This is a genomic window from Mesorhizobium sp. WSM4816 (genome assembly GCF_055811535.1).
The window spans coordinates 286,148-342,479 of record NZ_JBVVQR010000004.1; the positions used below are offsets into that span (position 1 = coordinate 286,148).

52 protein-coding genes and 1 tRNA gene (1 of these 53 only partly in view) are annotated in these 56,332 nt (G+C 63.2%); 30 read left to right on the forward strand and 23 right to left on the reverse strand.

The genetic code is table 11. The features are described from left to right. The 3 genes in view from AC0L3H_RS07555 to AC0L3H_RS07565 are tightly spaced (at most 34 nt apart) and all read left to right on the forward strand, a layout consistent with a single transcriptional unit that may run on beyond the window. A protein-coding gene (locus AC0L3H_RS07555; RefSeq protein ID WP_473585014.1) for an HIT domain-containing protein crosses the window boundary here: on the forward strand, positions 1-418 show its 3' portion. 2 nt of this gene lie to the left of the window's left edge; the window shows 418 of its 420 coding nt (coding positions 3-420); only part of the start codon is in view: it crosses the left edge, with 1 base visible at position 1; its stop codon occupies positions 416-418. Between the two features lie 34 nt (positions 419-452). Then, positions 453-1,394 (forward strand): NAD(+) diphosphatase, encoded by a 942-nt coding sequence (nudC, locus tag AC0L3H_RS07560; RefSeq protein ID WP_473515041.1) that lies wholly within the window; start codon positions 453-455, stop codon positions 1,392-1,394. 18 nt (positions 1,395-1,412) lie between these two features. Continuing rightward, the gene (locus tag AC0L3H_RS07565; RefSeq protein WP_473585015.1) at positions 1,413-1,706 is read left to right on the forward strand and encodes a Dabb family protein; all 294 of its coding nucleotides are present in this window, start codon (positions 1,413-1,415) and stop codon (positions 1,704-1,706) included. Here the strand turns inward: AC0L3H_RS07565 and AC0L3H_RS07570 are convergent. From AC0L3H_RS07570 to AC0L3H_RS07590, 5 genes are all read right to left on the reverse strand, one after another. After that, entirely contained in the window at positions 1,703-2,353 is a 651-nt protein-coding gene (locus AC0L3H_RS07570; protein ID WP_473585016.1) for a glutathione S-transferase family protein, read from the reverse strand. The two genes, AC0L3H_RS07565 and AC0L3H_RS07570, sit on opposite strands and share 4 nt — an antisense overlap. Positions 2,354-2,732: 379 nt before the next feature. Further along, positions 2,733-3,419 (reverse strand): hypothetical protein, encoded by a 687-nt coding sequence (locus AC0L3H_RS07575; RefSeq protein WP_473585017.1) that lies wholly within the window; start codon positions 3,417-3,419, stop codon positions 2,733-2,735. A gap of 205 nt (positions 3,420-3,624) precedes the next feature. Further along, the gene (locus tag AC0L3H_RS07580; RefSeq protein ID WP_473585018.1) at positions 3,625-4,137 is read right to left on the reverse strand and encodes an isoprenylcysteine carboxylmethyltransferase family protein; all 513 of its coding nucleotides are present in this window, start codon (positions 4,135-4,137) and stop codon (positions 3,625-3,627) included. A gap of 42 nt (positions 4,138-4,179) precedes the next feature. Then, positions 4,180-4,878, reverse strand: a complete 699-nt coding sequence (locus AC0L3H_RS07585; protein ID WP_473585019.1) for a hypothetical protein — start codon at positions 4,876-4,878, stop codon at positions 4,180-4,182. A gap of 65 nt (positions 4,879-4,943) precedes the next feature. Then, positions 4,944-5,540, reverse strand: coding sequence for a VOC family protein (locus AC0L3H_RS07590; RefSeq protein ID WP_473585020.1), 597 nt, complete (start codon positions 5,538-5,540; stop codon positions 4,944-4,946). A 289-nt stretch (positions 5,541-5,829) separates the two neighbouring features. On the opposite strand from AC0L3H_RS07590, the gene AC0L3H_RS07595 reads away from it, so the two are divergent. Then, the gene (locus tag AC0L3H_RS07595) at positions 5,830-6,303 is read left to right on the forward strand and encodes a VOC family protein (protein WP_077379551.1); all 474 of its coding nucleotides are present in this window, start codon (positions 5,830-5,832) and stop codon (positions 6,301-6,303) included. A 63-nt stretch (positions 6,304-6,366) separates the two neighbouring features. On the opposite strand, the gene AC0L3H_RS07600 is transcribed toward AC0L3H_RS07595, so the two are convergent. The 3 genes from AC0L3H_RS07600 to AC0L3H_RS07610 all read right to left on the reverse strand — a co-directional run bounded on the left by AC0L3H_RS07600 (position 6,367) and on the right by AC0L3H_RS07610 (position 8,830). Beyond that, entirely contained in the window at positions 6,367-7,122 is a 756-nt protein-coding gene (locus AC0L3H_RS07600) for an alpha/beta hydrolase (RefSeq protein WP_473585021.1), read from the reverse strand. A gap of 89 nt (positions 7,123-7,211) precedes the next feature. Further along, positions 7,212-8,075, reverse strand: coding sequence for a prephenate dehydratase (locus tag AC0L3H_RS07605; protein WP_473480063.1), 864 nt, complete (start codon positions 8,073-8,075; stop codon positions 7,212-7,214). Positions 8,076-8,101: 26 nt separating this feature from the next. After that, positions 8,102-8,830: a 3-deoxy-manno-octulosonate cytidylyltransferase gene (locus AC0L3H_RS07610; protein ID WP_287070562.1), complete on the reverse strand. Its 729-nt coding sequence runs from the start codon at positions 8,828-8,830 to the stop codon at positions 8,102-8,104. 193 nt (positions 8,831-9,023) lie between these two features. Here AC0L3H_RS07610 and AC0L3H_RS07615 point away from each other — a divergent pair, with 193 nt between their 5' ends. From AC0L3H_RS07615 to AC0L3H_RS07650, 8 genes are all read left to right on the forward strand, one after another. After that, positions 9,024-9,698: a c-type cytochrome gene (locus AC0L3H_RS07615; protein WP_473585022.1), complete on the forward strand. Its 675-nt coding sequence runs from the start codon at positions 9,024-9,026 to the stop codon at positions 9,696-9,698. A 158-nt stretch (positions 9,699-9,856) separates the two neighbouring features. Continuing rightward, complete coding sequence (locus AC0L3H_RS07620) at positions 9,857-11,734, forward strand: extracellular solute-binding protein (RefSeq protein ID WP_473585023.1); 1,878 nt, start codon at positions 9,857-9,859, stop codon at positions 11,732-11,734. Further along, positions 11,734-13,620 (forward strand): extracellular solute-binding protein, encoded by a 1,887-nt coding sequence (locus AC0L3H_RS07625; protein ID WP_473585024.1) that lies wholly within the window; start codon positions 11,734-11,736, stop codon positions 13,618-13,620. The genes AC0L3H_RS07620 and AC0L3H_RS07625 overlap by 1 nt, the downstream gene beginning before the upstream one ends. Beyond that, positions 13,607-13,873: a hypothetical protein gene (locus AC0L3H_RS07630; RefSeq protein ID WP_473585025.1), complete on the forward strand. Its 267-nt coding sequence runs from the start codon at positions 13,607-13,609 to the stop codon at positions 13,871-13,873. The genes AC0L3H_RS07625 and AC0L3H_RS07630 overlap by 14 nt, the downstream gene beginning before the upstream one ends. After that, entirely contained in the window at positions 13,873-14,967 is a 1,095-nt protein-coding gene (locus AC0L3H_RS07635) for a microcin C ABC transporter permease YejB (RefSeq protein ID WP_473585026.1), read from the forward strand. Before AC0L3H_RS07630 ends, AC0L3H_RS07635 begins: the two co-directional genes overlap by 1 nt. Further along, the gene (locus tag AC0L3H_RS07640; protein WP_128174062.1) at positions 14,967-16,106 is read left to right on the forward strand and encodes an ABC transporter permease; all 1,140 of its coding nucleotides are present in this window, start codon (positions 14,967-14,969) and stop codon (positions 16,104-16,106) included. Before AC0L3H_RS07635 ends, AC0L3H_RS07640 begins: the two co-directional genes overlap by 1 nt. After that, entirely contained in the window at positions 16,103-17,734 is a 1,632-nt protein-coding gene (locus tag AC0L3H_RS07645; protein ID WP_473585027.1) for an ABC transporter ATP-binding protein, read from the forward strand. Before AC0L3H_RS07640 ends, AC0L3H_RS07645 begins: the two co-directional genes overlap by 4 nt. 31 nt (positions 17,735-17,765) lie before the next feature. Further along, a complete protein-coding gene (locus AC0L3H_RS07650) occupies positions 17,766-18,707 on the forward strand; it encodes a 2-hydroxyacid dehydrogenase (protein ID WP_473585028.1) in 942 nt (313 codons plus the stop codon). Here AC0L3H_RS07650 and AC0L3H_RS07655 read toward each other — a convergent pair. Continuing rightward, positions 18,704-19,036 carry a hypothetical protein gene (locus AC0L3H_RS07655; RefSeq protein WP_473585029.1) on the reverse strand — a complete coding sequence of 111 codons (333 nt, stop codon included), beginning with the start codon at positions 19,034-19,036 and terminating at the stop codon, positions 18,704-18,706. The two genes, AC0L3H_RS07650 and AC0L3H_RS07655, sit on opposite strands and share 4 nt — an antisense overlap. A gap of 216 nt (positions 19,037-19,252) precedes the next feature. On the opposite strand from AC0L3H_RS07655, the gene AC0L3H_RS07660 reads away from it, so the two are divergent. Then, a complete protein-coding gene (locus AC0L3H_RS07660; protein ID WP_473585030.1) occupies positions 19,253-20,263 on the forward strand; it encodes a ligase-associated DNA damage response exonuclease in 1,011 nt (336 codons plus the stop codon). Positions 20,264-20,504: 241 nt separating this feature from the next. Next, positions 20,505-22,106, forward strand: a complete 1,602-nt coding sequence (locus AC0L3H_RS07665) for a cisplatin damage response ATP-dependent DNA ligase (RefSeq protein ID WP_473585059.1) — start codon at positions 20,505-20,507, stop codon at positions 22,104-22,106. A gap of 106 nt (positions 22,107-22,212) precedes the next feature. Here AC0L3H_RS07665 and AC0L3H_RS07670 read toward each other — a convergent pair whose 3' ends face one another. Next, the gene (locus AC0L3H_RS07670; RefSeq protein WP_473585031.1) at positions 22,213-23,439 is read right to left on the reverse strand and encodes a hypothetical protein; all 1,227 of its coding nucleotides are present in this window, start codon (positions 23,437-23,439) and stop codon (positions 22,213-22,215) included. A 338-nt stretch (positions 23,440-23,777) separates the two neighbouring features. Between AC0L3H_RS07670 and AC0L3H_RS07675 the strand changes: the two genes are divergently transcribed. After that, positions 23,778-23,853 (forward strand) — tRNA-Thr (locus tag AC0L3H_RS07675). Between the two features lie 125 nt (positions 23,854-23,978). Here the strand turns inward: AC0L3H_RS07675 and AC0L3H_RS07680 are convergent. After that, positions 23,979-25,106, reverse strand: coding sequence for a PQQ-dependent sugar dehydrogenase (locus AC0L3H_RS07680; protein WP_473585032.1), 1,128 nt, complete (start codon positions 25,104-25,106; stop codon positions 23,979-23,981). A 289-nt stretch (positions 25,107-25,395) separates the two neighbouring features. Here AC0L3H_RS07680 and AC0L3H_RS07685 point away from each other — a divergent pair, with 289 nt between their 5' ends. The 3 genes from AC0L3H_RS07685 to AC0L3H_RS07695 all read left to right on the forward strand — a co-directional run bounded on the left by AC0L3H_RS07685 (position 25,396) and on the right by AC0L3H_RS07695 (position 26,874). Continuing rightward, a complete protein-coding gene (locus AC0L3H_RS07685; protein ID WP_473490571.1) occupies positions 25,396-25,821 on the forward strand; it encodes a globin family protein in 426 nt (141 codons plus the stop codon). A gap of 65 nt (positions 25,822-25,886) precedes the next feature. Then, on the forward strand, positions 25,887-26,213 hold the full coding sequence (locus tag AC0L3H_RS07690; RefSeq protein WP_027151640.1) for a hypothetical protein: 327 nt from the start codon (positions 25,887-25,889) through the stop codon (positions 26,211-26,213). Positions 26,214-26,340: 127 nt separating this feature from the next. After that, entirely contained in the window at positions 26,341-26,874 is a 534-nt protein-coding gene (locus tag AC0L3H_RS07695; RefSeq protein ID WP_473585033.1) for a DUF2380 domain-containing protein, read from the forward strand. Positions 26,875-26,949: 75 nt separating this feature from the next. Here AC0L3H_RS07695 and AC0L3H_RS07700 read toward each other — a convergent pair whose 3' ends face one another. From AC0L3H_RS07700 to AC0L3H_RS07720, 5 genes are read right to left on the reverse strand one after another with little or no spacing between them, the layout of a single operon-like run. After that, the gene (locus AC0L3H_RS07700; protein WP_123146466.1) at positions 26,950-27,780 is read right to left on the reverse strand and encodes a dipeptide ABC transporter ATP-binding protein; all 831 of its coding nucleotides are present in this window, start codon (positions 27,778-27,780) and stop codon (positions 26,950-26,952) included. Beyond that, positions 27,777-28,652, reverse strand: coding sequence for an ABC transporter ATP-binding protein (locus AC0L3H_RS07705; protein WP_287066934.1), 876 nt, complete (start codon positions 28,650-28,652; stop codon positions 27,777-27,779). Before AC0L3H_RS07705 ends, AC0L3H_RS07700 begins: the two co-directional genes overlap by 4 nt. A gap of 2 nt (positions 28,653-28,654) precedes the next feature. After that, a complete protein-coding gene (locus tag AC0L3H_RS07710; protein ID WP_023802898.1) occupies positions 28,655-29,572 on the reverse strand; it encodes an ABC transporter permease subunit in 918 nt (305 codons plus the stop codon). A gap of 1 nt (position 29,573) precedes the next feature. Then, positions 29,574-30,581 (reverse strand): ABC transporter permease subunit, encoded by a 1,008-nt coding sequence (locus tag AC0L3H_RS07715; protein WP_027151636.1) that lies wholly within the window; start codon positions 30,579-30,581, stop codon positions 29,574-29,576. A gap of 58 nt (positions 30,582-30,639) precedes the next feature. After that, positions 30,640-32,232 (reverse strand): ABC transporter substrate-binding protein, encoded by a 1,593-nt coding sequence (locus AC0L3H_RS07720; RefSeq protein WP_023802896.1) that lies wholly within the window; start codon positions 32,230-32,232, stop codon positions 30,640-30,642. Positions 32,233-32,661: 429 nt separating this feature from the next. Between AC0L3H_RS07720 and AC0L3H_RS07725 the strand changes: the two genes are divergently transcribed. Together AC0L3H_RS07725 and AC0L3H_RS07730 are read left to right on the forward strand one after the other, a co-directional pair. After that, positions 32,662-34,614, forward strand: coding sequence for a long-chain-fatty-acid--CoA ligase (locus AC0L3H_RS07725; RefSeq protein WP_473585034.1), 1,953 nt, complete (start codon positions 32,662-32,664; stop codon positions 34,612-34,614). A 29-nt stretch (positions 34,615-34,643) separates the two neighbouring features. Then, the gene (locus tag AC0L3H_RS07730) at positions 34,644-35,405 is read left to right on the forward strand and encodes a class I SAM-dependent methyltransferase (RefSeq protein ID WP_473585035.1); all 762 of its coding nucleotides are present in this window, start codon (positions 34,644-34,646) and stop codon (positions 35,403-35,405) included. Here AC0L3H_RS07730 and AC0L3H_RS07735 read toward each other — a convergent pair. After that, on the reverse strand, positions 35,389-36,111 hold the full coding sequence (locus AC0L3H_RS07735) for an HAD family hydrolase (protein ID WP_473585036.1): 723 nt from the start codon (positions 36,109-36,111) through the stop codon (positions 35,389-35,391). The genes AC0L3H_RS07730 and AC0L3H_RS07735 overlap by 17 nt on opposite strands. A 5-nt stretch (positions 36,112-36,116) precedes the next feature. Beyond that, on the reverse strand, positions 36,117-37,760 hold the full coding sequence (pgi, locus tag AC0L3H_RS07740; RefSeq protein WP_473585037.1) for a glucose-6-phosphate isomerase: 1,644 nt from the start codon (positions 37,758-37,760) through the stop codon (positions 36,117-36,119). 370 nt (positions 37,761-38,130) lie between these two features. On the opposite strand from pgi, the gene pdxR reads away from it, so the two are divergent. The 3 genes from pdxR to AC0L3H_RS07755 all read left to right on the forward strand — a co-directional run bounded on the left by pdxR (position 38,131) and on the right by AC0L3H_RS07755 (position 42,190). After that, on the forward strand, positions 38,131-39,624 hold the full coding sequence (gene pdxR / locus AC0L3H_RS07745) for a MocR-like pyridoxine biosynthesis transcription factor PdxR (protein ID WP_023802891.1): 1,494 nt from the start codon (positions 38,131-38,133) through the stop codon (positions 39,622-39,624). 196 nt (positions 39,625-39,820) lie between these two features. After that, on the forward strand, positions 39,821-41,410 hold the full coding sequence (locus AC0L3H_RS07750) for a trimethylamine methyltransferase family protein (RefSeq protein ID WP_473585038.1): 1,590 nt from the start codon (positions 39,821-39,823) through the stop codon (positions 41,408-41,410). 492 nt (positions 41,411-41,902) lie between these two features. Further along, entirely contained in the window at positions 41,903-42,190 is a 288-nt protein-coding gene (locus AC0L3H_RS07755; RefSeq protein ID WP_236376965.1) for a GIY-YIG nuclease family protein, read from the forward strand. 210 nt (positions 42,191-42,400) lie between these two features. Here AC0L3H_RS07755 and AC0L3H_RS07760 read toward each other — a convergent pair whose 3' ends face one another. Genes AC0L3H_RS07760 through AC0L3H_RS07770 form a run of 3 tightly spaced genes read right to left on the reverse strand, consistent with a single transcriptional unit; the run spans position 42,401 to position 45,054 of the window. Beyond that, on the reverse strand, positions 42,401-42,799 hold the full coding sequence (locus AC0L3H_RS07760) for a hypothetical protein (protein WP_473585039.1): 399 nt from the start codon (positions 42,797-42,799) through the stop codon (positions 42,401-42,403). A 51-nt stretch (positions 42,800-42,850) separates the two neighbouring features. Then, positions 42,851-44,236: a chromate efflux transporter gene (gene chrA / locus AC0L3H_RS07765; protein WP_473585060.1), complete on the reverse strand. Its 1,386-nt coding sequence runs from the start codon at positions 44,234-44,236 to the stop codon at positions 42,851-42,853. Positions 44,237-44,241: 5 nt separating this feature from the next. After that, complete coding sequence (locus tag AC0L3H_RS07770; protein ID WP_473585040.1) at positions 44,242-45,054, reverse strand: chromate resistance protein ChrB domain-containing protein; 813 nt, start codon at positions 45,052-45,054, stop codon at positions 44,242-44,244. Between the two features lie 187 nt (positions 45,055-45,241). Here AC0L3H_RS07770 and AC0L3H_RS07775 point away from each other — a divergent pair, with 187 nt between their 5' ends. Continuing rightward, the gene (locus AC0L3H_RS07775) at positions 45,242-45,661 is read left to right on the forward strand and encodes a GFA family protein (RefSeq protein WP_473585041.1); all 420 of its coding nucleotides are present in this window, start codon (positions 45,242-45,244) and stop codon (positions 45,659-45,661) included. Positions 45,662-45,721: 60 nt separating this feature from the next. Here the strand turns inward: AC0L3H_RS07775 and AC0L3H_RS07780 are convergent, their stop codons facing one another. Further along, positions 45,722-47,527, reverse strand: a complete 1,806-nt coding sequence (locus AC0L3H_RS07780; protein WP_473585042.1) for an IlvD/Edd family dehydratase — start codon at positions 47,525-47,527, stop codon at positions 45,722-45,724. A 157-nt stretch (positions 47,528-47,684) separates the two neighbouring features. On the opposite strand from AC0L3H_RS07780, the gene AC0L3H_RS07785 reads away from it, so the two are divergent. Continuing rightward, positions 47,685-48,146 (forward strand): SRPBCC family protein, encoded by a 462-nt coding sequence (locus AC0L3H_RS07785; protein ID WP_473585043.1) that lies wholly within the window; start codon positions 47,685-47,687, stop codon positions 48,144-48,146. A gap of 150 nt (positions 48,147-48,296) precedes the next feature. On the opposite strand, the gene AC0L3H_RS07790 is transcribed toward AC0L3H_RS07785, so the two are convergent. Next, the gene (locus AC0L3H_RS07790; protein WP_473585044.1) at positions 48,297-49,490 is read right to left on the reverse strand and encodes an Mrp/NBP35 family ATP-binding protein; all 1,194 of its coding nucleotides are present in this window, start codon (positions 49,488-49,490) and stop codon (positions 48,297-48,299) included. Positions 49,491-49,724: 234 nt separating this feature from the next. Here AC0L3H_RS07790 and AC0L3H_RS07795 point away from each other — a divergent pair, with 234 nt between their 5' ends. The 5 genes from AC0L3H_RS07795 (at position 49,725) to fdhF (ending at position 56,150) form a co-directional block, all read left to right on the forward strand. After that, complete coding sequence (locus AC0L3H_RS07795; protein WP_091592913.1) at positions 49,725-50,102, forward strand: VOC family protein; 378 nt, start codon at positions 49,725-49,727, stop codon at positions 50,100-50,102. 97 nt (positions 50,103-50,199) lie between these two features. Further along, positions 50,200-51,099, forward strand: a complete 900-nt coding sequence (locus AC0L3H_RS07800) for a LysR family transcriptional regulator (protein ID WP_473515072.1) — start codon at positions 50,200-50,202, stop codon at positions 51,097-51,099. Between the two features lie 131 nt (positions 51,100-51,230). Beyond that, complete coding sequence (locus AC0L3H_RS07805; RefSeq protein WP_473585045.1) at positions 51,231-51,710, forward strand: formate dehydrogenase subunit gamma; 480 nt, start codon at positions 51,231-51,233, stop codon at positions 51,708-51,710. After that, positions 51,707-53,263, forward strand: a complete 1,557-nt coding sequence (locus tag AC0L3H_RS07810) for a formate dehydrogenase beta subunit (protein ID WP_473585046.1) — start codon at positions 51,707-51,709, stop codon at positions 53,261-53,263. The genes AC0L3H_RS07805 and AC0L3H_RS07810 overlap by 4 nt, the downstream gene beginning before the upstream one ends. Before the next feature lie 10 nt (positions 53,264-53,273). After that, entirely contained in the window at positions 53,274-56,150 is a 2,877-nt protein-coding gene (gene fdhF, locus AC0L3H_RS07815) for a formate dehydrogenase subunit alpha (protein ID WP_473585047.1), read from the forward strand. Positions 56,151-56,332 lie beyond the last annotated feature (182 nt).

Consider the following 56,332-nt stretch of genomic DNA (forward strand, 5'->3'; position numbering starts at 1 on the left):
GTCGCCGGGCCTCGAGGCCGGATTCACGCTGGATGCTCGTCTGGAGGCCGACAGCGAGCAGTTGATGTGGCTCGGCCTGTGCGAGTTGCGGGTGATGAACGACTGCCGCTGGCCGTGGCTGCTTCTGGTGCCGCAGCGGCCGGGCGCGGAGGAAATCCATGATTTGACGCCGCTCGACCAGGCGATGCTGACCTTCGAGACCAATATGGTGGCGCAGGCTTTGAAAAGCGTGACCGGCTGCACCAAGATAAACAGCGGCGCACTTGGCAACATCGTCCGCCAGTTGCATGTCCATGTCATCGCGCGCTCGGAAGGCGATCCCGGCTGGCCGGGCCCGGTGTGGGGGCACGGTATGCGCGAGCCCTACGAGCGCTCGGACCTCCGCCGGTTTGCGCAGAAGATAAAGGCGGCGCTATAAGCCTGTCCCGTGTCCATCCTGAAGTTGAGTCTCGATGAGCTTCCGCCTGTTTGACGCGCCCTTGCGCGAGCCGAGCCAGTTCGTCGGCTTTGCCGGCAACATGATCGATCGGCAATCGGAAAACCGCGCCGACGATTCCGTCGAAAAGGCGCTCGCCGATCCTTCAGCCAGGCTTTTGCTGATGCATGGCGGGCGGCTCTACCTGAAGCTCATTGGTGGCGGCTTCGACCCCTGGTTCGGCGCCGAGGAAAGCCGGCCGCTCGAAGCGTCGCTCGACCGTGGCGTCCTGCTCGGTTTTTCCGACAGCGGCCCGGTGCTCGCCGTACCGGCCGGCATCGACCCCGAACAGCTGCCCGATACCATCAAGGCCATCGACTATCGCTCGGTCTACATGCAGGGGCTGATCGACGAGGCGGCGGCCGGCGCGATGGCGCAAGGAGCAGCGCTGCTCGCCTGGCATGCCAGCCACCGCTTCTGCAGCAAATGCGGCGCTGAAGCCGCGATGCGGGCCGGCGGCTACAAGCGGCTTTGCCCGGCCTGCGCCACCGAGCATTTTCCGCGAACCGACCCGGTGGCGATCATGCTGACGGCGACGCGTGAAAAATGCCTGCTCGGCCGCGGCCGGCATTTCGCGCCCGGCATGTATTCGGCGCTTGCCGGCTTCATTGAGCCGGGCGAGACGATCGAGGCGGCGGTGCGCCGTGAAACGCTGGAGGAAGCCGGTATCCGGCTTGGCCGCGTCGTCTATCACGCCAGCCAGCCCTGGCCGTTTCCCTATTCGCTGATGATCGGCTGCTTCGGCGAGCCGCTCAACGACGACATCCAGGCCGACCTCAACGAGTTGGAAGACTGCCGCTGGTTCTTTCGCGACGAGGTGCTTTCGATGCTGGCCCGCGAGCATCCGGGGGGCCTGGTCACGCCGCCGAAGGGCGCGATCGCCTACAACCTCATCCGCGCCTGGGCCGACAGCGCATAGCCTGCAGGGGAAGCAAAGATGATCCGTCATACAGTGGTGTTCAGGCTGAAGCACAAGGAGAACTCGGCCGAGGAGGCAAAATTTCTGGCAGACGCCAAAATACTGGCGGCGATACCGGGCGTCGAGGAATTCGAGCAGTTGCGGCAGGTCAGCCCGAAGAACGATTATCGCTTCGGCTTCTCGATGGAGTTCGCCGACCAGGCTGCCTATTCCGGCTACAACGACCATCCCGACCACGTCGCCTTCGTCCGCGACCGCTGGATCCCGGAAGTCGCGGCGTTTTTGGAGATCGACTACGCGCCGCTGAGTTAAGTTGGTGACTTGCCGGTGAAAACCGCCAGTTGAGCGGCGAAAGCACGCTTGTAGGCGGGCCGGGCTTCGCCGCGGGCGACATAGGCGGAGAGGTTCGGATATTCGTCCAGTATACCCGACCCGCTCAACCTTAGCAGCACGTGCACCATCATCAGGTCCCCGGCGCTGAACGCGCCATCGAGCCAGTCGGCATCGCCAAGACGACCGGAAAGCTCGCCCAGCCGGTCACGGATGCGATCTTCGACCATAGGCAGGCGCTGTTCATGCCAGGTCTCGTCGCGCTCCAGGAGCACGGCGGTTTGGCGTTCAAGGATCGGCGGCTCCACGGTGTTTAGCGCGGCAAACATCCATGAGATCGCGCGCGCCCTGGCATTCGCCTCGTCTGGCAGCAGGCCCGCATGGCGCTCGGCGATATGGAACACGATCGCCCCCGACTCGAACAGCGCGAGATCGCCTTCTTCAAAGGTCGGAATCTGCCCGAAAGGATGAAGCGCGAGATGCGCGGGTTCCTTCATCGCTTTGAACGAAACGAGACGAACCTTGTAGGGCAGGCCGACTTCTTCGAGCGCCCAGCGAACACGCATGTCGCGCGCCAGTCCCCTGCCGCGATCGGGCGACCGTTCAAAGGCAGTGATGGTGGGGGTCATGGGCAGGCTCCAGGTGATTGAATGACGCCATCGTGCGTGCCGTCGTTGATCGAGATCAGGCTCCGCATCTCGTCGCCTTCCTTCTTCGATTGTGCCAAGCAGAGGACGAATGTCGAGCCGGAATTCCGACATCTGGGTAAGAGAAGTTCGCGGGATCTGGGAGTGATCTCGCAGTCAGCCCCGGTGCTGTCGCCGCGCCGGAAGATGGCGTTAGATTCGGGTCCGGCGAAGACTGGCTTGCTTGAGCCCGTTGTCCCACATGTGACTGGCGCTGTCCTGGCGTTGCCGAGATTGCGTTCGTTGAGCGCCCGCGCCGAGCGCGTGCGTTCCGAGCGTCACCTGCCGCTCGGCGCGAGCCGAACGGCAGGTGGGCTGGCTCTTACTGGCCTGATGCATGCTGGTGGGCGTGTGGCGCACCGGGATTGTGATGCGCGCAGGTCACCCGCGGATTGAACTGGGCGAAGATGCCGTTCGGGTTTTCTCGATAGAGCCAGACATGCCGGTCGTGATGCGGCTCGAAGTTATGCGCCTCATCCACGGGCGTCGCCGGGTCGTCGATCATAGTGTCCCAGGGAACGCCGTGGAACGAAGGCGGGGCGTCGTGGCCGGCTTCCTTCCACGCTTTCGCGAAGACGAGATTCTCCACCGCGATCAGCTCGAGCGATCCGTCGGCCTGCGGCTCGTAGACGAGGACCGCGGGCTTGCCGAAGTCCGTGTGCGTGCCGGTGCCGTCGACGCGCGGGTTGGGCGGAGCGGTGATGCCGAGCATATCGGGGCGAAAGTAATGGAGGCCCATAGCCCCTAATTTCGGCGGCTGTCCCGTCATTTCAGCGGTCTCGCACATGTTTGCGGGATCGCGGATGTAGCCCTCCGCGAGCGCGACATTGACGTTGCGGAACCGCTCCGTTGCATGGCGGATTTCGGCAAGGCTCGGCTCGCCGGGCGCGGGAGACGATGATGAGTCGATCCGCGCGGCCTCCGCAAGTGTCAGCGGAGCGGCCGGGGCGGCGGTGGTAGTTATGATCGCGATTGCAGACGCGACAAAGGTTGCTGATCTTGAGGTCATCTGGATGATCTCCCGTATTCCTATCTTGTGATGACGTAGTAAGAATGCCTGTAGTTTCTATCGACGTCCCGAGACAGCATGACTACCACCAAAGTGTTTATGCAGTATGTCTTGATTGTTTCATTTGAAATACGTTCAAGTTTATTTATTGATAACGACCTCCGTTTATACTGAAGCGCCCCAACGAGCAGACGGCATCAGTCTGTCAGTAGCCAGGGAAGTGCTTGCGCATGGCCCGCTCCTCCTGGAATATGCGGATGCCAAGCGGCACCGCGTAGATCGCCAGGCCGACCACAAGAGTGAAAAAGGCGTGCAGCGTAAGCGCGAAGCCAAGGAGCTCGGGGAGAATGTTGAGATAATAGTTCGGATGGCGAACCCACCCAAAAAGAGGGTGCGTTATCAGCACATGGTCTCGGGCGATCATTAGCTTTACCGTCCAGAAACGACCAAGCAGAAACGCGACGACCAGCAACATCACGGCACCGAAGCCATACAGGACTAGCCCGATGATCGTGACGAGGTCGAAAGACGTCGGTCGAGCAAGGCCTTCAATCGAAGCTGTGATGTAAAAGGTAATGTGGGCCAGGGCGAGCCAGCGCGAGTTCCGCGAACCGTACTCGATGGCCCGATTCTCTCGCAGCGCTTGTTCATTTCGCATCGAGATCGCAAGCATCACGATGCGAAAGACAATGGCTGCGATGATGAACAAGATAAGCATGCGGACGCATTCCAATCACAAGTTTCGCCGCGTCGACGGAAGCTACCGTCGTAGCCAGCGGTGCCGCCATGCGTGCGGACGGTAATATCCGGCGCAGCGACTCTCAATCCGAGAGCCGCCACGCCGATCGGTCTCTTTCGCGGCGCTGCCGGTCGTCACCTGTCTCTTCTTGGCCGCGCGAAGCGCGCGGAGGAGGAAATCAGCGCGTTGAGCGGCTCGGCTGCATCGGTCAGCGCGCGTGACTGCGTCGCACCGAGGATCGGCAGAGCCGTCTTGTCGATCAGTCCGATCTGCGCAAGCACCGAAGCTTGGTCCCAATAGATGTGCTCGCTTTCGACCCGGCCGTCCTGAATTGAAACGATAGCGATCCACCGGGATGTTCACCGGCCTGCCGGTCGGCTCGACGCCGGGCAGGATCCACGGCATCTCGATATCGTGAATGAAAGAGAACAGAAACTCGTCGACGATGCGTTTCTCTCCTACGGTCCGTGAGATGAGATCGAGCCTGGTGTTTTGCGGACTGCGGCCAATCAAGGACGTCGCATAGAAGTTCCGGACGTTGTCCCAGCCGCGGCCGCCGGTGGCGACCGGTACATGAATGACGTGTGGGTCGTTGACCATGGTCTGCATGGTTGCATCGACGTCCTTGGTGATGAATTCGTGATCCATATGGGCCTGCCAGACGTCCGTCATGTCATGGTCAGGCGCAGCAGTACGCGTCCGTGGTAGCGGTGTCGTCATTGCTATTTCCTCGTCAGACGTGAGAATTGAATAGTGGGAGGGATGAAGGAGCGACCCGCTCCGCGCTACGACGCGGATGCGAACGGCAGAGATTGTGGCGTCTGTTCACTCGCCTGCCGCACCAGTTGCTCGACCTCCTGCCGCAACGCCTCTTCGGGCAGCGCCAAATCGAGCGGATCCCCGTAAGGCTGGTCGAAGGGCATGCCGGTCGCCCAGTAGACTTCGACGAGATTTCCCTCAGGGTCATCGAAATAGAACGCAAGCGATACACCGTGATTGAAGGCCATCTTGATCGGCGGCCCCATGTCGATGATGCGCGTGTAAGCGGCGCGCAGATCGGCCAATGTGCCAACCTTGAAGGCGATGTGGCGCAAGGCAGGATTGGTGAAGATCGCGATCTGATGGGACTCTTCGGCCGGATCGCTGCTCAGGAAGGCGGTGGCGCCGAACGGGTTTTCTTCGCCGCTGCCGCCGACCACCTGAAGGCCGAGGACATCCTCATAAAATCGCGCGAGCGCAGCCGGGTTTTCGGCGACCATGCCGACGTGGCGAAGACCAACGATCCGTGGCGCGGTCGCCCTGCCTGTTTTGTTCTCAGTTACGATGGCGGGATCGGACCGATCGACGGCGATCCCCCCGTATCTGAAGTGCTTCGTAGTCATGGTGACAAACTCCGTGTTGACTCAATTCCGTCCGCTCGTCGATCCGATGCGAACGAAGGCGGGCCGAAAAATTCGCGGAGGACGTTACATTCCGATTTCAGGAGCGAAGGAATCTGCTTTCAGTTGAAACACCTTCCGCGACCCGCCTGTCATGTCCATGGCCGGCCGCCCTGTGATGGCGTGCAAAAAGGCCAACTCCAGTCATCGCAGGGTGGAGAAAAGTGATTGGCTACCTATTTCGGAAGAGGGCGGATGGGGAACTTGGCCTCAAAGCGAAAGGATCCCGCAAATGGCAAAGAATACGATTTGCCTCTGGTACGATAAGGACGCCGAGGCTGCCGCCCGCTTCTACTCCGAGATATTTCCTGACAGCGTGGTGGGTGCTGTGCACCGTGCACCCAGTGACTACCCGGCCGGCAAAGAAGGCGACGTGTTGACGGTCGAATTCACAGTCGCAGGCCTTCCTTGTATCGGCCTCAACGGGGGTCCCGAGTTCAAGCACAACGAAGCGTTCTCGTTCCAGATCGCCACCGACGATCAGGAGGAGACCGACCGTTATTGGAATGCCATCGTCGGCAATGGCGGCCAGGAGAGCGTGTGCGGCTGGTGCAAAGACAAATGGGGGATTTCCTGGCAAATCACGCCGCGCGTGCTGACTGACGCGATGGCGGCTGGCGGCGACGAGGCAAAGCGCGCGTTTGATGCGATGATGACCATGGTGAAAATCGACGTCGCCGCGATCGAGGCGGCGCGGCGCGGTTGACGCCCCTTGTGTCTTGCGGCCAAATTGCTGCCAGAGCTTGTCCGTTCGCCACCCAACTGCTCGTCAATCGCGCATGACCGCCGCGACGGAGGCGCGTAGCGCGCTGGCGAAGTCGGGATGGCCATAGAGGTCGTTGTGGCCAGCCGCTATGGCGATGTGGCTGCGCAGGTCACGCGCAGCCGCGCGCAGGGGCGCCGAACGCGCCGCAGGAACGATGGTGTCGTTTTCGGCGGTGATGACGGCCGTGGGCACGTCGAGGTTGCGCAGAGCTTCCACTGCTTCCATGCGGTGCCGCAGCAAGAGGCGCACCGGCAACCAGGGGTAGTGGTGAGCAGCGAGTTCTCTCAGCGAATCGAAGGGCGTCACCATGACGATGCCGCGCAACTGCCGGGACGTCGCCAGATCGGCCGCAACCGCAGCGCCAACGCTAAGGCCGATGGCGACGATGCCGGCTTTGGCATCGGTGGCCAGGTGGTCATAGGCGCGTCGGGCGTCCTCGAACAGGGCGGCGGCCGACGGGCTGCCGCTGCTCGGCGCATAGCCGCGGTAGTGCAGCGCAGCGACTTCGTGTTCGGGGAATAGCTGGTGCAGCAACAGGGCAAGTGCGTCGGCGTTCCAGGCATTGCCGGCGAATCCCAGCAGCAGCGGGCGTGGCTCGGCCGCCTGTCCTGCCGGCAGGCGGACCAGAACGACGCGCTCGCCATCCTCCGTCGCCAGTTCGACATGGCGAGCCCCGGCCGGCAGATCGGGTCCGAACGCCGCAAGGCCGGCCGGAAAGATCAGCCAGGACTGAAGCACATACACGACGGCGACAATCACTGCATACAATCCAGCGACTGCGAGCGTCAGTTTCAAAAGCCACATCGCAGGAATGTCGCCCGATGCTCGTCACCTGGCAAGGCATTGCGCTAATCCGCCACCTTCCATTGCTCGCGCGACTGGCTGGCCGGGTAGACGCCCAGAATCCGCATTTCGCGCGAGAAGAAGGCAAGCTCATCGAGCGCCAGTTTGACCAGCGGATCGTCGGGATGACCCTCGATGTCGGCATAGAACAGGGTCGCGGTGAATGCGCCGAGCTGATAGCTCTCCAGCTTGGTCATGTTGATGCCGTTGGTGGCAAAGCCGCCCATCGCCTTGTAGAGCGCGGCCGGCACGTTGCGGACGCGGAAGATGAACGTCGTCATCATCCTGGCCTCGGCCGAGGGACGTTCTGCCCACTGCCTGTTCCTGGTCAGCACGACGAAGCGGGTGACGTTGCTGTCGGTGTCCTCGACATTCTGCTCGATGATGTCGAGCCCATAGAGCGTCGAGGCCAGAGCCGGCGCCAGCGCGGCCATGGTGCGGTCCTTCAGCTCGGCGACCAGCTTGGCTGCGCCCGCCGTGTCGCCGGCGACCACCGGCTTCCAGCCGTTCTTGCGGATATATTTGCGGCACTGGCCGAGCGCGTGGATGTGGCTGTGCACGGTCTTGATCTCGTCGCGCCTGACGCCCGGCAGAACCATCAGCTGGAAATGGATCGGCAGGAAATATTCGCCGACGATGTGCAGCTTCGATTCCGGCAGGAGATGATGGATGTCGGCGACGCGCCCGGCAATCGTGTTCTCGATCGGGATCATGGCGAGGTCGGCCTTACCGGTCTCGACCGCATTGAAAGCATCCTCGAAAGTCGGGCACGGCAACGGCTCCATATCAGGGAACATGTTGCGGCAGGCGGTGTCGGAATTGGCGCCCGGCTCGCCCTGGAAGGCTATTCTATTGGTTTTTTCAGGCATGCCAATGTCTCAGGTGTTCAAATGTCTTAGGTTGAAAGGACGGTTCTGGCGCGTTCGAGATCGTCCGGCGTGTCGACGCCGAACGGCGCCGACTGCACGATCTCGGCATCGATGCGCATGCCGGCCTCCAGCGCCCGCAACTGCTCGAGCTTCTCGCGCCGTTCCAGCGGCGACGGCTGCAGCGCGACGAAGCGCTCGAGCGCTGAGCGGCGATAGGCATAGAGGCCGATGTGATGATAGAGCGGCCCCTCGCCCCAGGGTGCCGTGGCGCGGGTGAAGTAGAGCGCCCGCAACCGTGTCTCGGACAGCGGTGAGCCGACAATCTTGACGACGTTCGGATTGGTCTTCTCCTCGTCGCGGACGATCTCGATGCCGAGCGTGGCGATGTCGACCGTCGCATCCTCGAAAGGCCTCAGGGCGGCCTTGATGATGTCGGGATCGATGGTCGGCAGGTCGCCCTGCACATTGACGATGGTTTCGACCTTGCGCCCGGGATCCAGCGTGGCCAGCGCTTCGAAGATGCGGTCGGAGCCCGATTCGTGGCCGACGCGCGTCATCACCGCCTCGAAACCGTGCGTGCGCACCGCCTCCGCCACGCTCTGGGTATCGGTGGCGACCACCACCCGGCCGAGCCCGGCCTCGGCGGCGCGGCGGGCGACATGGACGATCATCGGAACGCCGGCGATGTCGGCCAGCGGCTTGCCCGGCAGGCGGGTCGAGGCCATGCGGGCCGGGATGAGGATCAGCGTGGACATCGGGTGATGAAGCATCCGAAAAAGAGGAAGGGAAAAGTGGCAAAAGGTCTCACTGGAAGCGCCCTTATAGGTGTTGCAACGCCAGAGCAAAAGACCTAGTTTCCGCCCGATTTGACCGCCTCGCGGGGTGGTTCACGATTACCGACGGACGGAGTGGACGGATCGGTCCGCCGGAAAAGGGAGCCTGGGGCGTATGGACTCTTTCGAAATCAACAAGCTGATCGGCGGCCTGCTCGGAACCGTGTTCGTCGTCTTCTCGGTCGGCATCATATCCGACGCGCTGTTCGCCTCCCCAGCACCGGAAAAACCCGGCTACGCCATCGAGGCGACCGAGGAGCCTGCCGAGGGCGGCCCGGCAGCCCCCGCCGAAGCCAAGCCGATCGCCGACCTCCTGGCCAACGCCAATGCCGAGGCGGGTGCGGCCGTGTTCAAGAAGTGCCAGGCCTGCCACACCGGCGAAAAAGGCGGGCCGAACAAGGTCGGCCCCGATCTGTGGGACATCGTCGACCGTCCCATCGCCGAACATGCGGGCTTCGCCTATTCGGCGGGGATGAAGGAGTTTTCCAAGGGCGGCGCGGAAAAATGGACGTACGACCACCTCAATAACTTTCTGCTTTCGCCGAAGAAGCTGGTGAAGGGCACGGCGATGGGATTCGCCGGCCTGCCGAAGGACGAGGACCGTGCCAACGTCATCGCCTATCTGCGCACGCTGTCGGACAGTCCGAAGCCGCTGCCGACACCCGGCGCTTCGGCCGAGAATGCAGCCGCGCCCGCCGAAGGCGCGGCACCGGCCAAGCCGGCAGAGGGTGAAGCACCGGCCGCCCCAGCTCCGGCCCCTGCTGCTCCCGCACCGGCTCCAGCGCAATAACGCAATTGTCATGGACAAACTCTTAGAAAAGCCGGGTTCAGCCCGGCTTTTTCAATGGGAAAAGCGCATGTGCGGCGACAAAGCCGACCTGTCGCGGTTTTCATGAGCGTCAAATGAACTAGATTGTCCGCTAGCAGCTATCGCGCAGAGGAGAAGGCATGACGGTTGGCCGAACGTTTCTCAGATCGATGCTGGTTGTGGCGGCTTTCGCCGGCGGCCTGCAGGCAGCCTTGGCGGATGAATGGCGCACCACCTCGTCGCTGATCGGCGACTCCAAATATGGCGACAACTTCCAGCACTATGATTACGTCAATCCGAACGCGCCGAAGGGCGGCTCGCTGAATTCGGTGGTGCTCGGCACGTTCGACAGCTTCAATCCCTATATCGTCCAGGGTTCCGCCGCGGCTGGCTTCGCCCCGTTCGGCGGCGGCTTGCTCTACGACACGCTGATGGAGCAGGCGACCGACGAAGGCAGCGTCAGCCATCCGCTGATCGCCGACGCCTACAAACATCCGGACGACTATTCGTCGGCGACCTACCGACTTGATCCGAGGGCCAAATGGCATGACGGCAAGCCGATCACCACCGACGATGTAATCTGGTCGTTTCAGGTGCTGAAGGCCAACAGCCCGATGTACAGCCGCTATTTCGAGAATGTCACCGATGCGGTCGCGGTTTCCGACCGCGAGGTGGAATTCCATTTCGACCAGAAGGGCAACCGGGAACTGCCCAAGATTCTCGGCGATCTCGTCGTGCTGCCAAAGCACTGGTGGGAAGGTACCGACGCCACCGGCAAGAAGCGCGACGTCACCAGGCCGACGCAGGAGCCGCCGCTGGGGTCGGCCGCGTACAAGATCGCCAGCTTCAAGCCGGGCTCCGAAATCGTCTGGCAGCGCGTGCCGGATTACTGGGCTGCCAAGCTGCCGGTGAAGATCGGCCGAGAAAACTTCGACAGGCAGCGTTTCAGCTACTTTCTCGACGACAATGCCTCCTGGCAGGCCTTCACCAAGGGCGGACTGCATGACATCAGGTCGGAAAACAGTTCGAGGCGCTGGAACACCGCCTATAATTTCCCGGCGGTCCAGTCAGGCGACGTCATCAAGCAGGAATTCAAGACCGCCTCACCCGAACCGATGCAGGCCTTCATGCTCAACACGAGGCGTCCGCTGTTTGGGGATCGTCTGGTGCGCGCCGCGCTGACTTACCCGCTCGACTTCGAGGCCATGAATCGTACCTTGTTCTTCGGTTCCAACACCCGTACCAGCAGTTACTTCCAAGGCACCGAACTGGCATCGAGCGGCCTGCCGCAAGGAAAGGAGCTGGAAATCCTCGAGCCATATCGCGACAAGCTGCCGCCCGAAGTCTTCACCCAGGAATTCAAGCTGCCGGTCTACGATTCGCCGCAGGCGGAACGCAAGTATCTCAAGACTGCGGTCGATCTCTTCGCCAAGGCGGGCTGGGTGATCAAGGGCGGCAAGATGGTCAATGCCAAGACAGGCGAGCCGTTCAAGTTCGAAATCCTCGGCTGGAACGATACCGACCAGGTCCTTTCCAGTCCCTATATCGCCAATCTGCGCAAGATCGGCGTCGACGCCACGCTGCGGCTGATCGACCAGACCCAATACATCAACCGCGTCAACAATTTCGATTTCGACGTCACCATATCGCAGTTGGGGCAGTCGGATTCGCCTGGCAACGAGCAGCGTGACTTCTGGAGTTCCAAGTCCGCAGACACGCCTGGATCGCGCAACTACGCCGGCATCAAGAATCCGGTCGTCGATGCGCTGGTCGACCGCGTCATCTTCGCGACCGACCGTGACGATCTGGTTGCTGCCACCCATGCGCTCGACCGGGTGCTGCTGTGGAATTACTATGTCGTGCCGCAACACCATCGGTCGGCGGTCTGGATAGCGTACTGGAACAAGTTCGGCATCCCGGAAAAGCAGCCGGCCTATAGCGGCGTCGACCAGAATTCCTGGTGGATCGATGCGGACAAGGAAAAGGCGCTGGCGGCAAAATACAAGAGTGGCAATTGATGGCGGCGCTCCCCCGCCGCGTCTCGCTGGCCCGCCGCGACTTTCTGGCCTTGGGCGTCGCGGCCACGACGGCAGCGCTGTTGCCCGGCCGCGCCTTCGCCGCCATCCCGACGGGGGTCAAGCTGCATGGTCTGTCGGCCTTCGGCGACCTCAAATATTCCCCAGGTTTCACGCATTTCGACTATGTCAATCCGGACGCGCCCAAGGGCGGCCAGATGAATTTCGCACCGCCGAACTCCACCTTCAATCAGAGCTTCCTGACGTTCAACACGCTGAATTCCCTGGTGTTGAGAGGGGATTCGCCGCCGCGCACCGAACTCTGTTTCGATTCGTTGATGGCAAGCGCGCTCGATGAGCCGGATGCGTTCTATGGGCTGCTTGCCGAGTCCGTTATCCTGTCTGAAGACCGCAATGGCTTCCGCTTCAATCTGCGACCGCAAGCGCGCTTCCATGACGGCACGCCACTGACCGCCGAGGATGTCGCCTTCGCATTGAAGCTTTACAAGGACAAGGGTCATCCGAACCTTTCCCAGACATTACGGCATATGACGGACGCGGCCGCGGTCGATCCGGTTACCGTGAACCTCACCTTCGACGGCAAGCAGTCGGCGCAAAATATCCTTGCGATCGTCGCCATGCCGATCGTGTCCAAAGTGTTTTATACGGCCAACGAATTCGATGCCTCGACGATGACACCGCCGCTCGGCTCCGGACCCTACAAAATAGGGCGCGTGGCGGCCGGACAGACCGTCGAATATGAGCGCGTCGCCGACTATTGGGGCAGGGATCTGGCGGTGAACCGCGGCCTCTACAATTTCGACCGCATCCGTATCGACTTCTATCTCGATCGCCAGGCAGCGTTTGAAGCCCTGAAAAAGGGTGACACGCATTTTCGCGAAGAATTTACCTCGCGGGTATGGGCGACCGGCTACGACTTTCCGGCGCTACAGGTCGGCAGGGTCGTCAAACGTGAATTTCCCGGCGAGAAAGCGCCGGACATGCAAGCGGTCGCGCTGAACCAGCGTCGTCCGCAATTCCGCGATGTGCGCGTCAGACGCGCGATCGCCAATTGCTTCGATTTCGAATGGACCAAGCGGGTTCTGTTTTACGGCGCCTACGAGCGCTCGCAATCGAACTTCGAGCGGTCGGATTACAAGGCCGAGGGCCTGCCCTCGCCCGAGGAATTGGCCCTGCTTGAGCCGTTTCGAGCCGAGTTGCCGCCGGAAACTTTCGGCGAAGCGGTGATGCAGCCTGTCTCCGACGGTTCGGGCCACGACCGCAAGCTGCTGCGCGCGGCTTCGAGACTGCTTGCCGAAGCCGGCTGGAAGCGGGCCGGCAATTTCGTTGTCAATGAAAAGGGCGAGCCACTGCGGGTGGAAATGCTGGCCGAGGACGACGGCATCGTTCGGCTTTTGTCGCCGTGGGCGGAGAACATGAAAACGATCGGCATCGACACTTCGATCCGGCAGGTCGATTCGACGCAATATGAACAGCGGCAGAGCAATTTCGATTTCGATTTCACCCTGCTCGCCTGGTCGATCGGGGCGACGCCGACTGCCGACGGCCTGGAGATACTCTACGATTCGCGGATGGCGAAAACGCCGGGGATGCGCAATTATCCCGGCACGGAAAGCAAGGCCATCGATGCGCTGATCGAGACAGCCGGCAAGGCGCAGAGCCGGATCGAACTGATCACGGCGCTCAAAGCACTCGATCGGGTCTTGCGCGCGCGGCTAGACTGGATTCCAACATATTATCTCGCGAATCACCGAGTCGCCTATTGGAACATGTTCGGCTTTCCCGAGCAGAAGCCCGATTTCGGCTTTCCGGTCGAGGCGCTGTGGTGGTTCGACAAGGACAAGGCGGCAAAGATTGGCAAAGGGTGAATTTCCTGCAGGCGTCGGCGCCGCCCCTCACCTGCCTGCCGGCATCCTCTCCCCGTATAGCGACGGGGAGAGGGGCGCTTTCATCGACGGTTTCGCCAATCACAAGCGAGGCAATAAAGGCGCCAAGATTGCGGCCAGCCCCTTTCTCCCCGTCGCTATACGGGGAGAAATGTCCGGCAGGACAATGAGGGGCGGCGCTGCCGTCGACGATTGGTCTGAAGCAGTGCTCTTCCTCGGGATGGACAATTTCTGATGGGCGCCTATATCCTGCGCCGCATCCTGCTGATGATCCCGACCCTGTTCGGCATCATGGCGGTGTCGTTCGCCGTCATCCAGTTCGCGCCGGGCGGACCGGTCGAGCAGGTCATCGCACGGCTGACCAACCAGGGCGGCAGCGATCGCCTTGGCGGCGGCGGCGGTGACGCCGGCGCCAGCAATATCGACGTGGCCGGCGATGCCGGTTCGAGATATCGCGGCGCGCAAGGGCTCGACCCCGAGTTCATCGCCAAGCTGGAAAAGCAGTTCGGCTTCGACAAGCCGCCGCTCGAGCGCTTCGGCATGATGCTGTGGAACTATTTCCGGTTCGATTTCGGCGACAGCTATTTCCGCGACATTTCAGTGATCGATCTGATCCTGGAGAAGATGCCGGTGTCGATCTCGATCGGACTGTGGATCACGCTGCTGTCCTACCTGATCTCGATCCCGCTCGGCATCCGCAAGGCCGTCAAGGACGGCACGGCATTCGACGTATGGACCAGCGGCGTCGTCATCGTAGGGTACGCCATTCCGGGCTTCCTGTTCGGCATCCTGCTGATGGTGCTGTTTGCCGGCGGATCGTTCTACGACTGGTTCCCGCTGCGCGGCATCACCTCCGACAATTGGGACCAGTTGTCCTGGCCGGCGCGGATCGTCGACTATCTCTGGCACATGACCCTGCCGCTGACGGCGCTGGTGCTGTCGGCCTTCGCCACCACGACGCTTTTGACCAAGAATTCGTTCCTCGAGGAAATCCGCAAGCAATATGTGGTGACCGCCCGCGCCAAGGGTCTGTCGGAACGACAAGTTCTCTACGGTCACGTCTTCCGCAACGCCATGCTGATCGTCGTCGCCGGCTTTCCGGGCGCCTTCATCTCGGCCTTCTTCACCGGCTCGCTGCTGATCGAGAACATCTTTTCGCTCGACGGCCTCGGCCTGCTCGGTTTCAGGTCGGTGGTCGAGCGCGACTATCCGGTGGTATTCGCCAATCTCTACATCTTCTCGCTGCTTGGCCTGATCGTCGGGCTGCTGTCCGACCTGATCTACACCTGGGTCGACCCGCGCATCGACTTCGAGCGGAGGGACGTCTGATGGCCGGGGCCGCAGCCGAAACGGCGCCGGGCCGGAGCGCACGGCCCTGGCTGTCGCCGCTCAACCAGCGGCGGCTGCAGAATTTCAGGGCCAACCGGCGCGGCTACTGGTCGTTGTGGATCTTCCTCGTGCTTTTCGTGCTGTCGCTGTTTTCCGAATGGATCGCCAACGACAAGCCGGTGCTCGTCTCCTACAAAGGCGAGATCCTTTTTCCGGTCGTGGTCGCTTATCCCGAGGAGAAGTTCGGCGGCTTTTACGCGGTCACCGACTATCGCGACCCGGTCATCCAGGACGAGATCAATGCCCACGGCTGGATGATCTGGCCGCCGGTCCGCTACTCCTACCGGACCGTCAACAACGCCATCCCCGAGGCGGCACCGACCAAGCCGTCCTGGCTCTATGACGTCAAGACACGTTGCAACCAGTATCCGCAAGGTGCGGCCGACCCGAATTGCGTCGTCGGCAACTGGAACTGGCTGGGCACCGATGACCAGGCGCGCGACGTGCTGGCGCGCGTCATCTACGGATTCAGGGTCTCGGTGCTGTTCGGCCTGATCCTCACCGCCGGCTCGGCGGTGATCGGCGTGACGGCCGGCGCATTGCAGGGTTATTTCGGCGGCTGGACCGACCTTCTGTTCCAGCGCTTCATAGAAATCTGGTCGGCGATCCCGGTGCTTTATCTGCTCCTCATCGTCGCCGCCATCCTGCCGCCCGGCTTCTTCATCCTGCTCGGGCTGATGCTGCTGTTCTCCTGGGTAGCGCTGGTCGGCGTGGTGCGGGCCGAGTTCCTGCGCGCCCGCAACTTCGAATATGTCAACGCCGCGCGCGCGCTGGGCGTACCCAACGGAACTATCATGTTCCGGCATCTGTTGCCCAACGCCATGGTGGCGACGCTGACCTTCCTGCCCTTCCTGCTCAGCGGCTCGATCTCGACGCTGACCTCGCTCGACTACCTTGGCTTCGGCCTGCCGCCCGGCTCGGCCTCGCTGGGCGAGCTTCTCAAGCAGGCGCAGCGCAACCTCAACGCACCGTGGCTAGGCATCTCCGGCTTCGTCGTCATCTCGCTGATGCTGTCGCTGCTGGTCTTCGTCGGCGAAGCGACCCGCGACGCCTTCGATCCGCGCAAGACGTTCAGATGAGCGAAGCCCCTCTCCTCTCGGTGCAAGACCTCAGCGTTGCCTTCGCTCAGGAAGGCCGCCAGTCGATGGCCGTCGACCACATCTCCTTCGACATCGCCAAGGGCGAAACGGTGGCGCTGGTCGGCGAATCCGGCTCCGGCAAGTCGGTCTCGGCGCTGTCGGTGCTGAAGCTGCTGCCCTATCCGGCCGCCAACCATCCGTCGGGAAAGATCCTGTTCCAGGGCGCCGATCTGCTCGCTGCTGACGAGAAGGCATTGCGCCGCGTGCGCGGCAACAAGATCACCATGATCTTTCAGGAGCCGATGACCTCGCTCAACCCGCTGCACACGATCGAGCAGCAGATCGTCGAGGTGCTGACGCTGCACCAAGGCCTGGGTGACCGCCAAGCCAAGGCGCGCACTCTGGAGCTGCTCAACGAGGTCGGCATCCGCGAGCCGGAGAAGCGGCTCGACGCTTATCCGCACCAGCTTTCCGGCGGCCAGCGCCAGCGCGTCATGATCGCCATGGCGCTGGCCAACGAGCCGGAACTGCTGATCGCCGACGAGCCGACGACCGCACTCGACGTCACTGTGCAGGCGCAGATCCTCGAGCTGCTCGCGGAGTTGAAGAGCCGCAAAGGCATGTCGATGCTGTTCATCACCCACGATCTCGGCATCGTCAGAAAGATCGCCGACCGGGTCTGCGTGATGACCAAGGGCAAGATCGTCGAAACCGGGCCGACGAAGGAAATCTTCGCCAACCCGCAGCACAGCTATACGCGGCATTTGCTTGCCGCCGAACCCAGGGGCAAGCCGCCCGCCGCCAACGCAGCCGCCAGGCCAGTGATGACCGGCCAGGACATAAAAGTCTGGTTTCCGATCAAGAAAGGCTTTTTCCGGCGCACCGTCGACAATGTGAAGGCGGTCGACGGCATCGACGTCACCGTGCGCGCCGGCCAGACGCTCGGCGTCGTCGGCGAATCCGGCTCGGGCAAGACGACGCTCGGCCTGGCGCTGGCCAGGATGATCTCGTCGACCGGGACCATCCAGTTCAACGGGCGCGATATCAACGAGCTGTCATTCAACGCCATGCGGCCGCTGCGGCGCGAGTTGCAGATCGTCTTCCAGGATCCGTTCGGGTCGTTGAGTCCGCGCATGTCGGTCGCCGAGATCATCGAGGAAGGGCTGAAGATCCACGAGCCGAAACTGTCGCCCGATGAGCGCGACAATCGCATTGTCGATGTGCTCGGTGAAGTCGGGCTCGATCCCGCCACGCGCAATCGCTATCCGCACGAGTTTTCCGGCGGCCAGCGCCAACGCATCGCCATCGCCCGCGCCATGGTGCTCAACCCGCGCTTCGTCATGCTGGACGAGCCGACCTCGGCGCTCGATATGAGCGTGCAGGCGCAGGTGGTCGACCTTCTGCGCAGCCTGCAGGCGAAGCACGATCTCGCCTATCTGTTCATCAGCCACGACCTCAAGGTCATCCGTGCGCTTGCCAACGACGTCATCGTTATGCGCAATGGCAGGATCGTCGAGGCCGGCCCGTCCGAACAGATTTTCGAACGGCCGCAGACCGACTATACCAAGGCGCTGATCTCGGCCGCATTCAGGATCGAAACGGCGCCGGTCGGCATCGTCAGCGAGTAGGCTGTACCGCATAAAGGAAAAAGAACCCGCCATGGAAAAAGGCCGTATCCTGCTTGCCCTCACCGGTATCCATCCGGGCCGTTGGCGCGAACTCTTGGCGGCCGAACGCGAGGTGGTGCTCGAGCCGGAAGGCGCCAGCGATCCTTCGATCACCTATGCGGTGGTTTGGAAGCAGCGGCCGAACCTTCTGTCGTCCCTGCCCAATCTGCGCGCTGTCTTTTCGATCGGCGCCGGCGTCGACCACATCTTCGCCGATCCCACTTTGCCCGACGTGCCGATCGTCAAGGTCGTGGCCGACAATTTGACCCAGTACATGACCGAATATGTCGTCTGGCGGGTGCTCGATCACCATCGGCAGGGCCTGCTTTACCGGTCGCAGCAGCAAAGGAAGATCTGGCACGAGTCGCCGCAGCGGCCGGCCGGCGACATCTCCATCGGCATCATGGGGCTTGGCACGCTTGGCCGCGCGGCGGCGTCGGTGCTTTTGTCACTCGGCTTTGCGGTCAATGGCTGGTCGCGCAGCGAGCGGCCGATGGACGGCGTTGCAACCTATGCGGGTGAGGCCGGATTGATCCCCTTCCTCAACGCCACCGACATTCTGGTGGTGCTTTTGCCACTCACTGCGCAGACGCATGGCATCATCAACTATGGCGTGCTGAAGGAGTTGAGGAAACGCAACGGCCTAGGCGGCTCGGTGCTGATCAATGCCGGGCGCGGCAAGTTGCAGAAGGACGCCGACATTCTGCGTGCGCTGGAGGACGGCACGCTCAAGGAGGCGAGCCTCGACGTGTTCGAGGTCGAGCCGCTGCCGAAGACCAGCCGGCTGTGGAACCACCCGAAGGTGTTCGTGACCCCGCATGCGGCGGCGACCTCCGATCCCGTGCATCTGGTGCCGATCATGCTGCGCCAGATGGCCGCCTTCGAGCGCGGCGAGAAGCTCGAGAACGTCGTCGATCGCAACGCCGGGTATTAACCCGGCTTGCCACATTCGCGGCGGGCGATCGACCGGTTCATGGCGTCGATCCGGCCGCTTGCCTGTTCGGCGTCGCGCTGGGCCTTGGAACGGGCGTCCGGCGTGAACGGGCCGAGGCCCACCCCGGGATCGGAGAAGGATGGCTTGGCATCCTGCGAAAGGCGGTATTGCTGCGCCAGCCGGTTTCGTTGCGCCAGCAATTGATCGCACGGCACGCTGTCATATTGCAGCGAGGACTGGACATTCGCGTCCTGTCGCTCGGCGATCGAGGTGCCGACGCAACCGGCTATTGCCAGGCAAGATGCCAAGACCACCAAGTTCCAGCGCATGCAACGTCCTCCGTATCGGTGTCCTGCCCTTTCGGGCATGCAAATCGGACTTTTTCGCAGCCGCCGCCACGTGTGGAGCAGGTGAACGAAAAGGGCCGCCGGACAAGGCCTGAAGCGATTTCGCGATGGAGATCCCGCCGGCAGTTGCCTGTATGCCGAGTCAGCAGTCACTTGCAACAGGCTTCCCGCGCCGGAATTAGCAACTATCTTGGAGCCATGCGCGCCAGCGACCTGCTTCACCCCCGGCCCGAGGGCCTCTATTGCCCGCCCGGCGATTTCTTCATCGATCCGGTGCGGCAGGTCAGCCGGGCGCTGATCACACACGGCCATTCCGACCATGCCCGTTCCGGCCACCGCTCGGTGCTGGCTACACAACAGACGCTGGACATCATGCGGCTGCGCTACGGCGAGGGTTTTGCCGGGACGACGCAAGCGGCAGCACTTGGCGAGGCGATTGCGCTGAACGGCGTCACCGTAACCTTCCATCCGGCCGGCCATGTGCTGGGCTCGGCGCAGATCGAGGTCGTGCATCAGGGCTCATGCATCGTCGCTTCGGGCGACTACAAGCGCCAGAGGGACGCGACTTGCGAGCCGTTCGAACCGGTCAAGTGCGACGTGTTCATCACCGAGGCGACTTTCGGCCTGCCGGTGTTCCGTCATCCGCCCGATACCGAAGAGATCGCCCGGCTGCTGAAATCGACGGCGCAGTTTCCCGAACGCGCGCATCTGGTCGGCGCCTATGCGCTCGGCAAGGCGCAGCGCGTCATGCGCTTGCTGCGCGACGCCGGCTACGACAGGCCGATCTATATCCACGGCGCGCTGGCCAAGCTCAGCAACTACTATCAGAATCAGGGCATCGAGCTCGGGACGCTGGAGCCGGCGACCGTCGAAAGCAGTGGCAAGGAGGATTTCACCGGTGCCATCGTCGTCGGCCCGCCATCGGCGTTCGCCGACCGCTGGGCGCGGCGCTTTCCCGATCCGATCTCGTGCTTTGCCTCCGGCTGGATGCGCATCCGCCAGCGCGCCAAGCAGGGCGGCGTCGAGCTGCCGCTGATCGTTTCCGACCATGCCGACTGGGACGAACTGACCGCCACGATAAGGGAAACCGGCGCCGGGGAAATCTGGGTGACGCATGGCCGCGAGGAGGCCCTGGTGCGCTGGTGCGAACTCGAAGGCATCGCTGCCAGGCCGCTGCATCTCGTCGGCTATGAGGATGAGGGCGATTGATGGCAATTATTGATCCATCAAATGCCGGCGCCGCGATCCTTCACACCCCCCTCTGGCCTGCCGGCCATCTCCCCCGCAAGGGGGGAGATCGGATGTCGCCACTGGTTTCGCCAATCTCCAACGTTGGAGGAATGAGCGCGGGGCCGAAGCTGCCAATCTCCCCCCTTGCGGGGGAGATGGCCGGCAGGCCAGAGGGGGGTGGCGTGGAGTGCAAACTCATCTTATTGGCGCGGCCCGCATTATGAACCGCTTCGCCGAACTCCTCGACCGCCTCGTGCTGACGCCGTCGCGCAACGGCAAGCTGACGCTGTTGAGCGATTATTTCCGCAGCGTCGAGGATCCGGATCGCGGCCTGGCGCTGGCTGCCATCACCGGCGACCTGACCATCGCGGCGGTCAAGCCGGCGATGCTGCGCGCGCTGGTCATGGAGCGCATGGACCCGGTGCTGTTCGGCTATTCCTACGACTATGTCGGCGACCTGGCGGAGACGGTGTCGCTGGTCTGGCCGCAATCGCCGGCGGATATCGCCAACCATCAGCCGACGCTCGCCGAGGTCGTCGCGAAATTGCAGGCGGCGAGCCGTTCCGACGGGCCGAAGGTGTTGGCCCGGCTGCTCGACAGCGCCAGCATCTCGGCGCGCTTCGCCATCATCAAGCTGGTCACCGGCGGCCTGCGCATCGGCGTTTCGGCGCGATTGGCCAAGCAGGCGCTGGCCGATCTCGGCAAGGTCGACATCGCCGAAATCGAAGAACTCTGGCATGGGCTGGCGCCACCCTATGCCGAGCTGTTCGCCTGGCTGGAGGGCAAGGCAGACAAACCCAAGAAGACGGCGCTGGCGCTGTTCCGGCCGGTGATGCTGTCCAACCCGATCGGTGACGGCGACTTCGAAAAGCTCGACCCGGCCGACTATGCCGCCGAGTGGAAGTGGGACGGCATCCGCGTCCAGGCGGTCTCGGAAGGCGGCATTCGTCGGCTCTATTCGCGCACCGGGGACGACGTCTCCGGGGCTTTTCCTGACCTCGCCGAGGCGATGGATTTTTCCGCCACCCTCGACGGCGAGCTTCTGGTCGGCGATCCCCGGCAGGCGACCGGCACGTTCTCGGACCTGCAGCAGCGGCTGAACCGCAAGAGCGTGACGCCGAAGATCCAGCAGCAATACCCGGCGTTCATGCGCTGCTACGACGTGCTTCAGATCGGCGACGAGGACTTGCGCATGCGCCCTTTCCGCGAGCGGCGCGGCCGCCTCGAAGCCTTCGTGCAGACGCTCGATCCGAGCCGCTTCGATCTTTCGCCGCTGGTCGAATTCACCGACTGGCAGGCGCTGGAGGAATTGCGCCGCAAGCCGCTGCATCCGGTCATCGAAGGCGTGATGCTGAAGCGCTGGGATTCGCCCTATCTCACCGGCCGGCCGAAAGGCCCATGGTTCAAGTGGAAGCGCGACCCACACACAATCGACGCCGTGCTGATGTATGCCCAGCGCGGCCACGGCAAGCGTTCGAGTTTCTATTCCGACTACACGTTCGGCGTGTGGTCCGGCCCGGAAGGATCGGAGGAACTGGTGCCGGTGGGGAAAGCCTATTTCGGTTTCACCGACGAGGAACTGAGGCAGATCGACAAATATGTCCGCGACAACACGATCGAGCGCTTCGGCCCGGTCCGCTCGGTGCGGGCCGACCGCAGACAAGGCCTGGTGATGGAGGTGGCGTTCGAAGGGCTTAACCGCTCGACACGGCACAAATCCGGTGTCGCCATGCGCTTTCCGCGCATTTCACGGCTGCGCTGGGACAAGCCGGCGGCCGAAGCCGACCGCATCGAGACGCTGCAGGCGCTGCTCGATAGTTAGAGCGACGTGCGTCCAATTGGACGCACAAAGTACGCTCTAACAGTTATAATCTACGCATCGTGCTTTCCGAAAATCGATTCCGATTTTCGGGCCGATGCATTGAGGCTCAAGGAACAATCGCGACGCGGATCTCGTAGATGTCGACCGACTTGCCCTGCTTGTCGAAGTCGGAATTGATGGCGATGGTGCCGGCAGCGCCCGGACGCTTGTCGGGAAACCGCACATCGAAGAGGTATTCGTTGCGCTCGTGGCCGACCGCGTAGCGCTTGCGGCCGCAGTCGCCGAGTTCGCCGAAATTGCAGTCGACGGAGATCTGCGTCTCCTGGCCCTCCTCGGAGCGGGCGATGATGTCGAACGTGGCGTGCTTGCCGGCGAGTTTGTCCAAGACGCCTTGCTCGACGTCGAAGCTGATCGCCGAACCGGAGGCGCCCGACCGGATGCGCAGGAAAGAACCGCTGTCGTCCTGCATGACTTCGGCCTTGGCGTCCGAAGGCGCGCTGACAAGCGTCGGGTCGCTCGGTGAAAACACATTGATCCAGTCGCGCGCCTCATCCGCCTCGCCGGCGTTCAGCGGCGGGGCCGTGTCGCCTGGCGGCGTGAAATCATCGTCTTCCACCGTCGGTGGCGTTTGCGGCGGGGCGGTGTCGAGTTCGGCCGCCGACTTGAAGACGCCGGTCTGGGCAGCGAAATAGAGGCCGATGCCGGCGGCTGCGAGCAGCGTCACGCCGAGGAAAATCGCGGTGAGAGGCAGGCGGGGACCTCTCACCCGCCTGTCGTCGCGGTCGGGCATCACCTCTGCGTCGCCGTCTCCGGCCGATTGGGGGGACGACAAGTCGATCTCCGGCGCATCGGGATAAGCCCCTTCGGGCATGATGTCGGGAACGACCGGCAAGACGCGCGAGCGCGGCGCATCGGAAGCTGGGGGTGCGTCGGAAGCAGGAGGCGCGACCGATGCAGGAGGCTCAGCCGGACCGTCGACAACGACCTCAGGCGGCGGCGCTGGTTCAGCGTCGGCGCCGGCATCCGGTTCGGCATCGGCCTCGGGTTCGGCATCCGCTTCGCTGCCAGCCGGCTGCTCCGGTGCTGCAGCGTCGTCATCGGTCGGCCGGCCGACAGCGGGAACCGCCGGCAGGAATTCGGATTCGATTTCGGTTATCTTGGCCTGCACCGCCTTGCGGCGCTTGATGGCGACTTCCACCGTCACGTTCGGGTTGGCCTGCAGGGCACGGTCAAGTGCGGCGAAGGCCGATCGGTAGACCCGCTCGCGAAACGCGCGGTCTTCGGCATTGCCTTTCTCGAAGGCATTCCGGATCGCTTTTTCGATCGCGTCCAACGGGGACCCCCTGCACGTATGGTCACATTGTCATGATCGTTAGCCGCAGGCGACCGATCAATCAACGGGCCAGCGGCCGCATTCTGCCTTGGCGATGCATCGAAAGCCGATTTCGGCGGTTTTCGGTAAAAGAATCAACATTTTTCGCCGGTTTCCCGATGCATCGCCAACACGACAAGCACAACCTGGCGTTGAGGCTTCGCGCAATCGCATGGCCGGTCGGAGGGGCGGTCGCTTATAGGCCCGGGATGAGCCGACACGAATTGCCAAGTCCCATCTTGAATTTGTGGCGGGTTGCGTCTATCACCCAGCGCATCTTGGAGGCCTTGGCTTCCCGGGCCGCTTTAGCTCAGTTGGTAGAGCACATCATTCGTAATGATGGGGTCAGGTGTTCGAGTCACCTAAGCGGCACCACTAATCCGCTGATACCATTGCGCTTTCTGTCGTATCGAAACGCAACGTTTCGAATGATCTAAAAATGTGGCAAAAAGTGCGGCAGCGAGGATGGTCGGCCCTTTCGCAAGCGCCACTGCGCGGCATCACTGCGACGCTGCTGCCGGCGTCAGTCGCAATATCTTTCCCGCTGGTTCGTCGGTCAGAGCCATGACCGCGCCGTCGGGAGCTTGCACCACGTCCCGGATACGCCTGCCGAGAGCGAGGACTTCCTCGCCGGCGACCTGCTTTCCATCGATCCTGACACGAACGATGCCTTCCGCCGACAGTCCGCCAATCAAGAGGTCGCCGCGCCAATCGGCAAACATGTCGCCGGTGTAGAAGGTCATGCCGGAAGGCGAGATGACGGGTGTCCAGCTATGGATGGAGTCGGCAAACTCCGGCCGCGTCGACGGTTCGGGGATGCGTTCGCCCGAATAGTGCCGGCCCCAGCTGACCAAGGGCCAGCCGTGATTCCTGCCCGCTTGCGGAATGTTCAGCTCATCGCCGCCGAGCGGTCCCATTTCCGCCGTCCAGAGCACGCCGGTTTGGGGATGGAGCGCAGCACTTTGCACATTGCGATGGCCGTAGGACCAGATCTCGTCGGCGCCGTTCTTGCCGACGAAGGGATTGTCGTCAGGCACGGAACCATCGGGGTTGATGCGGACGATCGTGCCGAGATGATTGTTCGGGTCCTGCGCCTCTCGCATCTTGCCGCGCTCACCGAGCGTGACGAAGAGCTTGCCATCCGGCGCGAATACCAGGCGGGAGCCGTAGTGCAGCCGGCTGGATACGGCTGGTTCCTGCCGGAAGATCACTTCGAAGTTCGAAAGCGCGCTGCCGTTCTCGTCCAGGCGTCCACGGCCGACCGAGGTGGCCGCGCCGCCGCCGCGTTGCTCCGAATAGGAGAGATAAACCGTTCGGTTGTCGGCAAAGTCCGGATCGAGCGCCACATCCAGCAGACCGCCTTGTCCGCTGGCAAGGACGTCCGGCACACCGTCGATCGGGTCGGAAACGGCTTCGTCGGTCGAGACGAGCCGCAGCCGCCCCGGACGCTCGGTGACCAGCAACGCGCCGTCGGGCAGGTAGGTCGCGCCCCAGGGATGCTCGAGCCCTTCGGCAAAGGTCTCGACCGCAACGCGGCCTGTTTCGCTCTCGATGCTGTCCTGCGCGAGCGTGGTCGAGGGCGCACCGAAGGCGAGAAGAAGAGACGAAGCAATGAGTATCCGCAGCATGATTTCTCCATCCGAACGGAGGCATAGGGACCGGCTCCCCGATATAATGACCGACTGCCGATGCAGTTCCAAGCTGGCGCCGCGCCCCAGGTTTTCAGCTATGGTCAGGTCGAGGTCCGCGAGAGTTCGGCCTGGCACTCTCGGCGTGCCTCTCGATAAAGAAGTCAAATGAGCGCGAACTGAAAACCAATTGAGACACAACTGAAACACATCCAGGCGCAGGCGACATGCATGCGAAACGCTTTGGGGCGATGGTCGCCGCAAGAGCAGGAACGCAGGAGCGTCGCCGATGACACCCGACCAGACCAGACTTGTCCAGGACAGTTTTCGCGAGATCGTGCCGATCCGCGTGGCCGCCTCCGCGCTGTTCTACGAGCGCCTGTTCGCGATCGACGCGGATCTTCGCGCGCTGTTTCCGGTGACATACATGTCCAAGCAAGGCGCCAAGCTGATAGCGAGCCTCGGCTTCGTCGTGCATGGACTGGACCGAGCCGACACCATCCTGCCGACGGTGCGCGTGCTCGCCAGGCGTCACGTGACTTACGGTGTCGAGGAGCGTCATTACCCGATCGTCGGGCAAGCGCTCATCGAGACGCTGGCGGCCGGCCTCGGCACGGCTTTTACGCCGGCTGTCCGCGAGGCTTGGGAGGCGGCCTACGGGTTGCTCGCCAGCGTAATGATCGCGGCTGCCCGTGAGGATCAGCTCGCCGCGTAATTTTTGGGGATGCAGCCGCAGGCGACCACCCACCCAAACGACAATTCCAAATGGAGAGAAACACGATGTTCAGATACACAGCACTTGCGGCGCTTTGCGTCGTGGCAGGTTCCGCTTCTGCCGGCGAACTCACGGCCCGTCAGGGTGGGACCGTCGATCTCGGAAATTTTCATGGCGTCGTCTACTACACGGAGGCGGATGACGGCTACCGGGTGGTCACCACCATGGCGGCGGGCGAAGAAAACCTGCCAGTACGCTTCGTCGCGACCCTCAGCGAGGGCCAGGCGTTCGTGATCTCGGTCCCGGGCGCGTTGGCAGGGGCCGGCCAGGCACTCGAAATCTCGCGCGCCAAAGGCAAGCTGGTGGTCGCGGAGGTGGAGTCCACCCAGTAACGGGTTGAAAGTTGACGTCGCGACGCAACCGGGTAGTCTGCGCCCGCTTCCGCGTCTTCCAACAGCGCGAAGAGACAAATCGGCACCGTCATTGGGATGGGTATCGTCCTAACCTCGGAGAAACGAGATGCTCAAGGTGCAAAGTGCGGAAGTTCGATTTCGACTTTTTGAGTGTGGACAATTTTTCCTGATTCTGATGGGCGCCGGTCTACTTGCGCCGGCCGCTTTTGCCGATGTCGTCGAGCCATCGACCCTCGCTGTCGCGGATTTCGAGTTCAGGGATACATCAGGTGAAGTCAGGGACCAGACCGCCGAACACGAAGCGCGACTCAAGGCATTTGGCGTTGCGTTGCAGGATGGCCTTTCGGAGAAGATCAAGCTGGTCGCGTTACCCTGTCAGGCAGAACAGTGCACCATCAAGGACCCCGGCCTTGTCGATCTCTCGAAACAGGCAAAAACAGCCAGCGCGAAATATCTCCTGATCGGTCAGGTGCACAAGATGAGCACGCTGGTCGGCTGGGTGAAGTTTGCAGTGCTGGATTTGAGCAACAACAAACCTGTCTGCGATCGATACCTGACTTACCGGGGAGATACCGACGAAGCATGGCGGCGAGCAGCAGAGTTCACCGCGCGTGACGTCGAGAAGCACTGCATTCCGTAGGAATCGCGGTCGCTGTAGCCTTTGATCAGCCGGCGCCCTGAACCTCAGCATGGGCTGGGTACCGCAATTGCGGCGTCAGGCGGCCTTCTTCTTCGCCAGCCTCGCCTTGATGCTGGCGACGTCGGCGCGCGGCGTCGCCGCGAACAGCGTCTTGGTGTAGCTGTGCTTGGGGTCGGCAAAGACCTCGTCGCGCGAGCCGTATTCGACGGCCTCGCCATAATACATGACCATCACATCGTCGGCGATGTAGCGCACCACCGACAGGTCGTGGCTGATGAAGACATAGGTCAGTTCGAACTCGTCCTGCAGGTCGGCGAGCAGGTTGAGCACCTGCGCCTGCACCGACAGATCGAGCGCCGAGACCGGTTCGTCGAGCACCAAAAGGCTCGGATTGAGCATCAGCGCGCGGGCAATGGCGATGCGCTGGCGCTGGCCGCCCGAGAACATGTGCGGGTAACGGTTGTAATGCTCCGGTCCGAGGCCGACCTTCTTCAGCATCTTCATGGCGAGATCGCGCCGCTCGTCGGCCGGCGTGTCGGTGTTGATGAGCAGCGGCTCGCCCAGCACGTCGCCGATCTTCTGGCGCGGATTGAGCGAACCGTAGGGGTTCTGGAAGACGATCTGCACCTTGCGGCGCATCTCCTTCGTCAGCCCATCCCTGGCGATGTCGACCTTGTTGCCGTCGATGAAGAGCTCGCCCGCCGTCGCCGGATCGATCAGCGTGATGATACGTGCGAGCGTCGACTTGCCGCAGCCGCTTTCGCCGACGATGGCCAGCGTCTTGCCCTTGTCGACACTGAACGAAACGCCCTTTACCGCATGCACCGTGCGCGAGGGACGAAACAGGCCGCCGCCGACATGGTAGTCGCGCACGATGTTCTTGCCTTCGAGAACCGTCACGCTCATGACGCGGCTCCCGCAGCACGCCCGGCTCCAGCAGCAGAGGGGGCCGGTTCGAACAGCATGTCGGAAATGGTCGGCAGCCGGTCGCCGACGGCGTTCTCCGGCAGCGCCGACAGCAGCGCGCGCGTGTAGTTGCTCTTCGGCTGCTCGAACAGTGACAGAACGTCGGCCTCTTCCATCTTGCGGCCTTTGTACTGGACGATGACGCGGTCGGCGGTCTCGGCCACGACGCCCATATTGTGGGTGATCATGATCAGCCCCATGCCGTACTTGGCCTGCAAGCCGACCAAAAGGTCGAGGATCTGCTTCTGGATGGTGACGTCGAGCGCGGTGGTCGGCTCGTCGGCGATCAGCAGCTTGGGATTGCAGGCGATCGCGATGGCGATCATGACGCGCTGGCACTGGCCGCCCGACATCTGGTGCGGGAATGAGTTCAGCCGCTCTTCCGGATCGGCGATGCCGACCAGCTTCATCAGCTCGATGGCGCGGGCCCGACGCTGGGCGCGGTCCATGCCCAAATGGAAGCGCAGCACCTCCTCGATCTGGAAACCAGCGGTGAAGCACGGGTTGAGGCTGGCGATCGGCTCCTGGAAGATCATCGAGATGTCCTTGCCGACGATCTTGCGGCGCTCGGACGGGCTGAGCTCAAGCAGGTCGATGCCGTCGAAGGCCATGCGATCGGCCTTTACCGTCGCCGTGTTCGGCAACAGCCCCATCACCGCCAGCATCGCCACCGATTTGCCGGAGCCGGATTCGCCGACGATCGCCAGCACCTCGCGCGGCTCGATCGACAGGTCGATGCCTTGCACGGCCATGAACGGTCCGGCGGCGGTATCAAACGACACGGTGAGGTTCTTGATCTCGAGAAGAGGCATGGTCACGACCGCTTCAGCTTGGGGTCGAAGGCATCGCGCAGGCCATCGCCGATCAGGTTGATGGCAAGCACCGTGATCAGGATGGCAAGGCCGGGGAAGGTCACCACCCATGGCGCGCGCAGGATGAACTCGCGCGCCGTGGCAAGCATGGTGCCCCATTCCGGGGTTGGCGGCTGCGCGCCGACGCCAAGGAAGCCGAGAGCCGCGGCCTCGAGAATGGCGTTGGAGAAGGACAGCGTCGCCTGCACGATCAGCGGCGCCATGCAGTTCGGCAGGATCGTCTTCACCATCAGCCTGAGATGGCTGGCTCCGGCCACCTTGGCGGAGATCACATATTCGCGGTTCTTTTCGGCCATCACCGCCGCACGGGTGAGCCGCGCGAAATGCGGCTGCAGCACCAGCGCGATCGCCAGCATGGCGTTGAACAGGCCGGGTCCGAGGATCGCCACCAGAACCAGGGCAAGCAGCAGCGACGGGAAGGCCAGGATGACGTCCATGACGCGCATGATCAGCGTATCGACCCAGCCGCGGAAATAGCCGGCGAGCACGCCGAGGACGATACCGCTGGTCAGCGAGAAAACGACGACGACCAGACCGATGAACAGCGAGAACCGAGCCCCGAAAATCAGCCGCGAAAGCATGTCGCGGCCAACGGCGTCGGTGCCGAGCAGGAACGTCGATCTGCCGCCCTCCTGCCAGGCCGGCGGCGCCAGCAGCGCATCGCGGAACTGTTCGTCAGGCGAATGCGGCGCGACCAACGGCGCGAAGATCGCCACCAGCACCAGCGCAGTGAACACGACCAGGCCGATGACGGCGCCGGTGTTCATCGAGTAGTAATGCCAGAACTCGGTGAACGCGCGTTGCCGGCCGCCGGTCGGAATGGAGGCGGCGGTGGCTTCTGCCGTGGTTTGGTCGGTCATCTCACTGCACCCGGATACGTGGGTTGATGACGGCGTAGAGCACGTCGACGATCAGGTTCACCGCCATGACGATCAGCGCGATGATCAGCAAGCCGCTCTGGACGACAACATAGTCGCGCTTGGCGATCGCGTCGATCATCCACTTGCCGATACCGGGCCAGGAAAAGATCGTTTCGGTCAGGATGGCGCCCGCCATCAGCGTGCCGACCTGCAGGCCGATGGTGGTGACGACGGGGATCAGCGCATTGCGAAAAGCGTGGAGCCCGATGACGCGACGCGGCGCCAGGCCCTTGGCGCGGGCGGTGCGGACGTAGTCTTCGCCCAGCACCTCCAGCATCGCCGACCGCGTCTGGCGCGCTATGACGGCGAGCGGAATTGTCGCCAGCACGATCGCCGGCAGGACAAGATGACTGGCGGCAGACCTGAAAGCGCCGCTCTTGCCGGAGATCAGGCTGTCGATCAGCATGAACCCCGTCGTCGGCTTGAAGAAATATTGAAGGCCGATGCGGCCGGAAACGGGCGTCCAGCCGAGATAGCCGGAGAAGAAGATGATGAGCAGCAGTCCCCACCAGAAGATCGGCATCGAATAGCCGGTCAGCGCCACGCCCATCGTCGCCTGGTCGAACCAGGATCCGCGCTTGACCGCGGCGAAGATGCCGGCGGGAATGCCGATGAGCACGGCGATGATCAGCGCGATCGTCGCCAGTTCCAGCGTCGCCGGAAACAGCGCCTGGAATTCACCGAGCACCGGCCGCTTGGTGGCGAGCGATATGCCGAAGTCGCCGGTCAGGACCCTGCCGATATACTCCAGATACTGGACGACATAAGGCCGGTCGTAGCCAAACCGCTCGACAAGCTCGGCGTAGCGTTCGGGGCTGACGCCGCGCTCGCCGGCCAGGGCCGTGATCGGGTCGCCCGGCAGAAGCCGGACGAAAGCGAACGCCGCCAGCGATATGCCGAACACGGTCGGGATGATCAAGGCGAGCTTGTGGAGGAGATAGCGGAGCATCTTGCTTCATAGAACGGCGGCGCTTTAAGTCCAGCGTCGCCGTTCTATTTCTCAGCAGTTATTCGGCGACGTCGACGCCGTCAAACCGATGAATGCCGAGCGGATCCATGACGAAGCCCGTGACTTTCTTGTTCATCGGCATGAAGACCTTGGAATGGGCGATGGTCAGCCACGGCGCCTCACGCTTGAACACGACCTGAGCCTCCTCGTAGATCTTGGTGCGCTCGGCGACATCCGTGGTCGCCTTGCCCTTCTGCAGCAGGGCTTCGAACTCCTGGTTGCACCAGATCGCATAGTTGGACTGGCCGATGGCATCGCAGCCGAGCAGGAACAGGAAGTTGTCCGGGTCGCCATTGTCGCCGGTCCAGCCGAGTTGGAAGGCGCCGTCACGGTCCTTCTGCTTGCCGCGTTCGCGATACTCGGTCCATTCGTAGCTGACGATCTCGGCCTTCACGCCGATCTTGGCGTAGTCGGCCTGGATCAGTTCCGCGACCCGTTGGGCGTTCGGATTGTACGGGCGGCTGACCGGCATTGCCCAGATCTTCATCGACAGATCCGTGACGCCGGCATCAGTCAGCATCTTCTTGGCCGCGTCCGGATCGTACGGATCGTCCTTGACCTCCTTGTTATAGGACCACATCGTCGGCGGGATCGGGTTTATCGCCGCCTGGCCAGCCCCCTGATAGACCGCATCGAGAATGGCCTGCTTGTTGACGGCCATGTTGAGGGCCTTGCGGACCTCGACCTTGTCGAAGGGCGCCTGCGTCGTGTTGTAGGCCATGTAGCCGATGTTCAGGCCTTCCTGCTCGTCGACCTTGAGGTTCGGGTCGGCCTTCAGGCCGGCAATGTCGGCCGGCGCCGGGTACGACATGATATCGCACTCGCCCGCCTTCAGCTTCTGCGCGCGCACGGCCGGATCGGTGGTGATGGCGAAGATCAGATCGTCGATCTTCTGGCGGCCGCCATAGTAGCCGTCCCATGCCGCGTAGCGGATGACCGCGTCGACCTGGTAGTCGACGAACTGGAACGGACCGGTGCCGATCGGCTTCTGGGTGAATTGCTGCCTGGTGCCGGCCTTGTCGAGCTGGTCGGCATATTCCTTGGAGACGATCGAAGCGAAATCCATGCCGAGATCCGGCAGGAAAGCGACCTCAGGCTTGTTCAGCACGAATTTCACAGTCAGGTCGTCGACCTTGACGATCTCCTTAAGAAGATCCGGGAAGCCCATGCCGGCAAAATACTCCCAGCCGGTGCCTGCCAGATAGTCGAACCACGGGTTTTCCTTCTTCCACTGGCGTTCGAAAGAGAAGATCACGTCGTCGGCGTTGAGATCGCGCGTCGGCGTGAAGTAGTCGGTGGTCTGGAACTTCACGCCCGGCCTAAGCTTGAACGTGTATTCGAGACCGTCGTCGGAAACCGTCCAGCTCTCGGCGAGGCCAGGCGTGATGGTGGTCTTGCCGTGTTCGAACTCGACCAGGCGCGAATAGATGGTGCGCGACGACGCGTCGAAATCGTTGCCACCGCTCCACGGCGACGGGTCGAAGCCGGCCGGCGACGCCTCCGAGCAGTAGACCAACTGCTTGGCATTGGCCATGCCGCCGAGGACGCTTGCGGCCAGCAACGCGGCCGCAAAAGTCAGTTTCTTTTTCATGGAGGACTCCCTGATGTTCTTCCAAGCCCCTCTATCAGGCTCGCGAAGCGCGCATATAAGCACCGTTTTTCCGGCTTTGGAACACCCCGTTTGCCTACCCCATGGGAAGCAGAATTTCTTTCTGCGCACTCGCCAAAAAGGAGAAGGAAATGTCAATTACCGCCTATCACGGTAATGTTAACGACTGCATTTTTTTATTGATCTTCAACCCGGCGTTGGTGAGGAAACTACGACCTTCGGCTGGTCGTTGCCGCGGACGATTTCTTCCCACCTTGCCGCAGGGGCAGACTTGCACGGCTGCCGATAGTCGCAATACATAGATGACAGGCTGGATTTCCTGGATGCCGGCAGCAGCGGAGGACGTCTCTGTCATTCGGAGGCGACGCGGCGAGCAGGCAGAGACAATAAGAACAATCGAGGGAGGGACGAGTGGCAAAAACACCAAGGACGACGGCACCAGCGACAGCCAAGGCCAAAACTGCTGCGCAACCGGCCAGCCCCGACAAGCTAAAAGCGCCGACGGCCAAAGCCAAGCCGAAGGCGGCCGCGGTGCCCGCCAAGACCAATATATCCGCGAAGATCAATGTATCGCCGAAGCCTGGCGCAAAGCCCGCCGCCGTCAAACCGGCGGCGAAGGCGGCACCGACAGCGGCTGCATCGGCGTCAAACCCAGGTCCGGCCACAAGGCTGCCGAATGTGGTTGCCGCCGGATTGCCGGAAAAACCCTGGCTCAAAAGCTATCCAAAAGTCGTTCCGGCCGAGATCGGCGCTCTGCCCTTCGGCTCCATCGGCGATCTGCTCGCCGACGTCTGCAAGCAGTACGCCAGCCGGCCCGCCTTTACCTGCATGGGCAAGACCATCACCTATGCGGAAGTCGAGCGGCAATCGGCCGCCTTCGGCGCCTATCTGCAATCGACGGGACTGCCGAAAGGCGCACGCGTGGCGCTGATGATGCCGAACGTGCTGCAATATCCGGTGGCGATGATGGCAGTGCTGCGCGCCGGTTATGTCGTGGTCAACGTCAACCCGCTCTACACGCCGCGGGAGCTGGAACATCAGCTCAAGGATTCCGGCGCGAAAGCCATCGTCATTCTCGAGAATTTCGCCAGCACCTTGCAGGCGGTGATCGCCAAAACGGCGGTCAAGCATGTCGTGGTCGCGGCGATGGGCGACATGCTTGGCGGCCTGAAGGGGACGATCGTCAATCTCGTCGTGCGCCGCGTGAAGAAGATGGTGCCGGCCTGGTCGCTGCCGGGCCATGTCAAGTTCAATGCCGCGTTGAAGGCAGCCGCCGGCATGAATTTCAAGCCGGTGCATGTCGCTGCCGACGACGTCGCCTTCCTGCAATATACCGGAGGCACCACCGGCATCTCGAAGGGCGCGGTGCTGCTGCACAGCAACGTGCTGGCCAACGTGGCGCAGAACGCGCTGTGGATCGAGGACGCCTTCACGGTCAAGCCGAAGCCGGCGCATCTCAACTTCATCTGCGCGCTGCCGCTCTATCATATCTTTGCGCTGACGGTGAACGCACTGATGGGCATGCAACTGGGCGGCCAGAACATACTCATTCCCAATCCGCGCGACATTCCCGGCTTCGTCAAGCAACTCGGCAAATACCCGATCCACATCTTTCCAGGCCTCAACACCCTGTTCAACGCGCTGCTCAACAATGAGGATTTCCGCAAGCTCGACTTCAAGCCGCTGATCCTGACGCTGGGTGGTGGCATGGCGGTGCAGAAAGGTGTCGCCGAACGCTGGAAGGCGTTGACCGGCTGCCCGGTCACCGAGGGCTACGGGCTTTCGGAAACCTCGCCGGTGGCCACCGCCAACACATTCAGCGACGGCAACTTCACCGGCACGATCGGCCTGCCGCTGCCCTCGACCGAGATCGCCATCCGCGAGGAAGACGGCAATGATTTGCCGCCCGGCGAAGTCGGCGAGATCTGCATCCGCGGACCGCAGGTGATGGCCGGTTACTGGAACCGGCCGGACGAGACCGCCAAGGTGATGACCAAGGACGGTTTCTTCAAGTCGGGCGACATGGGCTTCATGGACGAGCGCGGCTACACCAAGATCGTCGACCGCAAGAAAGACATGATCCTTGTGTCCGGCTTCAACGTCTATCCGAACGAACTCGAGGAAGTGGTGGCCCTGCATCCGGGCGTGCTCGAAGTGGCCGCGATCGGCGTGCCGGACGAGCATTCAGGCGAAGTGCCGAAGCTGTTCGTCGTCAAGAAGGACCCGCTGCTGACCGCAGAGGTGCTGACTGTGTATTGCCGCGAGAACCTGACCGGTTACAAGCGGCCAAAATACATCGAGTTTCGGACCGAACTGCCGAAGACGCCGGTCGGCAAGATCCTGCGGCGGGCGTTGCGGGAATAGGAAGAATTTGGGCGGGAATAGGGACAATTTTGGCCGATAGCCTTACTGTCGATGACGCGGCGGATACGCTTTCCCGTCCCGATCCGCTAACGTTCATCAAGGCGAACATGCGTATCGCCCCTGTTGCCGCGCTTCCCGAAATCCGGCTTTATGCAGCCCATCCAGAGAGCGGACTGTGGCGGCTGACGCGTCCACAAGGACGAGCAGCCGAGCCGGAAGAAGAAGCAAACGAAGCCGACGAGGATGGCCCCGAGCCGCAGCCTCCTTACTGGGCCTATGCCTGGGCCGGCGGCGCGGTGCTTGCCCGCTACATCCTCGATCGACCGGAGACCGTGGCTGGGCTTCGCGTGCTCGATCTCGGCGCCGGGTCTGGCCTCGTCGGTATCGCCGCGGCAAGGGCCGGCGCCAGCCAAGTGATTGCATCCGAGATCGACCGCAACGGCGTCGCCGCGCTCGGTCTCAATGCGGCGGCGAACGGCGTCGCAATCACGGTCGTCGGCGAGGACATCACCGCTGGTCCGCCGCCGCCGGTGGACGTCGTGGCAGCCGGCGACTTGTTTTACCGGCAAGATCTCGCCGACCGGGTCATCCCCTTCCTCGACCGCTGCCTGGCCGCCGGCATCAACGTGCTGATCGGCGACCCGGGCCGCACCTACTTGCCCCGCTCGCGGCTTCACCTTCTGGCCGAATACCAGGTGCCGGATGTCGGCCAAGGCACGGCGACGAAGCCGAGCGGCGTCTTCTCGTTCGAGCCGGAGCAACTCGGAGGCGAGTTCAGATCGTCTCCTTGACCTTTGCCGAAAAAAAGTCGGGCAGATCGGCAACCGAATCCAGAATGACGTCGGCGATCTGCGACAGCGATTCCCGCGTGCCGGTGCCGGAAAGCACGCCGATCGCCAGACCGCAGCCGCCGGCCCGCGCCATCTCCAGATCGTGGCGATTGTCGCCGACCACGGCGATCGCGGCAGGCCTCAGGCCGGTCAGGTCCGAGAAGGCGAGGATCGTGTCGGGCGCCGGTTTCGGATTGGCCACCGCGTCGTAACCATAGGCGGCGTCGAACAGCTGCGCGACGCCCAGCGTGAGCAATGTCTTCTCCGCGCCAGTGGTCGAATCGTTGGTGGCGACGCCGAGCCGGTAGGATTTCCTGTGAAGAACGCCAAGCGTCTCGACGATGCCCGGCAGCGCCACCGCCATCGACGAGCCCTGCACCGACGTGATCTCGTTGAAGCGGGCGACGGCAAGCATCTGGTCTTCATCCGACAGCCGCGGAAACCAAAGCTCGACGACATCCATGTTGGTGCCGGAGGCAAAGATGGAATCGGGCTTAAAGCGTTTGGTGGCGAAATCGTAGCCCGCCGCGGCAAGCAGCCTGTCGGCCTTCCAGCGGTCGCCCTCCGCCGCATCCATCGCCATGAAATCGGCAACGCCGAGCCACGTCGCGTTGAAGTCGACAAGGGTGCCGTCCTTGTCGAACAATATTCCCTTGATCTCGGCCAAGCCGCTTACTCCGATCCGCGCAATCGGTGGATGTGTCCCACCAGTCCGGCAGTCGAAGCGTCCCGCTTTGCGGCATTCTCCTTGCCTTCCACGACAGGCAGTAGCCCGGTCGCCAGTTCCTTGCCCAACTCGACGCCCCATTGGTCGAAGGAATTGATGTTGAAGAGCGTGCCCTCGACGAAGACGCGGTGCTCATAGAGCGCGATCAGCCGTCCGAACGTATGCGGATCGAGTTGTCTGTAGAGGATCGTCACCGAGGGCCGGTTGCCGGAGAAGACGCGATGCGGGGCGATCCTGTCGACCTCGGTGGGCGCCATGCCCTTTGCCAGCATCTGCGCACGCGCTTCCTCCAGCGTGCGACCCTTCATGAACGCCTCCGACTGCGCCAGGCAGTTGGCGAGCAACAGGTCGTGGTGATGCTTGAGATCCGGCTCATGGCCGATGGCTGCGGCGAGGAATTCGACCGGAATGAGATCGGTGCCCTGGTGCAGCAGCTGGAAGAAGGCGTGCTGGCCGTTGGTGCCCGGCTCGCCCCAGACCAGCGGACCGGTCGGCGTGGTGACAGCGCCGCCGTCGAGGGTGACGCTCTTGCCGTTCGATTCCATATCGAGCTGCTGCAGATAGGCCGGCAGCCTGGACAGGCGCTGGTCGTAGGGAATGACGGCGCGGGCGGGGTATTGGCAGATCACCCGATGCCACCAGCCGATCAGCCCCATCAGCGCCGGCAGGTTGCTGGCCAGCGGCGCCGTCTGGAAATGTTCGTCCATCGCATGCGCGCCATCGAGAAAGGCGCGAAAATTCTTCGGGCCGACGGCGATCATCACCGGCAGGCCGATCGCGCCCCACACCGAATAGCGTCCGCCGACCCAGTCCCAGAAGCCGAAGACGCGGTCGGACGCAATGCCGAACTTGGCCACCAGGTCGAGCGCCGTCGAGACGGCGGCGAAATGCTTGCCGACCGCTTCCTTGCCGAGCGCCTTCTGCACCCATTCGCGCGCCGTCTCGGCATTGGTCATCGTCTCGATCGTGGTGAAGGTCTTGGAAGCAACGATGAACAGCGTGGTTTCGGCGGAGAGGCCCTTCAGCGTGTCGTGGATATGGGCGCCATCAATGTTCGACACGTAATGCGTGCGCGGCCCGTCGTGATAGGGCGCCAGCGCCAGCGTCGCCATGGCCGGGCCAAGGTCGGACCCGCCGATGCCGATGTTGACAATATCGGTGATCTTCTTGCCGGTGGCGCCGGCCGCCTTGCCGGAGCGCACGGCATCGGCGAAGCCGCCCATCGCATCGAGCACGGCGATAACCTGCGCCTTCACGTCCTGGCCGTCGAGCACGATGCCCCTGCCGTTCAGGTTGCGCAGCGCGGTGTGCAGCACGGCGCGGCCTTCGGTGACGTTGATCTTCTTGCCCGAGAACATCGCAGCGCGCCGGCCTTCGAGATCCGCGGCTGCCGCCAGCTGCTCGAGCAGATCCATCGTCTGCGCATCGACCGCGCATTTCGACCAGTCGAGCAGCAGGTCGCCGTCGGTGGCGGAGAATTTTTCGAAGCGCTGCGGATCGGCGGCGAAGGCCTCGCGCATGCTGCCCGATTTGGCCGCACGGTGATCGCGCAGGGCGTCGAGTTGTTTTTGAAAGGACGATTGATCCACTGCCTCACTCCGAGCCTTGAAATGCCAACATAACAGACCGGGTGTTTCCGGCGCGTGTCGTCGCGGCGAACTATCTAGCCGAAATCCACTGGTTTCAATGCGCCGCGATGACGCGTTGCGTCAGGCAGCGATGACGCAACGCGTCACGCGGGGATGACGCGTTGCGTCAGGCAGCGGGATGACGCTTTGCGTCACCAGCGGGATGACGCGCTGCTTTCACCAGCGAGATGACGCTTTGCGTCACCCTTGGGAAGGATCACTGGCGTAAATCCCAGTGATCAGAAAAATTGATTGGCGCAACAGCTTGTGCCACCGGTACATTCGACTGGTCCAGCCAGGTGAAAAAGGCTGGCCATCGAGGAACATCCCCATGCCACAGCGAAACGACACGGCCATATGGTCCGGCCTGTTCCGGATTTCGGCGGAATCCGGCCAGACCCTGCAGGCGCAGATCCGCCAAGCGATCGTCGCCGCCATCCTCGACCGGCAAATCGCCGCCTCGATGCCGCTTCCGTCCTGCCGGATCCTGGCCGAGAAACTCGGCGTGGCGCGCGGCACCGTGGTGCTGGCCTTCCAGCAGCTCGTCGACCAGGGTTTCCTGGTGGCGCGCGAACGGCGCGGCCATTTCGTCAATCCGGACGTGCTGGCGACGCCTGCCAAACCGCACCAGAAGGCGCCAGACCAGGCCAATGAGATCGACTGGAAGGCGCGCCGGCAGATCGCGGCCAGCGACATGCCGCCGCCGGCCAAGCACGACAACTGGATCAAGTCGTCCTACCCCTTCGTCTACGGCCAGTTCGATCCGGCACTGTTCCCGACTGCCGAGTGGCGTGAGTGCAACCGCATGGCGCTCGCCGTGCTCGAGATCCGCAATTGGGCGTCCGACATGGTTGACCGCGACGATCCGCTTTTGATCGAGCAGATCCAGGCCAGGCTGTTGCCGCGGCGCGGCATCTTCGCCAATCCCGATGAGATCATCGTCACGCTCGGCGCGCAGAACGCGCTCTACATGCTGGCGACGCTGCTGATGACCAAGGGCTCCAAGGTGGCCATGGAAGACCCCGGCTATCCCGACGCACGCTCGATCTTCCGGCTGGCGGGTGCCGACGTGGCACCGGTTCCGGTGGACCATTCCGGCATTGTAACCGCTTCTATTCCCAATGATTCCGGCTTCGTCTTCGTGACGCCCAGCCACCATTGCCCGACCATGGTGCCGCTGTCGGCGGAGCGCCGGCAGGATTTGCTGGCGCGCGCCAATCGCCACAACCAGATCATCATCGAGGACGGCTATGACAGCCAGCTTCTGGACGAGGCGCCGCAGCAGGCGCTGAAGAGCCTCGACCGTTCCGGCCGCGTCATCTATGTCGGCTCGATGTCGAAGACGCTGGCTCCGGGCCTTAGGCTCGGCTACATCGTCGCCTCGGCCGGGCTGATCTCCGAGCTTCGCGCGCTGCGCCGCTTCATGCTGCGTCATCCGCCGGCCAACAACCAGCGCGCGGTCGCGCTGTTCCTGTCGCTTGGCCATCACGAGGCGCTGGTGCGGCGGCTGTCGAGCGCCTTCGACGAACGGCGCAAGCGTCTGATCCATGCGATTTCGGCCTTCCTGCCGGAGTGGCGCTCGACCGATTCCGCCGGTGGCGCGTCGCTCTGGCTCGAGGGGCCGCGCGGCACCGATTCGCGCGGGCTGGCCGAGGCCGCCGCCTCGCGCAGTGTCATCATCGAGCCCGGCGACCGCTTCTTCGACCGCACCGAAAAGCCGTCACGCTTCATGCGGCTTGGCATCTCCTCGATTGCGCTGCAGCACATCGAGCCCGGCATCCGCGAACTGGCAACGGCGGCCGGGCGCAGGCCGGCCGCGGCTTGAAGCCTCGGCCTGGCCGGCACCGGCCACCGTTGTTTAGCGCCCTGGCATATGCGACTGAACCCTCTGGCTCATAGGCTGTGCCAATGCCGACGGCATAGTTCGAGGGATAAGGGGACGAAGCGGACGATGGTGGACCAACCACCTTGGTGGACCCACCACCGCCGCCCGCTTCGCAGCTAAAGGTGGAGTGCCTCCCATGTCAGTGGCTGTTGAGAAGCCGGATTCGCCCTCGGACCAGCGTTCGCGGCGTTCCGGCGGGCGCGAAGCGCGTCGCGCCATGCGGGCAGCGCCCCTTGCCGACGATATCAAACCGGTACGCGCCGGCCTCGAAGGCGGAAGCTACGGGCCACTCAGCGAAAACGACCGCGAGCGCATTCACGAAGCGGTGCTGACGCTGCTTGAAACGGTCGGCTTCGCCAATGCCATCCCATCCTGCATCGAGGCGCTGACCAGGGCCGGCGCCACGCTCAGCGAGGACGGCCGCATCCGTTTTCCGCGCGCGCTCGTCCTCGACACCATCAGACAAGCGGCACGCCATTTCACTCTGCATGGCCAGGATCCCAAGCACGACATGCTGATCCAGGGCAAGCGCGTGCATTACGGCACGGCGGGCGCCGCGGTGCATCTGGTCGACGTCGAGAAGCGCTGTTATCGCGAGTCGCTGCTGCAGGACATCTATGACGCCGCCCGCATCGTCGAAGGGCTCGACAACATCCATTTCTTCCAGCGGCCGATGGTGCCGCGCGACATCCCCGATCCGCTCGACATGGATTTCAACACGCTTTACGCCTGCGTGATGGGCACGTCGAAGCATGTCGGCACATCCTTCACGGTGCGCGAGAACGTCAAGCCGGCGCTCGACATGCTCTATGCGATTGCCGGCGGCGAAGAGAATTTTCGCGCCCGGCCTTTCGTCTCCAATTCGAACTGTTTTGTCGTGCCGCCGATGAAGTTTGCCGAGGATGCCTGCGGCGTGCTCGAGGCCTGCGTCGAAGGCGGCATTCCGATCCTGCTGCTGTCGGCCGGCCAGGCGGGCGCCACGGCGCCGGCGGCGATTGCCGGTGCGGTGGTGCAAGCGGTGGCCGAGGTGCTCGCCGGCCTCGTCTATGTCAACGCCATCAAACCTGGCCATCCGGCGATCTTCGGCACCTGGCCGTTTGTCTCCGACCTCAGGACCGGCGCCATGTCCGGCGGCTCGGCCGAGCAAGCGGTGCTGACCGCTGCCTGCGCCCAGATGGCGCAATTCTATGACCTGCCGGGCGGTTCGGCCGCCGGCATGACGGATTCGAAACTGCCCGACATTCAGTCCGGTTACGAAAAGGGCATCACCGACGTGATGGCCGGCCTTGCCGGCCTCAACCTCGTCTACGAATCGGCCGGCATGCACGCCTCGCTGCTCGGCTTTTGCCTGGAAAGCCTGATCATCGACAACGACATGCTCGGCCATTGCCTGCGCTGCGTGCGCGGCATCGAGGTGACCGATGAGTCGCTGTCGATAGACACCATCGCCGACGTCTGCCTGAAAGGGCCGGGTCATTACCTCGGCAACGAGCAGACGCTGCGGCTGATGCAGACGGAATATTTCTATCCGGCGGTCGGCGACCGCTTTTCGCCGAAGGAATGGAACGAGAAAGGCAGGCCTGACATCCTGCAGCGGGCGATCATCGAGAAGAACCGCATCCTCGCCGAGCGCTTCCCGCGCCACGTGCCGAAGCCGGTCGACGACAAGTTGCGGGCCCGCTTCGGCAATCTGATCCAACTGCCGCGCAGCGGCATGGGCGGCTGAAGACGGTTCCCGTCAAACGGTCAGAGCCTAGTCCATCCCGACAAAATCGGGATGGGGCTCTCAGTTTGACCATGATCTTTTCCGAAAACCGGGTTCCACTTTTCAGGATCATGGTCTGGTTCCTCTGCACAGTGACTTTGACAGATCGGCGATCGGCAGCGAACGTGGAGTCAGTGGCGAATCGCAAGCCTTTGAGACTAGCGAATGCATCCCTCCTTCGTCATCCTAGGGTCTCCGCGACGTCGCTTCGCTCCTGCTCCGCCCTAGGATGGCGAAGGTGTGGTGGCCTGCGGCGTTGGATCGGCGGCTACAGCCGCCATCTCTGACGTCTGCGATTAGCCGTAAGCCCCCCGTGCCTTCGTCATCCTAGGTCGAAGCAAGGAGCGAAGCGACGCGGCGCAGAACCTAGGATCCATTCCGTGAAATCAGCCGAAGAATGCAGCGGCCCAGAATTACGCTTGTATCCGCAACGGCGCCAGCTACCCTTCTCCCATGACCGGCTATGCCTATATGACCGCAAGCCAGAAGCGCGGCACGATCTACATCGGCGTCACCAACGATCTTGGCCGTCGCATGCCGGAGCACAAATCCGGCGAAGGCTCGCGCTTTACCAGCCGCTACGGTGTGCAGCGCCTGGTCTGGTACGAGGAGCACTTCGACATTCGTGACGCTATCCAGCGCGAGAAGTCGCTGAAGCGCTGGCCGCGCCAGTGGAAGATCGAGCTGATCGAGAAGACCAATCCAGAATGGTTCGAGCTTTTTCGCGGAACGGGGTGGTAGCGTTTAGTTCTGGGCCGTAGCATTCTTCGGCTGGCGTAACGGCATGGATCCCAGGGTCTGCGCCGCGTCGCTTCGCTCCTTGCTTTGCCCTGGGATGACGAAGGGGAGGGGTGTCTCGGCCAATCCCAGAGGTTTGCCATTCGCCACTGACCGGAATTTTCGACGTTCGCTGCCGATCGTCGCTCTGTCAAAATCCCCTGTGCAGAGGAACTAGTCGGCGCTCAACCCGTAGTGGTCGACGACCTCGCCACTGATCAGCCTGGCATGCAGCGTCATCAGTATGATTTGCGCATCGAAGCTGTCGCCGGCCTCAAGTGCCGTCTCGAGCCGGCGCTCCGCATCCAGCCTATGTCGAAGGCCGTTGGATTGCTCGAATGCTTCCGGCCCGGCAATACAATAGCCAAGCAGCTGCGCCACCGGCGGGTAGGCTTGTGGCGGCGGCTCGTCGGGCCAGTGGTCCTTCATCAGATTGACGATGGTGAGCTTTGCTCCCTCCGGCACAAGGGCGGGATGAAGGTCGACGCCGCGTAGCGCAGCATCGAGTTGCCTGAGGTCGCCTGAACGGCCGAACATTCCAAGGAAGCCCAGGGAGGAGCGCCGTTTCGCCATGATGTTCCTGTCCGAATGCCCGACCGCAGCAAAGCCCGCCGCAGGCAGCCGCTATCCGCTCGCCGCCAGCAACAAAATACCGGCGAGGGCCGATCCCGCAAGCGTCGGCAGCATGCCGATCTTCAGCTTCAGAATGGCGATCATGGCAGCACACGACAGCAGCGCCGCGCGCCAGTCGATCGATGAGAGCACCGGCACGTCCATCCCAAGCCCGACACTGCGCACCTCGCCGAAAATGACGTGCAAGCCGAACCACAGAGCGAGATTCATGATGACGCCGACGACGGCGGCGGTGATCGCGCCCAGCGCCGCCGACAGCGCCTTGTTGCCGCGCAGGGATTCGATATAGGGCGCGCCGAGGAATATCCAGAAGAAGCAAGGCGTGAACGTCGCCCACAGGGTGAGCATCGCCCCAAGCGATCCGGCAAGCAGCGGGCTCAACGAGCCCGATTGGCGGAACGCGGCCAGAAAGCCGACGAACTGCAGGACCAGAATGAGCGGGCCCGGCGTGGTCTCGGCAAGCCCGAGGCCATCGACCATCTCACCGGGGGCGAGCCAGCCGAACGACTCGACCGCTGCCTGCGCGACATAGCCAAGGACTGCGTAGGCGCCGCCGAAGGTGACGACCGCCATGACGCTGAAGAAGCCGCCGATCTGCGTCCACACGCTGGCAGACCCGGTGAAAGCCCAGATCAGCAGCACCGGCCCGAGCCAGATCGGCAGCCAGATCGCGACGGTGCGCGGCGCATGCCATCGCGTCGGCCTGACGTGGGCCAGCTCGCCGCGCTCGAACATCAGGTCGACCGCGCCCTTGATGTCGGGAACCGCGTCCTTGCCGTGCGCCGCGCCGGAAAAAAGCGCCGGCGCAACACGATTGCCAATCCAGCCCGCCAGGCCGGCAAGCAGGACGATGAGCGGAAACGGCATGTTCAATGCATAGATGGCGATGAAGGCGGCGAGCGCGATCGAAACCATGACCCGGTTCTTCAGGGCACGACGTCCGATCCGGATCATCGCCTCGATCACGATGGCGAGCACGGCCGCCTTTACCCCGAAAAACAGTGCCTCGACGAGCGGAGCGTCGCCATACAGCGCATAGAGGATGCTCAAGGTGAGCATCACAAGCGCGCCCGGCGCGACGAACAGGATGCCGGCGACGAGGCCGCCGATCGTCCGGTGCAGCAGCCAGCCGATATAGATGGCGAGTTGCTGGGCTTCAGGGCCGGGCAGCAGCATGCAGTAGTTCAACGCATGCAGGAAACGTTGCTCGCCGATCCAACGCCGTTCCTCGACCAATTCCCTGTGCATGAGCGCGATCTGGCCGGCCGGCCCGCCGAAGCTGAGCAGGCCGATTTTCGTCCAGAGTTTTACGCCTTCGCGGAAGGATGGCGCTGCCGGCACGTCGACGATCTCGATCGTTTTGGCGGAAGTCCCCATTTCGCTCATGACGGCTTGCCTGGCCAGTTGTGCGTCTCCTCGGTGGCGTCGCGGCACCATCGGAAAAACGCGTCGTAGAGCAGCATGCCTGCCTCCAGCTGTTCCAGATCGTCGCGAAACATCCGCGACAGGCCAAGCGAGGCGGCCAGGAATCCGGCTGCCTGGGGAACCAGATCGAGGCGTGCGGTATCGGCTGCGCGCACGATCATGGCCAGGCGGTCGAGCGCCTCGGATTCGAGCCCGAACTCTTCGATCATCGTGTCGAAGGTGCAGCGTTCGCCCCGATGAGTCCAGAACACATTGTCGATGTCGAAAGGCACGGCCTGAAAGCGGTCCGCAACGGCCGACACTTCGGCCGCCTCGACAAACAGGAAGACCGCGCTCGGATCGACAAAACGCCTGATCAGCCAGGGGCAGGCGATGCGATCGACCTTCGGGCGGCTCCGCGTCACCCACACGGTGCGGCCTTTTTCATCGCGGGGCGGTATCTTGCCGGCATCGATCAAAGGGCCCTTGGCATCGCGCCACGCCTCGAACCCACCTTCGAGGGATTCGGCGGCAATGCCGTCATGCCGCAGCCATGCGGCCACGCCTTGCGAGAGCTTTTGCCCTCTTTGGCAGACGACCGTCACTCGGCTGCCGGCGAATTCGGATGCCCAGGTCGACACGGTTTTGAAATCACGCCGGTTTGAGGCCGGCAGCAGGCGCGGATCGGCGCTGTAATCCTCTTCGATGCGAACATCGATGATCGCGGGCGCGCCCGGCAGACCAATCAGACGGGACAGTTGCGATACGGTGATAGCGGTTGTCGACGGCATGGCGTCCACCTCCTTGAGAGAGAAGCTTGGACGCGAACGTTGGGCTAACGCCTCACGGGGTCGTCGCGATGCACCCCTTGCCATGATCGTGGATTTGTCGCGCCCGCTTGTCAAGCGCCATGCCTGGAGCACAGGATGCTCTGGCTCCGGCGGGCGGCGGAGCCAGGACATTTCTGGGAGGAACCCGATGAAAAAGACCTATCACGGCAGCTGCCATTGCGGCGCGGTGCGTTTCGAAGCCGAAATCGACCTCGCTGAGGGCATCCGCAAATGCAATTGCAGCTTCTGCTGGAAACTCGGCTACCGCAAGTCCTTCGCCGCCTATGAGGCCGTGCGGGTGACGGATGGCCGCGACCGGATGCGGGAGTACAAGGCGACGCCGTCGAACTGGCCGGAAGGCGACATCAACCACTATATGTGCCCGAACTGCGGCGCGAATTTTCTCTCGCGCGGCTATCTCGATTTCATGGGCGGGAATTTCTGGGCGGTGAACGTCGCCTGCCTCGACGACGTCACCGAAGAGGAACTCGCCGCAGCCCCAATCGTCTACGAGGACGGCAAGCGCGACAGGCAGGACCAGGCGCCGGAGATCACTGCTTATCTATAGGCGCTGCTTGGGTGCGGCTCTTCCTTCTCCCCTTGTGGGAGAAGGCAAGAAAAGAAGCGTTCAGTGATTGTCCCGCGGCACGCCTGCGGTGTGCGCCACGTCCTGGTATTTCACCGCCGGCTTCAGCACCATGCCTTCGGAGAACTGGTCGACCATGCCGCGCTGGATCTCCTGCCATGGCGTCTGGTGCTCGGGGTAGCGATAGCCGCCATCGTTCTGCAGCTCGGCGCGCCGGCGCGTAATCTCGTCATCGGTGACGAGAATGTCGGCAGTGCCCTTGCGCAGGTCGATGCGGACGCGGTCGCCGGTCTTCAACAGCGCCAGCCCGCCGCCTATGGCGGCTTCGGGCGAGGCGTTGAGGATCGACGGCGAGCCCGACGTGCCCGACTGGCGGCCGTCGCCGATGCAGGCCAGCGCATGGATGCCCTTCTTGATGAGATGGGCCGGCGGCTGCATGTTGACGACTTCGGCGCCGCCGGGATAACCGATCGGGCCGGCGCCGCGCATGAACAGGATGGTGTGCTCGTCGATGCCCTGCGCTGGATCGTCAATGCGAGCGTGGTAGTCTTCGGGCCCGTCGAAGACCATGGCGTTGCCCTCGAAGGCCTCGGGGTCGTTCGGGTTCGACAGATAGCGCTCGCGGAATTCGGGTGAGATGCCGCTGGTCTTCATGATCGCCGAATCGAACAGATTACCCCTGAGATTGATGAAGCCGGCATTGGCCTTCAGCGGCTCGGCGACGGTACGGATAACATCGAGATTCTCGTTGACGGCCGCGCTGCAATTGGCGCCGATCGTCTTGCCGTTGACCGTCATGGCGTCGGGATGAGGCAACAGCCCGGCCTTCATCAGTTCGGCCACCACCGCCGGCACACCGCCGGCATGGTGATAATCCTCGCCGAGATACTCGCCCGACGGTTGCAGGTTGACGATGAGCGGCACTTTCAGGCCGACCGTCTGCCAGTCGTCATTGTCGAGCGGCACGCCGAGATGGCGGGCGATGGCGTTGAGGTGGATCGGCGCGTTGGTCGAGCCGCCGATGGCCGAGTTGACGACGATGGCGTTCTCGAAGGCCTGCCGGGTCATGACGTCGGAGGGTTTTAGATCCTCATGCACCATGTCGACGATGCGCTTTCCCGTCTCATAGGCGATCTGGCCGCGCTCGCGATAGGGCGCCGGAATGGCTGCCGAGCCCGGCAGCTGCATGCCGAGCGCCTCGGCCAGCGAGTTCATGGTGGTGGCGGTGCCCATTGTATTGCAATAGCCGGTGGACGGCGCCGAGGAGGCGACGATGTCCATGAACTCGTCATAGCCGATCTCGCCGGCCGACAGACGCTGGCGCGATTCCCAGACGATGGTGCCGGAGCCGGTGCGCTTGCCCTTGTGCCAGCCGTTGAGCATCGGGCCGACCGACAGCGCGATAGCCGGAATGTTGACGGTGGCGGCGGCCATCAGCAGGGCCGGCGTCGTCTTGTCGCAGCCGATGGTGAGCACGACGCCGTCGAGCGGATAGCCGTAGAGCACCTCGACCAGGCCGAGATAGGCGAGGTTGCGGTCGAGTGCGGCGGTCGGGCGTTTGCCCGTCTCCTGGATCGGGTGGCACGGGAACTCGAAAGGGATGCCGCCCATCGACACGATGCCCTCGCGCACGCGCTTGGCCAGTTCGAGATGATGGCGGTTGCACGGCGACAGATCCGAGCCGGTCTGGGCGATGCCGATCAGCGGCTTGCCCGACATCAGTTCGGCACGCGTCAGCCCGTAATTCAGGTAGCGCTCGAGGTAAAGCGCCGTCATCCCCGGATTGTCGGGATTGTCGAACCACTCCTGCGAGCGAAATTTCTTTTTCTGCGTTGGGGCGCCGGCCATCATGGTCTCCGTATTTGTATGACAAATCGATATGACAACGCGCGAGAGCAGGCAAGAGGCACGCGCCATCCGATTCCGGACTTTGGTGCGATAGACATGCGTTTACCCCCACGCTAGACCGGATCGGGGCTTGTCAATTCGTATCCGGGAGATTTTGATGGCTTTGGTTATCGAAGGCGAGGAACGTATCGCCGCACCCTTGCAAAAGGTGTGGGAGGCGCTGAACGACCCGGACGTTCTGAGGCAGACCATTCCGGGCTGCCAGAGCCTCGAGAAGAAGTCGGACACCGAGATGGAGGCGACCGTGGTGGTCAAGATCGGCCCGATCAAGGCGACGTTCAACGGCGAGGTGACGCTCAGGAATCTCAACCCGCCGCATTCCTACACCATCCAGGGCGAGGGCAAGGGCGGCATCGCCGGCTTCGCCAAGGGCGGCGCCGATGTGACGCTGACCGCCGATGGCCCGGAGGCGACGATCCTCAGATATGCGGCCAAGGCCGATGTCGGCGGCAAGATCGCCCAACTCGGCAGCCGGCTGATCGAATCGACGTCGAAGAAACTGGCCGGACAGTTTTTTTCGAGTTTTGGCGAGAAAGTTGGCGGCTCCCCTCCCCCTTGAGGGGAGGGTGCCGCGCGAAGCGCGGCGGGAGGGGTCGCCTCAACCGCCTCGACCTACAACTGGCGTTGACCAAGAAAGGTGGAGTGCGTCGCCACCGACCCCACCCGGCCCTGCGGGCCACCCTCCCCTCAAGGGGGAGGGATATCCGCGTTACTCAAACACGATGCTCGGCACGGCGGCTTCGGCCGCGCCGCGTTCTTCTTTGACCCGGCCCCAGACGTTCGCGGCGATGTCGCGGTAGATCTTGGCCTCGGCGCTGTCGGGCTTGGAGACCACCACCGGCGTGCCGGCATCCGAGCTTTCGCGGATGCCCATTTCGAGCGGCACTTCGCCGAGGAAGGAGACGCCGAGACGCTCGGCCTCGCGGCGCGCGCCGCCATGGCCGAAGATGTCGTAGCGCTTGCCGGTGTCGGGGGCGAGGAAATAGCTCATATTTTCGACGATGCCCAACACCGGCACGTCGACCTTCCTGAACATGTTGAGGCCTTTTCGCGCATCGATCAGGGCCAGATCCTGCGGCGTCGAGACGATGACGGCGCCGGCCAGCGGCACCTGCTGGGCCATGGTCAGCTGCGCGTCGCCGGTGCCGGGCGGCATGTCGACGACGAGCACGTCGAGCGGACCCCATTCGACCTCGCGCAACATTTGCGTCAAAGCCGACATCACCATCGGCCCGCGCCAGATCATTGGCGTCTCCTCATCGACGAGGAAGCCCATCGACATGACCTTCAGGCCGTAGTTCTCCATCGGCTTCAGGACCTTGCCGTCGACGGTCTGCGGCCGGCCATGGATGTTGAGCAGCCGCGGCATCGACGGGCCGTAGATGTCGGCGTCGAGCACGCCGACCCTCAGGCCGTTGGCGGCGAGGCCAAGCGCGATGTTGACGGCAGTGGTCGACTTGCCGACGCCGCCCTTGCCGGAAGCGACAGCGATGATCGCCTCGATGCCGGGCACGCCGCGCTTGCCCTGACTGTGCGAGGCTGGAGCGTGCGGAGCCGGACGTGGCGCGGCAGCGGGTGCGGCCGGCGGTACGGGCCTGGGGGCAGGCCTTTGCGGCACCGGAGCTTCCATGCCGCCACCCTTCTTTTCCGCCGTCAGCGCGACCACGGCTCCGGCGACACCCGGGATCGCCTTGACGACACGCTCGGCGGCGGCACGCAGCGGCTCCATCTCCTGGGCCCGGGCAGCCGGCACGGTGATCGAAAAGAACACCTTGGCATCGGCAATGAAAATCTCGGAGACCATGCCGAGGTCGACGATGTTGCCGGTGAAGTCCGGTCCGTTGACCGTCTTCAGGCGCTCGATGACGATTTCCTTGGTGATTTTTCCCTGGACGGCGGGCATCAGCTTTTCCTCTGCTTTTGCGACTGAGATAGTGCAGTTCCCGAACAGAACCAAGCGGCGGAACGACACGCACGGGCGTGGCTGCAAAGACTTGCGTCCGTTTGTCGGTCTTGCAAAGGACGAAACGTCTTTAGGGAAGCACGCCGATCGCACAGGCTGTGGTCGCCAGAAAACGAAGCAGCCCTATCTTTGCAGGCTTCGGACGTGCTCGCCCGCAAGCAAAGGAGACCAATCATGCTCGCAAACAGCAACGCAACGGCCAATCTCGCGGTGAAGGACCTGGCCAAGGCCAAGGCCTTCTATGAAGACGTTCTGGGGCTGACGGAGGTTCACAACGAGGGGGACGAACTGATCGTCTACAAATGCGGCGACACCAGCATCAATGTCTATCGCTCGCAGTTCGCCGGAACCAACAAGGCGACGGCGGTGACCTGGATGGTCGGCGACGAGATCGACACCATCGTCAAGGCGCTGAAATCGAAAGGCGTTGTCTTCGAGCACTACGAGATGCCGGGCTTGAAGCTGGAAGGCGACATCCATGTCGGCTACGGCATGAAGGTCGCATGGTTCAAGGATCCTGACGGCAACATTCTGAACCTGGTCGACAGGTAGGCCTGGACGGCGGCGAAGCTTCGGCCGCAATGAGGATTCGCCACGCAAAAACTGCATGCATCTGGCGCAGCCTCACTCGGCCGGGTAGCGTCCGCTCATGATCGACAAGCTGGAATTCTTCATCGCGCTGGCCAGGGAGGAGCATTTCGGCCGGGCGGCGGAGGTGTGCGGCGTCACCCAGCCGACGCTTTCGGCCGGTATCAAGCAGCTGGAAGGCCAGCTCGGCGTGATGCTGGTTCTGCGTGGCTCGCGCTTCCAGGGGCTGACGCCGGAGGGAGAACAGGTGCTGGCGTGGGCGCGCCGCATCGTCGGCGATACCCGCACCATGCGCGAAGAGATGCGGGCGGCGCGTCACGGCCTTTCGGGGCGCATCCGCATCGCCGCCATCCCGACGGCGCTGGCCATGGTGGCGCGGCTGACGACACCTTTTCGGACAAAACATCCCGGCGTCACCTTCTCGGTGCTGTCGCGCACCTCGATCGAGGTGCTGTCGCTGCTCGGCAATTTCGACATCGACGCCGGCATCACCTATCTCGACAACGAGCCGCTGGGGCGGGTGACCAGCGTGCCGCTCTATGACGAGCGCTATCAGCTGATCACCGCGATCGGAAACCCCTATTCCGACCGCGACAAAGTGACATGGGCGGAGCTCAGCCAGCTGCCGCTTTGCCTGTTGACGCCGGACATGCAGAACCGCCGCATCATCGACCAGCATTTGGCCGAAGCCGGCACGCAGGTGCGGCCGACACTCGAATCCAATTCGATGATCGTGCTGTTCTCGCATATCCGTACCGGAAAATGGTCATCGATCATGCCGCTCAACCTCTCGGAAACATTCGGCTTTTCCGAGCCGATCCGGGCCATTCCGATCGTTGAGCCGGACGCCAGCCACACCGTCGGGCTAGTGGCGACGCTGCGCGAGCCGCACACCCCGCTGGTCTCGGCGCTGCTGGACGAGGCAATGGCGCTGGCAGACGATTTCCGCGCCCGCCACTGAGCTAGAGATTGCAGGCTGGACGGCAGCGATAGAAGATTTCTATCGAGCAACGGATCAGCTTTATTGATTTAGCGGGTTTCCTCCGATTTCCTAGGCACTTAGCGGATTACTACGACCAGGGAGGGCGCTGCATGATCATGCAGCCTGCAAGTACCGAGATCGCGTCGCGCACGGCGATGATCGTCCAGGAGCTGAAGGGCCTCGAAGGCCCGCTGTTGCCGATCCTCCACGGCATCCAGGAAGAGTTTGGCCATGTGCCGCAGGACGCACTGCCGGTCATCGCCGAAGCGCTGAACATTTCCAAGGCGGAGGTGCACGGCGTCGTCACCTTCTACCACGATTACCGCAGCCGCCCGGCCGGCCGGCATGTGCTGAAGCTCTGCCAGGCCGAAGCCTGCCAGTCGATGGGCTCGGGCGCGATTGCCGCCAAGCTCAAGCAATTGCTGGGCATCGGCTTCCACGAGACGGCCCGCGACGGTTCGGTGACGCTAGAGCCGGTCTATTGCCTCGGCCTTTGCGCCTGCGCGCCATCGGCGATGCTGGACGGCGAGGTGATCGGCCGGCTCGATGACGAAAAACTCGACGAGATCGTAGCCGAGGTGCGCTCATGATCCCGCGTATCTACGTTCCCGGCGATTCCGGCGCGCTGGCGCTCGGTGCGGAAAAGGTCGCCAAGGCGATTGAGAAGGAATTGGCCGATCGCGGCATCGAGGCCAAGATCGTGCGCAACGGCTCGCGCGGCGCCTATTTCCTTGAGCCGATGGTCGAGGTGGCGACAGAAAATGGCCGCGTCGCCTATGGGCCGGTGAAGCCATCCGATGTCAAAAGCCTGTTCGACAGCGGCTTCCTCAGCGGCGGTCATCACAAGCGCTGGCTGGGCGCGCCCGACAAGATCCCGTTCCTGGCCAGGCAGACGCGGCTGACCTTCGCGCGCTGCGGCGTCATCAATCCGCTGTCGCTCGATCACTACAAGGCGCATGGCGGGTTGAAGGGGCTGCAGAACGCCGTGGCTATGGCGCCGGCCGAAATCGTCAAACAGGTGACGGAATCGGGCCTGCGGGGTCGCGGCGGCGCCGGCTTCCCGACCGGCATCAAGTGGAAGACGGTGCTCGATACGACCGCCGAGCGCAAATATATCGTCTGCAATGCCGACGAGGGCGACAGCGCCACCTTCGCCGACCGCATGATCATGGAGGGCGATCCCTTCGTGCTGATCGAGGGCATGGCAATCGCCGGTGTCGCCACCGGCGCGACCAAGGGTTTTGTCTATATCCGCTCGGAATATCCGCATGCGGTGGCGATGATGCAGAATGCGGTCGAGATCGCCCGCAAGGCGGGCCTGCTCGGCGTCAACGTGCTGGGCTCGCCCAACGCCTTCGACATGGAAATCCGCGTCGGCGCCGGCGCCTATGTCTGCGGCGAGGAAACCTCGCTGCTCAACAGCCTCGAAGGCAAGCGCGGCGTCGTTCGCGCCAAGCCGCCACTGCCGGCCATCCAGGGCCTGTTCGGCAAGCCGACGGTGATCAACAACGTCATCTCGCTGGCCTCGGTGCCCGTGATCATGGACAAGGGTGCTGCCTTCTACAAGGATTTCGGCATGGGCCGCTCGCGCGGCACCATTCCGATCCAGATCGCCGGCAATGTCAGATATGGCGGCCTGTTCGAGGCGGCGTTCGGCATGACGCTTGGCGAGATCGTCGACGACATCGGCGGCGGCACGGCGACCGGGCGGCCGGTCAAGGCGGTGCAGGTCGGGGGTCCGTTGGGAGCTTATTTTCCCCGCGCCTTGTTCGACACGCCATTCGACTACGAGGCTTTCGCCGCCAAGGACGGGCTGATCGGCCATGCCGGCATCACCGTGTTCGATGACACCGCCGACATGCTGAAGCAGGCGCGCTTCGCCATGGAGTTCTGCGCCATCGAGAGCTGCGGCAAGTGCACGCCCTGCCGCATCGGCTCGACACGCGGCGTCGAGACGATCGACAAGATCGCCAGGGGTATCGAGCCGGAAAAACAGATCGAGCTGGTGACGGACCTCTGCAACACGATGAAGTTCGGTTCGCTCTGCGCGCTGGGTGGCTTCACGCCTTATCCGGTGATGAGCGCAATCAACCACTTCCGCGAAGATTTCAAGCCGGTGCCAGTCGCCGAAGCAGCAGAATAGGAACCTCGCGATGGGTCTCATTCAGGAAATCGACTACGGCACGCCGGCCTCGACATCCGAGAAGCAGGTGACGCTGACGGTCGACGGCTTCACCGTCACCGTGCCGGAAGGCACCTCGATCATGCGCGCCTCGATGGAGGCCGGCATTGCCATCCCAAAACTTTGCGCCACCGACATGGTCGACGCCTTCGGCTCCTGCCGGCTCTGCCTGGTCGAGATCGACGGCCGCAACGGCACGCCCTCCTCCTGCACGACGCCGGTGGCGCCGGGCATGGTCGTGCACACCCAGACCGGTCGGCTGAAGGACATCCGCCGCGGCGTGATGGAGCTCTACATTTCCGACCATCCGCTCGACTGCCTGACCTGTGCGGCCAATGGCGACTGCGAATTGCAGACGCAGGCCGGGGTCGTTGGCCTGCGTGACGTGCGCTACGGCTATGAGGGCGACAACCACGTCTTCAAGAAGAACGACGGCGCAGAAAACTTCAAATGGATGGCGAAGGACGAGTCCAACCCATACTTCACCTATGATCCATCGAAATGCATCGTCTGCTCGCGCTGTGTGCGCGCCTGCGAGGAGGTGCAAGGCACATTCGCGCTGACCATCGAGGGCCGCGGCTTCGAAAGCCGTGTGTCGCCCGGCATGCACCAGCTTTTCATCGACAGCGAGTGCGTGTCCTGCGGCGCCTGCGTGCAGGCCTGCCCGACGGCGACGCTTTCCGAGAAATCGGTGATCAAGATCGGCCAGCCCGAGCATTCGGTCGTCACCACCTGCGCCTATTGCGGCGTCGGCTGCTCGTTCAAGGCCGAAATGCGCGGCGACGAGCTGGTGCGCATGGTGCCCTACAAGGACGGCAAGGCGAACCGTGGCCATAGCTGCGTCAAGGGCCGTTTTGCCTACGGCTACTCGACCCACAAGGAGCGCATCCTCAATCCAATGATCCGCGAAAAGGTCACCGATCCATGGCGCGAGGTGTCGTGGGAGGAAGCGCTGACCCACACCGCCAACGAGTTCCGCCGCATCCAGTACCAGTATGGCCGCACCTCGATCGGCGGCATCACCTCGTCGCGCTGCACGAATGAGGAAACCTATCTGGTGCAGAAGCTGATCCGCCAGGGTTTCCGCAACAACAATGTCGATACCTGCGCCCGCGTCTGCCATTCGCCGACCGGCTATGGCCTTGGCCAGACTTTCGGCACCTCGGCCGGCACCCAGGATTTCGACTCGATCGAGCAGACCGATGTGGTGATGATCATCGGCGCCAATCCGACCGACGCACATCCGGTGTTTGCGTCGCGCATGAAGAAGCGGTTGCGCAAGGGCGCCAAGCTGATCGTGCTCGACCCGCGCCGCACCGACATCGTGCGCTCGGCTCATATCGAGGCGCAGCATCATCTGCCGCTGAAGCCGGGCACCAATGTCGCCGTGGTCACCGCGCTTGCCCATGTCATCGTCACCGAAGGCCTGTTCGACGAGGCCTTCATCCGCGAACGCTGCGACTGGGACGAGTTCCAGGATTGGGCGTCGTTCGTGGCGCTGCCGGAAAACAGCCCTGAGGTGGTCGGCCAGCTCGCCAATGTCGATCCTGAAGAGATCCGCAGCGCCGCACGGCTGTTTGCCACCGGCGGCAATGGCGCGATCTATTACGGCCTCGGCGTGACCGAGCACAGCCAGGGCTCGACCACCGTCATCGCCATCGCCAATCTTGCCATGGCGACCGGCAATATCGGCCGGCCGGGCGTCGGCGTGAACCCGCTGCGCGGCCAGAACAATGTCCAGGGCTCCTGCGACATGGGCTCGTTCCCGCATGAGCTGCCCGGCTATCGCCACGTCTCCGGCGACGCGGTGCGCGACATTTATGAGAGCCTGTGGGGGGTCAAGCTCGACGACGAGCCCGGCCTGCGCATCCCCAACATGCTGGACGCCGCCGTCGACGGCTCGTTCAAGGGCCTCTATGTGCAGGGCGAGGACATTTTGCAGTCGGATCCCGACACCAAGCATGTCGCCGCAGGCCTTGCGGCGATGGAATGCGTCGTCGTCCACGATCTCTTCCTCAACGAGACCGCCAACTACGCGCATGTCTTCCTGCCCGGCTCGACCTTCCTCGAGAAGGACGGCACCTTCACCAATGCCGAGCGCCGCATCAACCGCGTGCGCAAGGTGATGGCGCCGAAGAACGGGCTGGCCGACTGGGAAGTGACGCAGAAGCTCGCGCAGGCGATGGGGCTTTCCTGGAATTACCAGCATCCGTCCGAAATCATGGATGAGATCGCCAGGACGACGCCGAGCTTCGCCAAGGTCTCCTACGACTATCTGGAAAAGATGGGCTCGGTGCAGTGGCCGTGCAACGAGCAGGCGCCGGAAGGCACGCCGATCATGCATATCAGCGGCTTCGTGCGCGGCAAGGGCAAGTTCATCCGCACCGAATATGTGGCGACCGACGAGAGGACGGGACCGCGCTTCCCGCTGCTGCTGACCACCGGCCGCATCCTGTCGCAGTACAATGTCGGCGCGCAGACCAGGCGTACCGACAATGTCATGTGGCACAGCGAGGACCGTCTCGAGATCCACCCGCATGACGCCGAAAACCGCGGTTTGCGCGACGGCGACTGGGTCCGCCTGACCAGCCGCTCCGGCGAGACGACGCTGCGCGCGCTGATCACCGACAAGGTGTCGCCTGGCGTGGTCTATACGACGTTCCACCATCCGGACACGCAGGCCAACGTCATCACCACCGACTTCTCCGACTGGGCGACCAACTGCCCGGAATACAAGGTGACGGCGGTGCAGGTCGGCGCGTCCAACGGGCCGTCGGAATGGCAGCGCGACTATGACGAGCACGCCCGCAACAGCCGTCGCATCGCGACCTTGGAAGCAGCGGAGTAATCGTGCCGAGGCATTCGACCGAAAGCGCGTCAATCTTGACGGTTGGTCGACCCCCACTCCGTCCAGCATAGCGCGGCACCCCACCCCCCGCCCGCGGGGGGCTTGGGCGATCGCCGGGGCCGGCGGGCTGCCCTGTGCCGGGTCGCGTCTGGTCTGGTTTCGCTCGAGAATCGCCATGCCCG

Coding starts and splice junctions, on each gene's coding strand:
- nudC (WP_473515041.1), top strand. CDS start 453: ATGAGCTTCCGCCTGTTTGACGCGCCCTTGCGCGAGCCGAGCCAGTTC.
- AC0L3H_RS07565 (WP_473585015.1), top strand. CDS start 1,413: ATGATCCGTCATACAGTGGTGTTCAGGCTGAAGCACAAGGAGAACTCG.
- AC0L3H_RS07570 (WP_473585016.1), bottom strand. CDS start 2,353: ATGACCCCCACCATCACTGCCTTTGAACGGTCGCCCGATCGCGGCAGG.
- AC0L3H_RS07575 (WP_473585017.1), bottom strand. CDS start 3,419: ATGACCTCAAGATCAGCAACCTTTGTCGCGTCTGCAATCGCGATCATA.
- AC0L3H_RS07580 (WP_473585018.1), bottom strand. CDS start 4,137: ATGCTTATCTTGTTCATCATCGCAGCCATTGTCTTTCGCATCGTGATG.
- AC0L3H_RS07585 (WP_473585019.1), bottom strand. CDS start 4,878: ATGACGACACCGCTACCACGGACGCGTACTGCTGCGCCTGACCATGAC.
- AC0L3H_RS07590 (WP_473585020.1), bottom strand. CDS start 5,540: ATGACTACGAAGCACTTCAGATACGGGGGGATCGCCGTCGATCGGTCC.
- AC0L3H_RS07595 (WP_077379551.1), top strand. CDS start 5,830: ATGGCAAAGAATACGATTTGCCTCTGGTACGATAAGGACGCCGAGGCT.
- AC0L3H_RS07605 (WP_473480063.1), bottom strand. CDS start 8,075: ATGCCTGAAAAAACCAATAGAATAGCCTTCCAGGGCGAGCCGGGCGCC.
- AC0L3H_RS07610 (WP_287070562.1), bottom strand. CDS start 8,830: ATGTCCACGCTGATCCTCATCCCGGCCCGCATGGCCTCGACCCGCCTG.
- AC0L3H_RS07615 (WP_473585022.1), top strand. CDS start 9,024: ATGGACTCTTTCGAAATCAACAAGCTGATCGGCGGCCTGCTCGGAACC.
- AC0L3H_RS07620 (WP_473585023.1), top strand. CDS start 9,857: ATGACGGTTGGCCGAACGTTTCTCAGATCGATGCTGGTTGTGGCGGCT.
- AC0L3H_RS07625 (WP_473585024.1), top strand. CDS start 11,734: ATGGCGGCGCTCCCCCGCCGCGTCTCGCTGGCCCGCCGCGACTTTCTG.
- AC0L3H_RS07635 (WP_473585026.1), top strand. CDS start 13,873: ATGGGCGCCTATATCCTGCGCCGCATCCTGCTGATGATCCCGACCCTG.
- AC0L3H_RS07640 (WP_128174062.1), top strand. CDS start 14,967: ATGGCCGGGGCCGCAGCCGAAACGGCGCCGGGCCGGAGCGCACGGCCC.
- AC0L3H_RS07645 (WP_473585027.1), top strand. CDS start 16,103: ATGAGCGAAGCCCCTCTCCTCTCGGTGCAAGACCTCAGCGTTGCCTTC.
- AC0L3H_RS07650 (WP_473585028.1), top strand. CDS start 17,766: ATGGAAAAAGGCCGTATCCTGCTTGCCCTCACCGGTATCCATCCGGGC.
- AC0L3H_RS07655 (WP_473585029.1), bottom strand. CDS start 19,036: ATGCGCTGGAACTTGGTGGTCTTGGCATCTTGCCTGGCAATAGCCGGT.
- AC0L3H_RS07660 (WP_473585030.1), top strand. CDS start 19,253: ATGCGCGCCAGCGACCTGCTTCACCCCCGGCCCGAGGGCCTCTATTGC.
- AC0L3H_RS07665 (WP_473585059.1), top strand. CDS start 20,505: ATGAACCGCTTCGCCGAACTCCTCGACCGCCTCGTGCTGACGCCGTCG.
- AC0L3H_RS07680 (WP_473585032.1), bottom strand. CDS start 25,106: ATGCTGCGGATACTCATTGCTTCGTCTCTTCTTCTCGCCTTCGGTGCG.
- AC0L3H_RS07685 (WP_473490571.1), top strand. CDS start 25,396: ATGACACCCGACCAGACCAGACTTGTCCAGGACAGTTTTCGCGAGATC.
- AC0L3H_RS07690 (WP_027151640.1), top strand. CDS start 25,887: ATGTTCAGATACACAGCACTTGCGGCGCTTTGCGTCGTGGCAGGTTCC.
- AC0L3H_RS07695 (WP_473585033.1), top strand. CDS start 26,341: ATGCTCAAGGTGCAAAGTGCGGAAGTTCGATTTCGACTTTTTGAGTGT.
- AC0L3H_RS07700 (WP_123146466.1), bottom strand. CDS start 27,780: ATGAGCGTGACGGTTCTCGAAGGCAAGAACATCGTGCGCGACTACCAT.
- AC0L3H_RS07705 (WP_287066934.1), bottom strand. CDS start 28,652: ATGCCTCTTCTCGAGATCAAGAACCTCACCGTGTCGTTTGATACCGCC.
- AC0L3H_RS07710 (WP_023802898.1), bottom strand. CDS start 29,572: ATGACCGACCAAACCACGGCAGAAGCCACCGCCGCCTCCATTCCGACC.
- AC0L3H_RS07715 (WP_027151636.1), bottom strand. CDS start 30,581: ATGCTCCGCTATCTCCTCCACAAGCTCGCCTTGATCATCCCGACCGTG.
- AC0L3H_RS07720 (WP_023802896.1), bottom strand. CDS start 32,232: ATGAAAAAGAAACTGACTTTTGCGGCCGCGTTGCTGGCCGCAAGCGTC.
- pdxR (WP_023802891.1), top strand. CDS start 38,131: ATGCCACAGCGAAACGACACGGCCATATGGTCCGGCCTGTTCCGGATT.
- AC0L3H_RS07750 (WP_473585038.1), top strand. CDS start 39,821: ATGTCAGTGGCTGTTGAGAAGCCGGATTCGCCCTCGGACCAGCGTTCG.
- AC0L3H_RS07755 (WP_236376965.1), top strand. CDS start 41,903: ATGACCGGCTATGCCTATATGACCGCAAGCCAGAAGCGCGGCACGATC.
- AC0L3H_RS07760 (WP_473585039.1), bottom strand. CDS start 42,799: ATGGCGAAACGGCGCTCCTCCCTGGGCTTCCTTGGAATGTTCGGCCGT.
- chrA (WP_473585060.1), bottom strand. CDS start 44,236: ATGGGGACTTCCGCCAAAACGATCGAGATCGTCGACGTGCCGGCAGCG.
- AC0L3H_RS07770 (WP_473585040.1), bottom strand. CDS start 45,054: ATGCCGTCGACAACCGCTATCACCGTATCGCAACTGTCCCGTCTGATT.
- AC0L3H_RS07775 (WP_473585041.1), top strand. CDS start 45,242: ATGAAAAAGACCTATCACGGCAGCTGCCATTGCGGCGCGGTGCGTTTC.
- AC0L3H_RS07780 (WP_473585042.1), bottom strand. CDS start 47,527: ATGGCCGGCGCCCCAACGCAGAAAAAGAAATTTCGCTCGCAGGAGTGG.
- AC0L3H_RS07785 (WP_473585043.1), top strand. CDS start 47,685: ATGGCTTTGGTTATCGAAGGCGAGGAACGTATCGCCGCACCCTTGCAA.
- AC0L3H_RS07790 (WP_473585044.1), bottom strand. CDS start 49,490: ATGCCCGCCGTCCAGGGAAAAATCACCAAGGAAATCGTCATCGAGCGC.
- AC0L3H_RS07795 (WP_091592913.1), top strand. CDS start 49,725: ATGCTCGCAAACAGCAACGCAACGGCCAATCTCGCGGTGAAGGACCTG.
- AC0L3H_RS07800 (WP_473515072.1), top strand. CDS start 50,200: ATGATCGACAAGCTGGAATTCTTCATCGCGCTGGCCAGGGAGGAGCAT.
- AC0L3H_RS07805 (WP_473585045.1), top strand. CDS start 51,231: ATGATCATGCAGCCTGCAAGTACCGAGATCGCGTCGCGCACGGCGATG.
- AC0L3H_RS07810 (WP_473585046.1), top strand. CDS start 51,707: ATGATCCCGCGTATCTACGTTCCCGGCGATTCCGGCGCGCTGGCGCTC.
- fdhF (WP_473585047.1), top strand. CDS start 53,274: ATGGGTCTCATTCAGGAAATCGACTACGGCACGCCGGCCTCGACATCC.